Origin of the sequence: Pseudoduganella sp. OTU4001, from assembly GCF_038440195.1 — a bacterium.
In the GTDB taxonomy this organism is placed as follows: domain Bacteria; phylum Pseudomonadota; class Gammaproteobacteria; order Burkholderiales; family Burkholderiaceae_D; genus Rugamonas.
In genome coordinates this window covers 109,334-163,729 of record NZ_JASATG010000005.1, presented here as the reverse complement: position 1 = coordinate 163,729, position 54,396 = coordinate 109,334, and the positions used below count along the sequence as shown (strand labels likewise).

Here is a 54,396-nt window from a genome sequence, read left to right as displayed (position 1 = left end):
TCACTTTATGGATGTGGCGCGCCGTGTGGGCTCGGACATCCTGGATGGCAAGCAGGTGTCGTTTGGCGACCGCCTGCACTACGCCATCGGCAACGTGCTGGTCTACGGGCCGCTGCGCAATGTGCTGGGCATGTCGCGAATCCGCGTCGCATACACAGCGGGAGCGGCGATCGGGCCGGACCTGTTCCGTTTCTACCGCTCGATTGGCGTGAACCTGAAACAATTCTACGGTTCCACCGAAACCTGTGCTTATATCTGCCTGCAACCGGACGGCGAAATCAAATTCGACTCCGTCGGCAAGCCGGCGCCGGGCGTGGAAGTGAAGCTGGCGCAGAACGGCGAAGTGCTGGTCAAGTCGCCGACCCTGATGCACTGCTACTACAAGCGCCCTGACGCGACTCAGGAGGCGATCGACAGCGAAGGCTACTTCCACACCGGCGATGCCGGCATCTTCGACAACGACGGCCACCTGCGCATCATCGACCGTGCTGCCGACGTGGGCAAGATGAACAACGGCGCCATCTTCGCGCCCAACTACATCGAAAACAAACTGAAGTTCTTCCCCTTCATCAAAGAGGCCGTGGCCTTCGGCCACCAGCGCGACAAGGTGACCGCCTTCATCAACATCGATATGGAGGCTGTGGGCAACTGGGCCGAACGGCGCGGCATCGCCTACTCCGGCTACACCGACCTGGCGGCGCATGAACAGACTTACGCGCTGGTGAAAGAGTGCGTGGAAAAGGTGAACGCCGACCTGGCGCAGGAAGCGCTGATGGCGGACACGCAGGTGCACCGCTTCCTGGTGCTGCACAAGGAACTGGACCCCGACGACGACGAACTGACCCGCACCCGCAAAGTGCGCCGGAAGTTCATCGCCGAGAAGTACGCGGTGCTGATCGAGGCACTGTACGGCGGCAAGGCTTCGCAATACATCGAAACCCAGGTCAAATTCGAGGATGGCCGCACCGGCACGGTGGCGGCTGACCTGCGGATCATGGACCTCAAGGCAGCATAAGCGGAGTGCGCACCATGCAAATGAACGAACAGGAAGCCATCACCGCCGGCGGCCGCAAGATCGGCGACGTGATCCTGGATATGCGCAATATCTCGCTGTCTTTCGGCGGGGTGAAGGCGCTGACCAATATCTCCTTCGATGTGCGCGAGCATGAGATCCGCGCCATCATCGGCCCCAACGGCGCGGGCAAGAGCTCGATGCTGAACGTAATCAACGGCGTGTACCGTCCGCAGCAGGGCGAAATCATCTATCGCGGCCAGCACCGCAAGAATATGGATTGCTACGCGGCTGCCAAGTCCGGCATTGCGCGCACCTTCCAGAATATTGCGCTGTTCAAGGGTATGACGGTGCTGGACAACATCATGACCGGCCGTAACCTGAAGATGAAGTCGAACTTTCTGCTGCAGGCCCTGTACTGGGGGCCGGCGCGGCGCGAAGAGATCGAGCATCGCCGCAAATGCGAGGAGATTATCGACTTCCTCGAGATCCAGCATATCCGCAAGACGCCGGTGGGCCGCCTGCCCTACGGCCTGCAAAAGCGCGTGGAACTGGGCCGCGCCCTGGCCGCCGAGCCGCAGATCCTGCTGCTAGACGAACCGATGGCCGGCATGAACGTGGAAGAGAAGCAGGACATGTGCCGCTTCATCCTGGACGTGAACGAGCAGTTCGGCACCACCATCGTGCTGATCGAGCACGATATGGGCGTGGTGATGGATATTTCGGACCGTGTGGTGGTGCTGGACTACGGCAAGAAGATCGGCGATGGCACGCCGGACGAAGTCCGCACCAACCAGGACGTGATCGATGCTTACCTCGGAGTGGCCCACTAATGGATATCAATTTCTTCGCCGAGGTGCTGATCGGCGGCCTGCTGTCGGGCGTGATGTACGCGCTGGTGGCCATCGGCTTTGTGCTGATCTACAAGGCATCCGGCGTCTTCAACTTCGCCCAGGGCGCCATGGTGTTCTTCGCTGCGCTGACCTGCGTCGGCTTCATGGACAAGTTCGGGTTTTCGCTGTGGCTTGCCATCCCGGCCACGATCGTGGCCATGGTCATCCTGGGCTTCGCCATTGAACGCATTGTGCTGCGACCCCTGGTCAACCAGCCGGAGATCACACTCTTTATGGCCACCATCGGCCTGGCCTTCTTCATCGAAGGCCTGGCGCAGCTGATCTGGGGCTCCCAGGTGCACAAGCTGGAAATCCCGATCGAGGACGTGCCGAGCGAATTCCTGATGGAGAAATTCAACATCATCGTTTCCAAGTTCGACCTGACGGCGGCGGCGATTTGCGCCGTGATGGTGTCGGCGCTGGCGGTGATGTTCGCCAAGACCAAAGTGGGCCGCGCTCTGCGCGCCGTGGCAGACGACCACCAGGCGGCACAGGCGGTCGGCATCCCGCTGCAGCGCATCTGGGGCATCCTGTGGGCGGTGGCCGGCATGGTTGCGCTGGTGGCGGGCATGCTGTGGGGCGCGCGCAATGGCGTGCAGTTCGCCCTGACCTTTATCGCGCTGAAAGCGCTGCCGGTGCTGATCCTGGGCGGCTTTACCTCCGTGCCAGGCGCCATCGTGGGCGGCCTGATCATCGGCGCCTCGGAAAAACTGGCCGAAGTCTATATCGGCCCGCACGTGGGCGGCGGTATCGAAGGCTGGTTCCCTTACGTACTGGCCCTGCTGTTCCTGCTGGTGCGCCCGGAAGGGCTGTTCGGCGAAAAAATCATCCGGAGGATTTGAGCGATGTTCTACCGCGAAGCAGGACAATTCAAGACCAGCTACGAAGCGGACGGCCAGATCCTGCCGATCCGCCAGGACCGCATCGCCCTGCTGGCCACCTTGGCGGTGGCGCTGCTGGTGCTGCCGCTGGTGTCGTCGCCTTATATGCTGTCGGCCATCTTCATCCCCTTCCTGATTTTTGCGCTGGCCGCGCTGGGCCTGAACATCCTGACCGGCTATGCCGGCCAGCTGTCGCTTGGTACCGCAGCCTTCATGGCGGTGGGCGCATTCGCCTCGTATAACTTTGTGCTGCGCATTCCCGGCATTCCCGTGCTGGCGGCGTTCGCGCTGGGCGGCCTGTGCGCCGCCATGGTTGGCATGGCCTTCGGGCTGCCGTCGCTGCGGATTCGCGGCTTCTACCTGGCCGCGTCCACGCTGGCGACGCAATTCTTCGTCGTCTGGTGCCTGACCAAGATCGGCTGGCTCACGAACTACAGCTCCTCCGGCGTGATCACTGCGCAGAAAATGGAAATCTTCGGCTATGCCTTCGACACTCCGGCCCGCAAATACCTGCTGGTGCTGGCTGTGGTGGCGATTATGTCGCTGCTGGCCAAGAACATGATCCGCTCCAACGTTGGCCGCTCCTGGATGGCGGTGCGCGATATGGACGTGGCGGCCGAAGTGATCGGCATCCGCCTGATGCGCACCAAGCTGCTGGCCTTCGCCGTCAGCTCCTTCTACTGCGGCGTGGCGGGCGCGCTGTATGCCTACGCCTACCTCGGCACCGTGGAGCCAGAAGCCTACAACCTGGACCTGTCCTTCCGCATCCTGTTCATGATCATCATCGGCGGCGTCGGCTCGGTGCTGGGTTCCTTCCTCGGATCGGCCTTCATCGTGCTGCTGCCGGTGTTCCTGAATATCCTGGCGCACGGCCTGGCCCTGCCCACCACCGTCGCCTCCAACCTGGAACTGATGGTGTTCGGCGCCCTGATTATTTTCTTCCTGATCGTGGAACCTCACGGTTTGGCGCGTTTGTGGCAAATCGGTAAAGAGAAGCTCCGCTTATGGCCTTTCCCGCACTAAGCGAACCAATATAAAACTGGAGACATCACATGAAATCGTTCGTACTTGGCATTGCCGTAGCAAGCAGCATCGCCGCCAGCAGCGCGTGGGCGCAACCTGCCGAACAGTTTGTCGCCCTGCCCTCCTACCGCGTCGGCCCGTATGCCGCAGGCGGCTCCGGCTTTTACGGCGGCATCATTGACTACTTCAACCTGGTCAACGCCAACGGCGGCGTCAATGGCGTGAAAATCAGCTGGGAGGAGTGCGAGACCGAATACAACCCATCGCGCGGCGTGGAATGCTACGAGCGCCTGAAAACCAAGAACGGCGGCGCTACCGTGGTTGAACCGCTGTCGACCGGCATCGCTTACGGCATCCTGGACCGCATCCCGCAGGACAAGATCCCGATGACCACCCTGGGCTATGGCCGCTCCGATGCCGCCAACGGCAAGGTCTTCCCCTATGTGTTCCCGCTGATCTCCAATTACTGGAGCCAGGCAGCCGGCATGGTCAAGTACCTGGGCGACAAGAGCGGCGGCATGGACAAGCTGAAGGGCAAGAAGATCGTCCACCTGTACCACGACTCCGCCTTCGGCAAGGAACCGCTGCCGGTGCTGGAGGCCATGTCCTCGCAATACGGCTTTGAACTGATCAAGATCCCGGTCGCGCCGCCAGGCAGTGAACAGCAGTCGCAATGGCTGCAGATCCGCCAGGCCAAGCCGGATTACGTGATCCTGTGGGGCTGGGGCGTGATGAACTCCGTCGCGATCAAGACCGCCCAGCGCAATGGCTTCCCACGCGAGAAGATGCTAGGCGTGTGGTGGGCTGGTTCGGAAGAAGATACCGTGCCATCGGGCGATGCCGCCAAGGGCTACACCTCGATGACCTTCAACACCCCTGGCAACTACCCGCTGCTGGATGAACTGCGCAAGAAGGTCTACGCCGGCGGCAAGGGCAACCTGGCCGACCAGACCCGCATCGGCTCCGTCTACCACATGCGCGGCCTGACCGCGGGCGTGATGTACGTGGAGGCCATGCGCGCCGCGCAGGAGAAGTTCGGCAAGGGTAAGCCCGTCACCGGCGAACAACTGCGCTGGGGCCTGGAAAACCTGAACATCGACGAAGCGCGCCAGAAGGTACTGGGTGTGCACAACATGTTCCCGACCGTGAAAACCTCCTGTGAAGACCATGAGGGCTCCGGCGCTGTGAAAGTGCAGCAATGGGATGGCAAGGCCTGGAAGGCCGTCACGCCAAACTGGGTGGTGGGCGACAAAGTCCTGCTGCGCAAGCTGGTGGACGAATCGTCCAGCAAATACGCCGCCGAGAAAAAGATCACTCCGGCCTGCATGAAGTGAGAAGCCAATGAGCTACCTGTCAGTCAATAACATCGAGGTCATTTACGACCACGTGATCCTGGTGTTGAAGGGCGTATCACTGCAGGTCCCGCAGGGCAAGATCGTTGCCCTGCTGGGCGCCAACGGCGCCGGCAAGTCCACCACGCTGAAGACCATCTCCACCCTGCTGCGCGGCGAGCGCGGCGATGTCACCAAGGGCGAGGTGCAATTCAAAGGGGAACGCATCGACCAGCTCACGCCCAATGAGCTGGTCAAGCGCGGGCTGTCGCAAGTGATGGAGGGACGCCATTGCTTCGGCCACCTGACCATCGAGGAAAATTTGCTGACAGGGGCTTATACACGCAACGAATCGCGCGCCGAGCAGACCGCATCGCTGGAAAAGGTGTACCACTACTTCCCGCGCCTGCGCGAGCGCCGCAAGAGCCAGGCGGGCTACACCTCCGGCGGCGAGCAGCAGATGTGCGCCATCGGCCGCGCGCTGATGGCCAAGCCGTCCATGATCCTGCTGGACGAGCCCTCGATGGGCATTGCGCCGCAGATCGTGGACGAGATCTTCGGCATCGTCAAAGACTTGAACGCCAAGGAGAACGTGTCCTTCCTGCTGGCCGAGCAGAACACCAACGTCGCCCTGCGCTACGCCGACTTCGGCTACATCCTCGAAAACGGGCGCGTGGTGATGGAGGGTGAAGCCAGCGAGCTGGCCAACAACGAGGACGTCAAGGAGTTCTACCTTGGCATGTCGGGCGCGGGACGCAAGAGCTTCCGTGACATGAAATTCTATCGCCGCCGCAAGCGCTGGCTGGCTTAACACCGATGAACCTGAAAAAAGCAAAAGAATACTGCCGCACCCTGCCGGGCGTTACTGAAGACATCAAATGGGGCGACAACCTGGTGTTCTCCGTCGGCTCGAAGATGTTTGCCGTCATGGATGAAAACGATAAGGCCAAAGCCATTGCCGTCAAAGTCGACGACGAGCGCTTCCTGGAGCTGACCGACCGCCCCGGCATCATTCCCGCGCCGTATCTGGCGCGCATGAAATGGGTGCTGGTGGAGGACTTCGCCAAGCTGCCGGAGGCCGAAGCCAGGGCGATGCTGAAGCGCTCGCACGAACTGATCTTCGCCAAACTGACCAAAAAACTGCAACGCGAGATTGAAGGAGCGGCATGATGGCCGAAACCCTCGACAGCCTCGAAACGCGCCCGCACGCCGAGCGCGAACGCGACCTAATGGAACGCCTGCCGCTGCTGGTGGCGCAGGCGCAAGCGGCGCCCGGCTGGGCGCGCATCCTGGCCGGCATTGACGCCGCCAGCATCAACAGCCGCGAAGCACTGGCCAAGTTGCCGGTCACGCGCAAGTCCGACCTGAAGACGCTGCAGGCGCAAGAACGCCCCTTCGGCGGCCTGAACAGCACCCCGGTCGGCAAGCTGGGACGCATCTTCATGTCGCCCGGACCGATCTTCGATCCGGAGGGCCGCGGCACCGACTGGTGGCGCTTCGCGCGCCCCATGTACGCGGCCGGCGTGCGCGCCGGAGGCCTGATCCAGAACTGCTTCTCCTACCACTTCACCCCAGCCGCCTTCATGGTGGAAGGCGGCGCTGCGCGCATCGGCTGCACCGTGATTCCGGCCGGCGCCGGCCAGACCGAGTTGCAGGTGCAGGCGATGGCTGAACTAAAGCCGGATACCTACATCGGCACGCCCTCATTCCTGAAACTGATCATCGAGAAGGCGGCCGAGATGGGCGCCGATATCAGCAGCGTCAAACGCGCCTTGATGGGTGCGGAAGCGCTGCCGGAATCGCTGCGCAAATGGTTCGCCGAGCACGGCGTGCCGGAAGTACTGCAAACCTACGCCTCCGCCGATATCGGCAGCATGGCTTACGAAACGCGCAGCAACGGCCAGCTCAATCCCGGCATGGTGCTGGACGAAGACGTGCTGCTCGAAATCGTGCGCCCCGGCTCCGGCGAGCCTGTAGCGCCGGGCGAAGTGGGCGAAGTGGTGGTCACCCTGTTCAATGCCGACTACCCGCTGATCCGCTTCGCCACCGGCGACCTGTCGGCCGTGCTGACCGATGCCGCGCCATCGCCGTGCGGCCGCACCAACACCCGCATCAAGGGCTGGCTGGGCCGCGCCGACCAGACCACCAAGGTGCGCGCCATGTTCGTCCACCCTTCCCAGGTGCACGAGATCACGCGCCGCCACCCCGGCCTCGGCAAAGCGCGCCTGGTCGTTTCCGGCAAGATTGCCGAAGAGATCATGACGCTGCATTGCGAAACCGACGATCCCGCCATCGAAAGACAGGCGGCGGAAATCGTCGCCACCATCCGCGACATCACCAAACTGCGCGGCGAAGTGAAATTCGCACCACGCGGCAGTTTGCCAAATGACGGCAAGATCATCGACGATGTGCGCGATTACAGTTGAGATGATGGAGCGTGTGGCGTAAATCCAACTGTTCCTAGGGCAGGCGGCGGAATGGCGGGATAATTGAGCCATTCTTGACCTGCCTCAGAAACATCATGCAAGACTTTCACCACAACCGCGCACGCGCGCTGCTCGAGAACGCAGAAGAACTCTTCGACAAGGAAACGGTGCAAGCTTCGGTCAGCCGCATGGCCGATGCGCTGAACGACCGCTTCGGTGATCGATCGCGTCAGGAATTCCCGCTGGTGCTGGGCGTCATGGGTGGCGCCGTGGTCTTCACCGGCAACCTGCTGCCGCAGCTGACCTTCCCGCTCGAATTCGACTACATCCACGTCAGCCGCTATGGCGATGAAGACCAGGGCGGCAAGGTCGTATGGAAAGTGGTGCCGCGCCCGACTGTCTCCGGCCGCACCGTGATCGTGCTGGACGACATCCTCGACGAAGGCGAGACCCTGGCCCACGTCAAGGAGCGCCTGATGGAGATGGGCGCCAAGGAAGTGATCATTGCCGTGTTCTGCGACAAGGACATCGGCAAGACCAAGCCGGTGAAGGCCGACCTGGTCGGCATCACGATCCCGAACCGCTTCGTGGTCGGCTTCGGCATGGACGCTTACGGCTACTGGCGCAACCTGCCGGGCCTGTGGGCCATCAATCCCGACGACCTCAGCACCCGCTAGAGCTTCAGGCGCGCCCGCGCAGCGTTGTATTCCGCCTTCAGACGGTCGACCATCTCCGCGGTGGTCGGCACGTCATGCATCAGGCCCACGCCCTGCCCTGCGCCCCAGATGTCGCGCCAGGCCTTGGCCGTGCCGCTGTTAAAGCTCATCTTCGTTTTGTCCGACTCCGGCAGGTTCTCCGGATCCAGGCCGGCAGCCACGATCGACTTCTTCAGGTAGTTGCCGTGCACGCCGGTGAACAGGTTGGTATAGACCACATCGGCCGCCGACGATTCGATGATCGCTTCGCGATAGGACTCGGTGACATTGGATTCCTGCACCGCCAGGAAGCGCGAGCCGATATACGCGAAGTCCGCCCCCATGGCCTGGGCCGCCACCACCGCATCGCCAGTCGCGATCGAGCCTGACAACGCCAGCGGGCCGTCAAAGAAGCGCCGTACTTCACCCACCAGCGCGAATGGCGACAGCGTACCGGCATGGCCGCCGGCGCCGCTGGCGACCAGGATCAGGCCATCGACACCAGCTTCCAGCGCCTTCTGCGCATGGCGGATATTGATCACATCATGCAGCACGATGCCGCCGTAGCTGTGGATAGCATCCAACATTTCCACAGGCGGCGCGCGCAGCGAGGAAATGATGATCGGCACTTTGTGGCGCACGCAGACTTCCACATCGTGCTCCAGGCGCTCGTTGGAGTGGTGGACGATCTGGTTCACCGCAATCGGCCCGACACGGACGCCGGGGTTCGCGGCCTGGTAGTCGGCCAGCTCCTGCTGCAACTCGGTCAGCCAGGTATCGAGCAGCTCTTTCGGGCGCGCGTTCAATGCGGGGAAGGAGCCGACAATGCCGGCCTTGCACTGCGCGGCGACCAGCGCAGGGCCGCTGGCGATGAACATGGGGGAAGCGATGACGGGGAGAGTCAGGTTTTGCAGTACGGCTGGCAGGGTCATGGCACGGCCTTCGCATGAAAGTTGATCAAACGATTATAAGACAGCCCAAACGCGCATTTCAGAGGCAAGACTCTACTTCCAGACCGCCGCCAGGGCCTTGATCTTGGTCCAGCCCGACAAGCGTTCGTCCGACAGCGCATCGAGGAAGTCCGACAGGCGCTTGGACTTGGCCATGGTGTACACCGTGAGCGCCGTCGTCACGCCGAATACGAGGATGAAGAACCACAGCCTGCGCGACATGGGCGCATCCGCCTCCGCCAGCAGGTTCATGCCGAGGAAGCCGGTGGTGATGGTGCCGATCATGCCGAAGATCGTGACGACCGTCAGCCGCACCACGGTATTGGCCTGGCGCCGCAGGCTGTCCGCCTCCAGGTAGCCGTTCATATCGGCCACGCGGGTTTTCACCTCGGCATAGGCGCGCTCCAGGTCGAGATGCTGGCCGCACATGCGGAATAGCGCGCGGATCTGCTGCTGGTCCGAAATCTCCGTGAACCAGTAGCGGTGGGTGAAACGCAGGAAGCTCTCAAACGCGTAGCGGATGCGGCGTTTGAAGGCGCGCACGCTGTCGGCATCGCTCACCTGCAGTTCGGACAGGGCTTCCGCCAGGCGGTCGGAGAACATCAGCAGGGAGGCCTTCTGCATATGGGCAATCATGAACAGCAGGAAGTGCTGGTGACGGAACTGCGACAGCACGCCGCGCTCTTTGCAGCAAAAGAACTGCGACTCGGCATCGCCCACCACTACCAGCGCATAGCCGCTGCAAAGATAACGCGTGTAGGGTGCTGCGCCGCCGCTGCACCAGAAGCGGTCGTAGAAGAAACGCCGGTCAACGCCATCGGCCTGCACGCGGCCGGCCTCCGGCGACGCGCTGGCCGGGGCCGCCGACGTGCCGGCCATCGTACCCAGCGCCGCGAAATGCTCCGGCTGCAGGTCGCGCGGGCGGTCCACGGCCAGGTAGGCCATCATCGGCATGCGGTAGTACTCGACCTGGCGGTAGCGCAGTGCCGCCGCGGCGCCCGGCGCATCGGGCGCCATTGGCTCCAGCAAGTAGCGCCAGTGCGAGGCAATGCGCGGCGTCTGGTGCCGTACTACCTGGTCGATGAAAGCTTGCCGCTCCTGCGCATCGGATTGCGCCAGGGCGCGGCCTTCAGCATCCAGCCATTCGACGCCGTGCATGCAGTGCAGCGCGCTGCCGGTATCGTCCCAGCCGGCGGGGTAGGCGCGGCCAAAGCGATACAACAGGTCTTGCGCTTCATCGAACGGCAGGTCGCTGGCGCCGACTTCCATCACCAGCAGCACGATGTCGACATCAAAGAAAAAATGCAGGCAGAGGTTATGCACATCCAGCACGCGCGGCTGGGCGCCGGGCTGGGTTTCGACGCGCACTTTCCTGATATCGCGGCGGCGGAAAATGCGCCGCTGGCCAGCGCCGAACAGGAAGCGCTGCACGTACGGCAGGAAGCTGACGAATTCGGTGTAGTAGCGCTCCTGGAAAGCCGCGCTGCCCTCCTGCGCGGAGGTCACCTCGCGCCAGGGTGAATCATCGCCAAGCAATTCCCAGGGCCGCGCATGCGCGCGCTCGGCCCCCTCGGGCGGCATCAGCCGCAAAGGCCATAACAGAACTTGCCGGACATGCTGGACATGCGGGGACTGGGCGCTCATGTGGCCCAGTATAGCCGAGCTTGTGTCCCACTTGGCCCCTAGGGGCAACCCCATGGTGGGACACGGGGTCAGCCGTCGTTGAGGAGGATGTTGTTTTCGATGCGGGCGCTGCAGGCGCGGACCAGCTGTTTGGTGGCCCAGGAACCTAGCTCGGCGGCGCTCATGTTGAAGTGGCGGCCGGCGATGTCGACCATCAGGGGGATCGATTCAAACAGGGGGCCGACGTCGGCTACCGGCATGCTCTGGCGCTCCAGCATCAGGAATTTGAGCAGCACTTTCACTGCGTATTCGGCGTTGCGCTTGGGGTCGGCGGACAGGAAATCGAGGCGGCGGCGGGCGCGGGTCAGCGCGGCAGCTACGTCTTCGAACACGGCGCCGTGGCCGGGGATGACGACTTTCACATCGAGGCTGGCGATCAGGTCCAGCGTGGCGCCGGCTTCCTCGAAGCCGCCGTCGTCTTCCAGCTCGGGGAAGATCACGCCGAAACCGTTCTGCCACAGCGCGTCGGCAGAGACCAGCACCTTCTCGGACGGGCAGTAATAGATCACCGAGTGGGCGTGGTGGCCGGGTGCGCCGAGCACCTGCCATTCCAGGTCGCCCAACGTCAGCGTTTCACCGGGCGTCACCACGCCGTCGATGGTGAAACGCTCGCACTGCTGGCCGGTGGGCTTGAAGCTCAGCGCATCCTCGTCCCAGCGGCGCACCTTGTCGGCTTCCGCTTCCGGAATGAAGGTGTCGCAGCCGAAATGCGCCTGCAGCGCCGCGTTGCCGCCGCAATGGTCGGAATGCAGGTGCGTGTTGTACAGGCGGTCCAGGTGGCGGCCGTGCAGGGCGTGGCGCACCAGCTCCAGCGTCTGCTGCTTGTGCGTGACATAGCCGCTGTCGATCATGGCCGTGTCGTGACGGCCCAGCAGCAGCACATTATTGGACGAGAGCCAGCCGCGTTCGAAAACGTGGATGGAAGGGTGTAGCTTCATTGCTTCAGTCAAAGTCGATCAGTTGCTCGCGGCGGCGCAGCTCAGCCCACACGGCGCGCTTGTAGGCGTCGTCGGCACGCGACCAGGCGACGATTTCGTCGATGGTGCGCATACAGCCTTCGCAAAATCCGGTGTCACGGTTCATTTTGCACAGGCTTACGCAGGGGGATGGCACGGGCGTCGCCAATTCAGGCGCGCCAGGCGGCAGTTCAGTACTCATGGCCGACATTTTACCGCAGTGCGGCAAAACAACCGGGAATGGCCAAATCGTCAAGCTTGCTATACTAGAGTCGCACCACCACAAAAAGGGAGTGGCGAGGAGACATCCGACCAACCAGCCGCCGAGGTGCTTATGAAGCTCGATCGTCATTGGTTTTCCCGCGCCCTGGGTTTGCTGGCGCGCACCCGCCTGCACCCTCCCGCCGCAAGCGAGCCGCAATTCAGCAGCGGCAATTTTCATTGTCGTGCCGGCAGCCGGCGCTACAAACTCTTTGTCCCCTCCGGCTACACCGGCCAGCCCTTGCCGCTGCTGGTGATGCTGCATGGCTGCCAGCAGGATCCGGACGATTTCGCGGCCGGCACGCAGATGAATGCGGTGGCCCAGGAACACGGCTGCCTGGTGCTGTATCCCGCCCAGTCGCAGGAGGCCAACCAGGCCCGCTGCTGGAACTGGTTCAGCGCCCTGGACCAGGAGCGCGGCCAGGGCGAGCCGGCCATCATCGCCGCCATGGCGCGCGACATCATGGCGCGCTACCCGGTGCGGCAAAGCCAGGTCTTTATCGCGGGATTGTCGGCCGGCGGCGCGATGGCGGTCATTGTGGGCACACTGTATCCGGACCTGTTTGCGGCGGTGGGCGTACATTCCGGCCTGCCCTTCGCGGCCGCGCGCGACCTGCCCTCGGCGCTGTATGCGATGCGGCTGGGCGCGGCCAATGCGCGGGCGGCGCAGACGGCAGGCCAGCCGATCATTGTTTTCCATGGCGATAGGGACAGCACGGTGCATCCTGCCAACGGCGAGGAAGTATTGGCGCAGGGCTTGCGCAGCCATCCACAAGGCGGAAGCGCCAATCCGGCCACGCTGGCAGGCCAGGTGCCCGATGGCCATGCCTTCACCTTGAAAGCGCACTGGCTGGAGGATGGCTCGCCGCTGGGCGAGCACTGGGTAATCCATGGCGCAGGCCACGCCTGGTCAGGCGGCAGCGCAGCGGGCAGCTATACCGACCCGCGCGGGCCGGACGCCAGCCGGGAAATGATGCGTTTCTTCAGCGCGGCGCGGAACGGCGCCCAAAATGCCATTTCATCGCCAGCACGCACAGGGCCAGCACCAGGGTGATGCCGTTGGCGAGGATCACCGGCCAGGCCCCCAGCTGCAGGCCATACAAGAGCCAAAGCAGGACGCCGAAGGAGAAGATCAGGTACATGCCGGTCGAGATACCGTCGGCATGACGCTGGCGCCAGACCAGCAGGACTTGGGGTACAAAAGCGAAAGTGGTGCAAAAGGCGGCAATAAAGCCAAGCAGTTCGGGGGCAGGCAACATCAGGGGGCTTTCAGGGCGGCGATATGGGCGCGCAGGCAATCCGGACACCAGCAGCCCACGGCGGCGGCTTCTCCCGGCACCGGCAGCGCCGGCGGCAGGAAGGTGCACCAGCACGGGGTTTCGCCTGGGGCACCGCTTGGCTTCTGGCCGGGTGCGGCATCGGCCATGGCGCAGTGGAATTCGGCGCCGCAACGCTCACAGGTACTCATATCATCATTGCAATCATGCGTAAGGATCAAGGCCAGCCTAGCGGATCAAACAGGAAATTACAACTCGATTGGCCCTATAATGCGCACCATCGACCTTAAAACTAATTTTGTGGAATCCCGCCATGACCAACCTGCCTGCTTCCGACCCGGATATGACCACTGACCTGAGCGGCGTTACGCCCCAGGTTAAAGCACAGATTCTGGCCGAGGCGCTGCCGTATATCCGTAATTACCACGGCAAAACCATCGTCATCAAATACGGCGGCAACGCCATGACCGAAGAACGCCTGAAGCACGGCTTCGCGCGCGACCTGATCCTGTTGAAACTGGTGGGCATGAACCCGGTGGTGGTGCACGGCGGCGGTCCGCAGATCGACAACGCGCTGAAGAAGATCGGCAAGCAGGGCACCTTCGTGCAGGGCATGCGTATCACCGACGAAGAAACCATGGAAGTGGTGGAATGGGTGCTGGGCGGCGAAGTGCAGCAGGATATCGTGATGCTGATTAACCACTACGGCGGCCAGGCTGTGGGCCTGACCGGCAAGGACGGTGGCCTGATCCGCGCGCGCAAGATGGCGATGCCGGACAAGGAAAAACCAGGCGAGTTCCTGGACATCGGTTTCGTCGGCGAGATCGAGGCGATCAACCCGGCGGTGGTGAAGGCCCTGCAGGACGATGCCTTTATACCAATTATTTCGCCAATCGGCTTCGGCAAGGATGGCCAGGCTTACAACATCAACGCTGACGTTGTCGCAGGCAAGATCGCGGAAATCCTGAAAGCTGAAAAGCTGATCATGATGACCAACATCGCCGGCGTGCAGGATAAGAACGGCAAGCTGGTGACCGACCTGTCGGCGCGCGAAATCGATGAAATGTTCGCAGACGGTACGATTTCGGGCGGTATGCTGCCAAAAATCTCCTCCGCACTGGACGCTGCCAAGTCGGGCGTGAACACCGTGCACATCATCGATGGCCGAATCGAACACAGTTTGTTGCTGGAAGTCTTGACGGAACAGGCTTTTGGCACTATGATCCGGTCTCACTGATTTTTTGGCGGTGTTTCAAACACCGCCAAAAACATGTAAATGCCCTTGTAGCTCAGTGGTAGAGCACTCCCTTGGTAAGGGAGAGGCCACGTGTTCAATCCACGTCAAGGGCACCATTCTCCTTAGTAGACCCGCTCTACTTTCACGCCACGCTGGCGCAGCAGTTCCGCAACATTTCCCGATCCGACCATATGCAGTGTGCCGATAGCGGCAAAGCTGTGCTTTTCTGTTTTCATCATCTCCACAATGCCGTCTGCCAGCAGCGGATTGCGTTCCTTCAGCAGCACTTGCTTCATGAATTTACCGGAGAACGTGGTGTCTTCCTCCACTTCACGCGCCAGCGCTTCGAATTTGGCGGTATCGGCGCTGGACCAGGCATCAACCAGGTCGCGCGGCTGCACGCCCTGCTTGGGGTTTTCAATGATATCGATGCTGTCTTCCAGGAAGCGGGCCTGCTCCTGCGTCGTCAGGCGGCCGAATAGCGCGGCCTGGCCGCCGATCGATTCCAATTCCACCACCCTCTTCTTCTGGCCGTGCGCCACTTTCGCCAGCTGCAGGTCGACGCCGAATTCAGGCCGGTAGCCCAGGTTACGGTATTCGCCGATGGTCAGCATCATCACCACCAGCCAGGGCTTCATCGGCGCCACCATTTCCGGCGCGATGCCGTGCTTGGCCAGCATGCGTTCCAGGCGCGGACGGTATTCGGCACGGATATCGGTCATGGCGCTGCCGCTGCCGGGTGCATACAGGCCAAATTCGCGCATCACGGCCATGGAGCGGACAGGATCGGCGGTAGGGTCGATTTCCAGCGCAATGGCAGTGGCGCGCTCCATGGCCTGCGTGACGCGTGGTTCCAGCGGGTAGAAGTCCTCTTTGCCCACGTGGATAGTGCCAAACAGCCAGGACGTATTGCCGGCGTATTCCAGCTTGTAAAGCGCACCGCGCGCCGGGGCCGCCGCTTCCTGCGCGCCGGCGCCATGGGCCAATCCAAGCAGCAGGCAAAACATCACTATAATCATGCGTCGCATAGTTCCTCCCTGTTGAACGTGAATATTAACCCTTTGGCACCAGTCTGGCTGTTTGACCTGGATAACACGCTGCACAATGCATCGCATGCCATCTTCCCCGCCATGGTGGAGAAGATGAATACGTACATGGCGCGCGTGCTGGGCGATGGGGTGACGCCGGCCAGCAAGGAGGAGATCAGTGCGGCGCGTGAGCTCTACTGGAAGCGCTACGGCGCTACCCTGCTTGGACTAGTGCGCCACCATGGCGTGGAGGCCGCCCATTTCCTGCGTGAGACGCACGAGCTTTCGGACCTAGAAGCCATGATCCGCCATGAGCGTGGCCTGGGCCAGCTGCTGCGCCGCCTGCCGGGCCGCAAGATCCTGCTGACCAATGCGCCGCGCGACTACGCGCGCAAGGTGGTGGGCCATATGGGCATTGGCCGCGCGTTCAGCGAGCAGATCACGATCGAATCGATGTATGTGCACCGCCAGCTGCGGCCCAAGCCATCAAGCCTGATGCTGCGGCGGCTGATGCGCCGGAAGGGTCTCAACCCGCGCCGGTGTATCCTTGTCGAAGATACGCTGGATAACCTGCGTTCGGCGCATGCGCTGGGCATGCGCACCGTGTGGGTCACGCAATACCTGCTCAAGCCGGGGAAAAAACCGGCCTGGCTCGATGTCAAAGTAAAATCTGTCAAACATCTGTCAAAACATAAAAACTATGGCAAGTACACCGCCCGGACAGCGTAAGCTGCAAATTCTCCAGGCACTGGCAGAAATGCTGGAGCACCCAAAGGGAGAAAAGATCACCACGGCTGCGCTGGCGCGCAAGCTGGATGTATCCGAGGCGGCGCTGTACCGCCATTTCGCCAGCAAGGCCCAGATGTTCGAAGGCCTGATTGAGTTTATCGAGTCGTCCGTGTTCGGCCTGATCAACCAGATCGCTGAAAAACAGACGGACGGCATGGCCCAGGCACGCGACATCCTGGGCATGCTGCTGAATTTCGCCAGCAGCAACCCGGGCATGACGCGGGTGCTGATCGGCGATGCGCTGGTCAATGAGGACGAGCGGCTGCAGCAGCGCATGAACCAGTTCTACGACCGCGTGGAGCTGGCACTGAAACAGGCGCTGCGTGCCGCAGTGGCCGAAGGCCAGGCCCATGAGGCTGACGTGGCGGCCCGTGCGGGCATGCTGGTCAGCTTTGTGCTGGGTCGCTGGCACCGTTACGCCAAGAGCGGCTTCAAGGCGAATCCTTCGCAAGACGCTGCCGTACAGATTGCATTGCTGCTGAATTGAACTGCTTGTCCTTTGCTTTGCTGGATGACGCGAGCGTCGATCCGGCCACCGGCGCTGGCCGCCTTTCCCGCCTATACACCGGCCATCAGTCCACCCTCGCCTGCAGCGATTTTTCCGGCTGGCCGGGCGTGCTGGCCGGGATCGAGTCGGCATTGGCGCGCGGCTGGCACGCGGTGCCGGTGCTTAGCTATGAGCTTGGCCACCATATCGTCGGCATCCCGCCGCGCACCGCCAGCGCGGACGCGCCGCCGCTGGCGCAGGTTCTCCTGTTCGAGCGCTGCGACCAGCTGACGCAGGCCGAAGTCGCCGCCTGGCTCGACGCGCGCGCGCAGGAGGCCGCGCCTGGCCCGGCCGCGGCGCCAGCCGGCGTTGCAGGCATCCGCGCCAACGTGAGCGAGGCGCAATTCGTGGATGCCATCCAGCGCATCCGCGATTACATCGCCGCTGGCGACACTTACCAGGTCAACTACACCTACCGCCTGCACTTCGACGCCTTCGGCTCGCTGTTCGCGCTTTACCAGCGCCTGCGTGCGCGTCAGCCGGTGCCTTACGGCGCCTTGATCGGCTTTGAAGACGGCCGTGGCGTGCTGTCGCTATCGCCCGAGCTGTTCGTGCGCAAGGAAGGCGAGCTGCTGACCGCGCGCCCGATGAAAGGCACGGCGCCCGCAGCGCCCGACGACGGCGAAAACGCCCGCCGCGCCGCAGGCCTGGCCGCCGACCCCAAGAACCGCGCCGAAAACCTGATGATCGTCGACCTGCTGCGCAACGACATCGGCCGCATCGCCGTCACCGGCAGCGTGGAGGTGCCGAAGCTGTTCGAGGTAACCCGCTTCAGCAGCGTGCTGCAAATGACCTCCACCGTACAGGCCCGCCTGCGCCAGGACGCCACGCTGCACGACATCTTCACCGCCCTCTATCCCTGCGGTTCGATCACCGGCGCTCCCAAGAAGCGCACTATGGAAATCATCGCCGAGCTGGAGCCCGAAGCGCGCGGCATCTACACCGGCGCCATCGGCTGGTTCGCCCCGGATGGCGATTTCTGCCTGAACGTCCCGATCCGCACCCTCACCCTGCAAGCGCCGCAAGACGGCGTACGCAAAGGTGTGATGGGCGTCGGCGCCGGCATCGTCTACGACAGCGAACCGCACGACGAATTCGCCGAATGCCAGCTGAAAGCCCGCTTCCTGACCGGCCTGTCGAACGATTTCGAACTATTCGAAACCATGCACGCCACGCGTGAAGCCGGCCCGCGCCACCTTGAGCGCCATTTGCAGCGCCTGGCCGCTTCCGCACGCTACTTCGGCTTCGCCTGGGACGAAGCCGCCGCCCGCGCCTACCTCACGCTGGCCTGCCAGGCCCTCCCGCCCGGCCAGCCTCACCGCCTGCGCCTGGCCATGAACGCCGCCGGCGCCTTCGCCGTGCAAACCGGGGTGCTGGCACCATTGCAAGAGCCAGTGCGCGTGCAGCTCGCGGCCGAAGCCACCGACAGCAGCGACCTGTTCCTGCGCCACAAGTCCACCCTGCGCGAACGTTACGACGCGGCATGGAAGGCCGCCGACGCGCAAGGCGCTTTCGACCAACTGTTCTTCAATGAGCGAGGGGAATTGACGGAGGGTGGACGCAGCAATGTGTTCATCCGCGTTGGCGGCCTGTGGATAACGCCGCCATTATCCAGTGGCATTTTGCCCGGCGTGATGCGCTCCGTGATCCTGGAAGCCTGGGGCGCGCAGGAACGTGTGGTCACGCGCGACATGCTGCTCGCCGCGGAGGAAATCGTCGTGTGCAATTCCCTGCGCGGCGCCATGCGCGCGAGCTTACAGGTCGATTAGCATCTCAAAGCCGCCGTAGATCAGGCGCTTGCCGTCGAATGGCATCTTGGCGGGGTCCATCATCTCTTTCATGCGCGGGTCGGCCATCACCTTCTCGTTGCAGGAATCGCGCACCTGGCGCGATGGATAGACGATCCAGGAGAACACCACCACCTCGCCATCTTCCAGCTTGACCGCCTGCGGGAACGAAGTGTGGACGCCGACTTTCACGTCATCCGCCACCGTCTCGCGATACTCGGTAGCGCCATGCTCGCGCCACACTTTGGCGCACTGGCGCGACATCTCCAGGTAAGCCTCCATTTTGTCCTTGGGGACAGGTACTACAAAGCCATCTACGTAAGCCATCGCAGTCTCCTTGTAAAAAGAGCTACAGCTTACCAAGGAATGCCCGGCGATAGGCGCCCGGTGTGGTGGCGGCAATGCGGCGGAAATGGTGGCGCAGCGACTCTTCCGAACCGAAGCCAGCGCGCTCGGCCACCTGCGCCAAAGCGATGTCCGGCGATTCCAGCAAATCTTTCGCCAGCGCCACGCGCTCATGGGCCAGCCATTCGATGGCTCCCATGCCGGTAGCCTCCTGGAACTGGCGCTGCAGCGTGCGCGCGCTCATGGCTGCACGCTCAGCCATGCTGGCGACGGTATGCGGCTCGGCCGGATGGCTGCGCAGCCAGTCCATCAGGCGTGACAGCCTGCCCTGCTCATCATGCGCCATGGGACGCGGCAGGAACTGCGCCTGGCCACCTTCACGGTGCGGCGCCACCACCAGCCGCTGCGCGACCATATTGCCGATCCGCGCGCCGTAATCGCGCCGCACCAGGTGCAGCAGCATGTCCAGGCCCGCCGCCGAACCGGCCGAAGTGATGATTTGCCCCTCGTCGACGTACAGGTCGTCCGCCAGCACCCGCACGCGCGGATAGCGCCGCAGCAGGCGCTCGACGTAGCGCCAGTGCGTGGTGGCGCGCTGCCCATCCAGCACGCCGGCGGCAGCCAGTACAAACACTCCCGAGCAGATGGTGCACAGGCGCGCTCCACGCGCATGGGCGGCGCGGATTTGCGCCAGCAGGGCCGCCGGCGGCTCTTCGTCGGCATCGCGCCAGCCAGGAATGATGATGGTGTCGGCATGCTCCAGCAGGGCCGGATCGTACGGCGCCTGTACGATGATGCCGCCGGCCGCGCGGATCGGGCCCGGCTCGACCGCGCAAACGGCAAAGTCGTACCACTCCACGCCTAGTTCCGGGCGCTCCAGGGCAAACAGCTCGACGGTGCAGCCGAATTCGAAGGTGCACAGGCCATCGTAGGCCAGTGCCACGACCAGGTGTTTTTGCGCGCTCATGGCGCAATCTTAACGCAATATGGCATTTGCGCCACTGCCGCGTGCAGCGCGGGCGGCCGACAATGGAGCCACTTTCAACCGCCACTGGAGAACAAGATGCCAACCGTCGTTACCGAAATCGCCGCCGCGCCAAGCGCCGAAGCCCTGGCCCATTTCGAAGATTCGCTGCGTTTTGAAACGGATTGCTGGGATGTGCACAGCGTGATGGGTACGCCGGAACAGGATTTCGTGCTGCTCGATGTACGCGGCACGGAAAAATACGCCGCCGGCCACGTGCCGGGCGCGGTCGACCTGGCCCACCGCAAGATCATTGGCTCCAAGATGGCCGAATACCCGGCCGGCACGGTTTTCGTCACCTACTGCGCCGGCCCGCACTGCAACGGTGCCGCCCGCGCCGCGATCCGCCTGGCGAAACTGGGCCGCCCGGTGAAAATCATGACCGGCGGGATCACCGGCTGGCTCGACGAAGGCTTCGCCCTCGCCACCACGCCTGTGGCCGCCGCTGCCTAATCAGCCAGCGAGGGCTTTCTCGATTGCCTCAGTCATGGCCTTGTCTTCTGGCTTGACCTTGCTCGGGAAGCTCTCCACCACATTGCCCTTGCGGTCGATCAGGTATTTGTGGAAGTTCCAGGCTGGCGTCTTGCCGGTCGCCTTGATCAGGCGCGCATAGAACGGGTTCGGCGCATCGCCCGACACCACCGACTTGGCGAACATCGGGAACTTCACACCGTAGGTGTTGTAGCACAGGTCAGCAATCTCCTTGCTGCTGCCCGGCTCCTGCTTGCCGAAATCATTCGACGGGAAGCCCAGCACGACCAGACCTTTTCCCGCGTATTTCGCATACACTTCTTCCAGTCCTTTGTACTGCGGGGTATAGCCGCAATAGCTGGCGGTGTTCACCACCAGGATCACCTTGCCGGCGTACTGGCACAGGTCCTGCGGCGCATCATCCTGCAGGCGGTTGAAGGACTGTTTCAGGATAGCGGGGCAGCTCGCTGCTGGCGCATTGGCGGCAGCGGCAGTTGCAGGTTGCGCGGCTGGCGCCTGTGCAAAGGCAGCGGCAGCGCTCAGGCTCAGCGCGGACAGCGCTGCAAATTTGGTGAGGATAGCTGGCATGGGTAGTCTCTTCCGTATGGTTCGAATTTCCGATTGTATGACAATTGCGGCGTGCGCGTTCACGCTGTCTGGCGCCTTCGCGGCAACGCCGCTGCCGGCGATGAAGGCGCAGCAAGTCTCGATCTCCGGCCTGTCATCCGGCGCCTACATGGCCGTGCAGTACCAGGTGGCCTATTCCGCCAGCCTGGTGGGTGCCGGCATTCTCGCAGGCGGCACCTATTACTGCGCGCGCGGCAGCGTGATGACCGCGCTCGGCGGCTGCAAGGATGCCGATATCGCCGACCTGGCGGCGCTGACCCGCAAGCGCGCCGAGGCCGGGCAAGTCGACCCTGTGAGCAAGCTTGCCTCGCACCGCGTCTGGATGTTCCGGGGCACGCTGGACCCGCTGGTCAAGCAAGCCACCACGGATGATTTGGCCAAATACTACGCCGCCTTCATCCCAGCCGCCCAAGTGCAATACAAGAACGATCTGGCAGCCGGCCATACGATGCCTACCGACTCCTTCGGCAATAAATGCGATGCACTGGCGACGCCTTTCATCAGCAACTGCGGCTACGACGCCGCCGGCCAACTGCTGCAATGGATCTACGGCCCGTTGAAACCGCGCAGCACCGGTGCGGCGGGTGGAAAACTGGTTGAATTCGACCAGTCCGAATTCCTGGCCGAACCGACTTCGCACGGCATGGCCAACACCGGCTACGTCTACATTCCTGCCAGCTGCGAAGCCGGCGGCGCCGGCTGCAAGGTGCATATCGCGCTGCATGGCTGCGTACAGGACATCGGCAACGTGAAAGATGCATTCGCGCGCAACGCCGGCTACAACGCCTGGGCCGACACCAACCGTATCGTCGTGCTGTACCCGCAAGCGGCAGCCATCTCGCCGATGCCGAATCCAAAAGCATGCTGGGACTGGTGGGGTTATGACGATCCGGATTATGCGGTGCAGAACGGCCGCCAGCTGCGCGCCATCAAGCGGATGTCCGACCGCCTGACGGGAGCCTGACCCGGAAGCACGCGCCCCGCGCGCCATTCGGCAGGCATTCCACCTCGCCGCCATGGCGCCGGGCGATCTGGCGCACCAGCGCCAGCCCGAGTCCCACGCTGCCGGCCTTCTCCGAGGCGCCCGGCAGGCGGTAGAAGGGCTCGAAGATCCTCTCGCGCTCCTCTGGCGGCACACCGGGACCGCCATCGCAAACCTCCAGCCGCACGGAAGCCATTCCGCCCCCGGCATCACCGTCGCCGTCACGTGCCAGCGCCACGCTCACCTGCGCACTGCCGCCATGCCGTTTGGCGTTTTCCAGCAGATTGCGCACCATCCGCCGCAGCAGCGTGGCATCGCCGCGCAGTATGCCCGCCACGCCATCCAACGCCGCACCTACGCGTGCGCACTCCTCTGCCACGATGCCGGTAAAGTCCACTTCCTCCTGTCCCACTGAATCAGCGGGCGCCGCATCGAGCCGGCTGGCCAGCAACAGCTCGTCGATCAACTGGTCCAGCTCAGAGATATTGCGCCCCAGCTCCTGCCGCATGGCCGGACTGGCCGAATCCTCCAGAAGCTCCACCGCCATGCGGATACGCGCCAGCGGGGAGCGCAATTCATGCGATGCATTCGCCAGCAGCGACTTCTGTGCACCGACCAGCGCCTCGATGCGCGCAGCCGACTCGTTGAAGCTGGCCGCCAACTGCGCCACCTCATCCCGCCCCTGCACCGGCACGCGCGCCGCCAAGTCGCCCCTGCCCCACGCCTGCACGCTGCGCTGCAATTGCTCCAGGCCGCTCGTGATGCGGCGCACCACCGGGTAAGCGCCAACCGCCACAGTGGCAGCAATCATCAGCAGCAGGACCAGCATGGCAGCGGACGCGTTGTGCGGATAGGCTTTCTGCGCGATCAGCCAGCGGCCATCCGGCAGCTTGAACGCAAATACGGAGGGATAGGCCGGCATCACGCCGCTGCTGCGCATGTCCAGATCGGGGCCCGGCAGCGGGCGCCCGATGGTTCCCAGCTGGCGGCCATCGGCGCCATATAGCGCCAGATCGGCTTTCAGCTCGCGGCGCCAGCGGATCAGGGCGCGCTGCAGCTCTTCCTGGCTTGCCCCGGCGGGCGGCGCCAGGCCGTCAACGCTGGCGTCCACTCCAGAGAAGCCGTGCACATGGCGGGCCGGCTCAATCCACAGGTGGATAAATGCAAACAGCGCAGCAGCAATGACCAGGCAGGCCAGCAGCGCCGCGTAAATCCGCACATACATGCGCGATGCAAACTTACGCATCCTGCACCTTGGCGAAGACGTAGCCGGCGCCGCGCACGGTGATGATGCGGCGCGGTGACTTGGGGTCGTCCTCGATCGCGGCGCGCAGGCGGCCCACGTGCACATCGATGGAACGATCGAATGGCTCCGGCGAGCCGCCTTTCAGCACATCGAACAGATGTTCGCGCGACAGCACCCGGCCGGCGCGCTGGGCGAAGACCAGCAGCATGTCGAACTGGTAGGAGGTCAGCGGCCGCTCTACCCCGTCGATGCGCACCATGCGCGCGCCGGGGTCAATTTCCAGGCTGCCGAATCGCAGCACAGCATCGTCAGCGGCGGGATCCGCCAGCGTCGGACGGCGCAGCAAGGCGCGCAAACGTGCCAGCAGCTCGCGCGGTTCGAATGGTTTGGGCAAATAGTCGTCAGCACCCAATTCCAGGCCAACCACGCGGTCCAGCGGATCGCCTTTGGCGGTCAGCATCAGCACCGGCAAGCTACGCAGCGGCTGGGGCAGCGCGCGCAAGCGGCGGCAAACCTCAAGACCGTCCATGTCCGGCAGCATCAGGTCCAACAGCAGCGCGGAAAAATCGCCCGGCGCGGCCTGGGCCAGCCGCTGCAGCCCGGCCAGCCCGCATTCCTCATGCGCCAGCACAAAGCCGTTCTGGGAGAGATATGTGGCGACCATCGCGGCCAGGCGATGGTCGTCATCGATCAACAGGACTTGGGGTGCGCTCATACGACGATTGTAGGCCAGCTTTCCCTTTAATGGCCGTGCATGTGGCTCATCGCCATCTTATGCAGGCCCTTGTTGAACATCGCGCGTTGCTCAACGGTCAGGATGTCGGCTGCATCCATGGCCGCCTGCAGTACGCGCCGCGACATCTGGTCCATCACCTGCATATTCTGGCTGCGCACAACATCCAGCGAAGCGCGATCAATTTTAGGTTCTAACAGCATCTTGCTGACTTTCGTGTGGCCTTCGCCCATTTGCTTCTGAAGCGGCTGCAGGTCCTTGAAGCAGGACAGCGCGATGTCGGTCAAGCGCGCCTTCTGCTCCGGCGTCCCGTTTTCCAGGACGTGCGAAACCATCATGGAAATGTGCTGCTCGGGCGCGTGGCCGGCGCCGCTCGCGACGGCAGTGGTGGCGATGGCGGCAAAGACAGCGGCGATCCAGCGGCGGCGCAGTTTAAACAGGTGTTCCATGTCGTCTCCTTTACTTGGGTTGGCGGATGTACCCACTTTAGGGAGGCTGCGTGTCGCTTTGATGCGTGCTGCGTAAAGTTTTGTAAATCTGCGACAAATGTAAGGGTTTGTAATGACCGTCAACACACTGCTGAGTGAGCCCGTTTTCAGCTCAGTGACACAGGAAACAGTGCGCTACAAAAGATCAACCAGATAGTGAGGATTTAAAAGTGAAAAAAGTCATCGCAACCATGATCGTCGGTCTGTTCGCAAGCGCCGCATTCGCACAACAACAAGCTCCTGCACCAGCGTCCAAGGAGGTAAAGGCTGAAGCAAAGGCCGAGGTGAAGCAAGAAGTGAAGCAGGAAATTCAAAAGCCTGCCGCTGAAAAGAAGTAATTAGCTAAACAATTTATACCAATTAAAGGACGCACCATGAAAAAGATTACCGCCACCCTGATCGCCGGCCTGTTCGCTACCGCAGCTTTCGCTCAACAGGCGCCAGCCCCAGCCGCCCAGACTCCTGCTCCGGCACCGGCCGCGAAGACCGCGCCAGCCGCACCACAGGAAGTGAAGGCCGAAGCCAAACAAGAAGTGAAGCAAGAAGTTAAGCAAACCGCAGCAGCTACCAAGTAATCATCGAACTCATTTAAAGGACACACCATCATGAAAAAGACCATCGCTACCCTGATCGCCGGCCTGTTCGCTACCGCTGCTTTCGCATCCACCCAGGCGCCTGCAGCCTCCTCGGCACCAGCAGCTGCTCCCGCGGCAGCAACTGCGGCCTCCAGCAGCAGCGCCAAGGCTGAAGCCAAGACCGAAGCCAAGGCCGAGGTGAAAGCCGAAGTAAAGAAAACCGCGCACAAGGGCGCTCATAAGAAGTCTGAGAAGCCGGTGGAAACCAAGTCCGAAGTGAAGGCGAGCCCGGCCCCGACCACGGCCGCGGCGCCTGCACCGGCTGCGGCCCCGGCTGCAACCCCGGCCCCAGCTGCGGCCACAGCCACCGCCGCCCCAGCGCCAGCCGCCAAGTAATCCCGGCTAACCGCGCAGTGCCCTCTGCGCTGCGCGGTATCCCCACCAGGAGGCTTCTTCAAACACGGAGAAGCCGCTCAAATCCGAGTGCGCATACAGCACCGGCCCATCCATCTCCCGCAACGCAAGCAAGCCCGCATCACTGCGGAAGCCCGGCACCGGCACCGCCATCGCATGACCGCGCAGCGTGATGTCCACGCGCTCCACACAACTTTCGAATTGCAGCCCGTAGGCTGCCCGCAGGTCGGCGCTGGCCAGCTCCAGCAGCTCATCACCGCTCGCCGCCATCATCCACTTGCGCGCCTCACGCGGATCGCGCCCGGAAAGCGCCACATAGCTGGTGAACACCGTCTTCTCCGGCGGCGCCACGCGGATATCCTGGTGCGTCGACACCACATAGCCCAGGCCGGGCGTGCCGTACACCACGTTATCCCATGACAGCGGCGCCGCAGGCCGCTCCTGTGGAAAACGCTTCATCAGGAAGTTCGCCACCATCCACGGCGCGTGGATTTGCTTGTGGACATCCAGCATGTTTTCCACAACCCTTGCAGCGACATGCAGCGGCATCGCACAAATCACGCGCCGCGCCCGGATCGTGAACGTGCGCGCCACCCCGCGCTCCAGCGCAAAGCAAAGCACTTCCACGCCCCGTTCCGCGCTCGGGCGGACGCGCACTGCGCTGCCAGCCAGGCGCTTCGGCCGCGCCAGCCGCTCCATTCCGCTCGCCAGCGCCTGCAAGCCCTCCGGCCAGGTAAGCCAGGTCCCCTGCTCCGCATTCTCCGCTTCGCCGCCCCGGCCGCAAAAGTAGTGCAACCCCGCCCAGGCCGACACAGCCCCCATCCCCGCGCCATAATCATCGCGGCAGCAATAATCCAGATACCACAGCAAAGACCGCGAACGATAGCCATTCTGTTCCGCCCACGCGGCAAAGCTCATTGCATCCAGCCGCAGCGCCTCCGCATCCATCGACGACCGCTCGCTCGGGAATGTAAACCTGCGCCTTCCATCCGCCCCAACCGCGCCGCGCAGTACCTCAATCTGCGCAAGGAACCGCTTATGCTCCGCCAACTCCTCCGCCGGCACGCCCTCATGCGGCAAAACGCCTTCCTGCCAGACGCCGTTAAACAGCAGCCGATCCTCCGGCCCATGCAGCACAAAGCGTTCATCGTAGTAAGGCTTGCGCGTGCCAGCGCCACGCGTGATAACGCCCAAATCAGCCAGCAACTCCCGCACATGGAAGCAATCCTCAGTCGGCAGCGGCAGATAATGCGCACCGGTGGGATAAGCCAGGTCGTCAAAGCGCCCGCCCGCCGCATTGCCATACGGCTCAGGCCCGTCGAGCATCAGGAAGTCATCATGCCCCTCTTTGCGCAGCTTCCATGCAGCCGTCAGCGCCGCGATGCCCGAGCCGAGAATCAATACATCGGTAGAGAAAGACTGCGAAGGCGCCGGCAACGGCTTGCGGTCGCGCAGAAAATGCCCCTCCTCGCGTCCCGGCGCATGCACCGCCGGCGTCACCTCGCGCCAACGCAGGTAGCCCGCCACGCTCGCGGCAGCCGTCGCACCGCTGACTGCTGCCCAGGCCAAAAAAGAACGCCGCAGCATCAGCGGATCACCCTACGCCAATCCTGCTCGAACTCATGCACCAGCGACTGCGTGTTGAGCCGGTTCGGCGCCATCGGCAAGCGCTGCATATCCGGCGGGAAGCTGAACATCTCCCGCGTCGTATCCGCATTCAGGAAGCGCATCGGCAAGCGATAGGACGACGGCGCCTTATATTCCAGCTGCGGCGACGCCATGATGAAGCCCCACTCCCCGAACGACGGCACATACACGTGATAAGGCCAGGTGCGCATGCCGACCTCGCGCAATGTCGCGTCCACCGTCCAATATGCGTGCGGCGCGAAGAAAGGCGAAGTCGATTGCACCACCACCAGCCCATTCGCCGCCACATGCTTCTTCAACACCCCGTAGAACGGCACCGAATACAGCTTGCCCAGCGCGAAGCTGGACGGATCGGGGAAATCGATAATCGCCGCATCGAACATCTCCTGGTTCTGCTGCAGCCAGACCGCCGCATCGGCATTCACGACATGCACGCGCTTATCGCGGAACGCACCCTTGTTCAAAGCCACCAGTTCATCCCGCGTGGTGAAGGCCGCCGTCATCGCCGGGTCCAGATCCACCAGCGTCACATGCTCGACCTGTGGATAACGCAGCACCTCGCGCAGCGCCAGCCCATCGCCGCCGCCCAGGATCAGCACCCGCTTGGCCCAAGGCAGCGCCTCCATTACCGGATGCACCAGCGCCTCGTGATAGCGGTACTCATCGCGCGAGGAAAACTGCAGGTTGCCGTTGATGTACAGCCGCAGGTCATCCTTCCACTTGGTGATCACCAGGCGCTGGTACGGCGTGCTGGTCGAATACACGATCTCATCGCCAAACAAGCCATGCTCGCCCCACCCCGTCAACCTGTCAGCACCGCTGAAACCGATTACCAGCGCCAGCATCACCGCACTGGCGCGCAGCAAGCGCCCGCTCACGTTCGCCAGCTCTGTGCGGAAAACGTAAATTGTCCACAGGGCCACGCCGATATTCAGCATCCCGAACAGGAAACCAGTGCGCACCAGCCCAAGCTGCGGCGCCAGCACCAGCGGGAACAGCAGCGACACCGCCAGCGCCCCCAGATAGTCGAACGTCAGCACCCGGCTCACCAGCTCACTGAATTCCGTCTGCCGCGCATTCAGGGCCCGCATCACCAGAGGAATCTCCATGCCCACCATGGCACCGACCAGGAATACCATCGTGTACAGCAAGGTGCGGAACGGTGCCGCCGCCCACGCGTAGGTCATGAACAGCACCGCCGCCGACAGGCCGCCGATCAAGCCTACCGCCAGCTCGATATCCACAAAGCGCGCCAGCACATCCTCATCCTTCACGTACTTGGAGAAGTGTGCCCCTACGCCCATCGCGAACAGGTAGCAGCCGATAATCGTTGAAAACTGAAGCACCGAATCGCCCAGCAGGTAGCTGGAGAGCGCGCCGGCGATCAACTCATAGGCAAGCCCGCATGACGCGACAACGAATACTGAAACTATGAGAATCTTTTTGGTCATTTGGGCGCTTTTGCACTAATATGTTTCTCTGTTAGCAAGTTTGTCACTTTAACCGGGGATCGACGTGAACGCCATCCTAAATTATCTGGTCCACCTGGCACTCGCCGCATTGCTGCTGGTGGTGTTCTTCAAGGCCTACACCTGGCTGACGCCATACGATGAAGTAAAACTGATCAGGCAAGGCAACCATGCCGCCGCCTTTTCGCTGGGCGGCGCCATGCTGGGCTTTTCCCTGACGATCGCCTCCAGCATCCTGCACACCAATAATGTGCAGCAGTTCGTGGGCTGGGCCTTCGGCGCGATGATCGTGCAGGCACTGGGCTATGCCATCACCACGCGCTGCCTGAAAATGTCGCAAGACCAGATCGAAGCCGACAACAGCGCCTTCGGCGGCCTGCTCGGCACTATTTCGCTTTCCATCGGCGGCATCAACGCCGCCTGCATTTCCTGAACCTGAAAGAGGTCACATCATGGGTATCGGCAGCTTTATCAAGAAGCAGTTTATCGACGTACTGCAATGGAACGAAGAGACGGAAGGCGTGCTGTCCTGGCGCTACCCGATGCAGGACTTCGAGATCCAGAACGGCGGCGTTCTGATTGTGCGCGAGTCGCAGGTCGCTGTGTTCGTCAACGAAGGCCAGATCGCCGACGTATTCGGCCCCGGTACGCACAAGCTCACCACGCAAACCCTGCCCGTGCTGACCAACTTGAAGAACTGGGACAAGCTGTTCGACTCCCCGTTCAAGTCGGACGTCTATTTCTTCAGCACCCGCGTGCAGACTGGCCGCAAGTGGGGCACCCCGCAGCCGATCACGATCCGCGACAAGGATTTCGACATGATCCGCGTGCGTGCCTTCGGCATGTATTCCTACCGCGTGACCGACCCGCGCAAGTTCTTCACTGAATTGAGCGGTACCCGCGATACCTACACTCGCGACGATGTGGAAGACCAGCTGCGCGGCATCCTGCTGGCCTCCATGGCCAATTCGCTGGGTGCATCGCAGATCGCCTTCCTCGACATGGCGGCCAACCAGGCCCTGATGGCGCAGGAAGTCAAAGGCGGCCTGACCGACGCTTTCGCACGCTACGGCATTGGCCTGGATGAATTCAATGTGGCCAGCGTCAGCCTGCCGGAAGAACTGCAAGCCGCGCTGGACGAGCGTATCTCCGCCGGCATGAAGGGCGGCATGGGCGCCGACAAGATGGCCGGCTATACCAAGTTCCAGGTGGCGCAATCGATCCCGCTGGCAGCCAGCAACGAAGGCGGCCTGGCAGGCATTGGCGCCGGTCTCGGCGCCGGGCTGACCGTGGGCCAGGTGATGGGCCAGGCCATGGGCCAAGCCTTGCAACCGGGCGCTGCTCCGGCCGCACCCGCCGCTGCTCCAGCCGCGCCAGCGCAGGAATCCATCGAAGACCGTCTGGGCAAGCTGAAAGGCCTGCTGGACAAAGGCCTGATCTCGGCAGCCGACTACGACGCCACCAAGGCTGAACTGCTGAAAAAACTGATCGGATAGTCCAGGCCGCATGCAAACCGTTTCCTGCCCAAGCTGCGGTGCAGAGGTCAAGTTCCGCTCGCACGCCTCCGTCATGGCGGTGTGCGAGTACTGCAACACGCGCGTCCTGAAGGAAGCAGGCGCCGTCAAAGACCTGGGCAAAATCTCCTCCGTGCTGGAGGACTACTCCCCGATCCAGATCGGCACCAGCGGCGTGCTGGGCGGCCGCAACTTCAATGTGGTGGGCCGCATCCAGCTGCGTTACGACGCGGGCATGTGGAACGAGTGGTACATCATCTTCGACAACGCCACCAGCGGCTGGCTGGGCGATGCGTCCGGCCAGTACACGGTCACCATGCTGCGCTCACCGGACGGCGAGCTGCCGCCGTTTGAAGAACTGCGTGCCGGCCAGCGCTACACCCTGATCGGCGAACCCTATATGGTGGCCGACGTCCGCACCGCCCAATGCAGCGGCGGCCAGGGCGAGCTGCCGTTCAAGGTGGGCGACAGCTGGGAAGCCAAGGTGGCGGACTTCCGCCATGCCGACCACTTCCTGACCATCGACTATTCCGACGAGGGCCCGCCGCTGCTGTACACCGGTGTCGCCGTCACGCTGGAAAGCATGCAATGCCAGCTGCTGCGCGATACCGAGGAGATCAAACGCACCACCGGCCGTTACCGCGGCAAGCTTGATGCGCTGGACTGCCCAAGCTGCGGTACCCCGATCAAATACCTACCCGGCCTGACCGCAAGCCTGGTCTGCCAGTCCTGCCAGACCCAGATCGATGCTGCCAGCCCGAAGGCGGAGGTGATTGCCAAAGGCGAGCAGCACGACAAGCAAACCTTCTCGCTGCCGCTGGGCGCCACCGGCAAACTCGGAAACCAGGAATTCACCATCATCGGTGTGATGCGCCGCGCCGACGACGAAGCAAGCGAATGGACCGAATACCTGCTGTACGGTACCCGCACCGGCTTTACCTGGCTGGTCGAGACGGAAGACGGCTGGTCGCGCGCCAACGTCATGGACCAGTGGCCAAGCTCCATGGTACTGGGTGCGCCCGTGGTCACGCTGGACAAGGCCGACTACAACAAGCTGTACGACTACAACTCCGTGGTGACCTACACTGCCGGCGCCTTCAACTGGCGGGTGAAGAAGGGCGACTACACCCACGTCTACGAATACAAACGCCAGCAAGTCGTGCTGGCGGCCGAAGCGACGGCCAGCGAGGTTGGCTGGTCGCGCTCCACGCCGGTGGCCTGGGACCAGCTGAAAGCCTGGTTTGGCGACGCCCTCCAAGGTGATTCGCCGACGGCGCGCGGCGCCGTTGCACAAGATTTCAGCAAGGACCGCTACAAGCGCTCCGCCAAGAACTGGATCATGGGCCTGGTGGCGCTGAACGCCATTCCACTGCTGTTCAATTTTGGCGGCTCTATCGGCAACACCCTGTTTGCGGCGGCGGCGCTTTACTTGCCCGCCATGCTGCTCGATGCAATCGACGATCAACAGAAAAAATGAACAAGTTCTTTGCTTATGCACTGGCCGTCACCGGCTTTAGCGTCGTCACCAGCTGGGCCAGTTGGGTCACCGGTCCTTCAACCAGCAGCGGCTACCACGGCAGCAGCTGGTCCTCCAGTTCCGGCAGCTGGGGCGGTGGCGGCGGAGGCCATAAGTGAGCATTCACCAACCCAGCGGGACGCACCTGCTGGCTGACATGTCCGGCATTGCGCCGGACTTGCTGACCGATTGCGCAAAAATTGAGCAATTGCTGCGCGAAGCGGCAGCGGCGGCCGGCGCGCAGGTGCTGCACAGCCACTTCCACAGCTTCGGCCCCGGCCTGGGTGTGACCGGGGTGGTGCTGCTGGCGGAGTCGCATATCTCGATCCACACCTGGCCGGAAAACGGCTTCGCCGCAGCAGATATCTTCATGTGCGGCGCCTCCCAGCCCCACGTCGCCCTGGAAGTCATTGAAGACGCCTTGCAGCCCGAATATTCCGAAGTGCGCACCGTCGACCGCGAACCGCCGCATTGACTTGCCCGCCTGCCAGTGCGACACTGGCGGCTTCTTAATCCACCTACAGGAGACTTTGCCATGCGTACCTTGGATATTGCCATCCTGTCGGCTGCCTGACCTCCAGCGTCCCCGCTCGATCCTGAACTGAGCTTGCGCGCCTGACCAGGCGCCGACCTTTCCAAACTTATTCCGCTTGCCGCGCCGTGCGCGGCTGGCTCTGCTCACCTTTGGAAAAAAGCTCATCATGATCGACTTCGATTTCGAAGCATTACGCCGTATCGGCCTTAACAACACGATTATTTCGCGCCTGGCAGAAACCAGCGCCAGCGCTTCCGGCAGCCAGCTCTGCCGCATTACCGAATATCAGCGCGACCGTATTACTTTGCACGACGGCATTGCCGAATTCCCGGCGCGCGCCCTACCCCGCTTATTGGCTGAAATACCGCTGTGCGTCGGCGACTGGGTCATTGCCGAAACCAATTCATTTGGCGAGGTGTGGATAAGCCAGCGCTTATCCCCAATGAATCAAATCACCCGCGCCGATTCGCCGCCAATCGCCAGCAATATCGATACCGCGCTGCTGGTAATGGGACTGGACGGCGATTTCAACCTGCGCCGGCTGGAACGTTATCTGGCATTAATTAGCGGCGCAGAAATAACGCCATTAATTATCCTCAGCAAACCGGATATATCCTCCGATGTAGAGGAAAAGATTGCCGCATTAAATGCTCGAATTCCGCCAGGGACGGATTATTTGTTGGTAAATGGCACCGCCCCCGAATCGGTCGCGCAATTGGAGAGCTGGCTTGGCGCTGGCCAGACTATTTGCCTGCTCGGTTCATCCGGCGCCGGTAAATCGACATTAACCAATGCCCTGACCGGCACCGGCCAGGCAACCGGCGGCGTGCGCGATGGCGATAATCGCGGACGGCATACGACCACAGCACGCTCAATGCATATTTGCCTTTCGGGCGCATGCATTATCGATACGCCGGGATTAAGAAGCCTGAGTCCGGAAACATTATCTGCGGCCTTCGACGATATTGAATCCCTGGCGCGTGATTGCCAATTCCGCGATTGCCACCATGATGGCGAGCCCGGTTGCGCGGTAGCAGGCCATGTCGATCCCGATCGCCTGCGCAACTACCACAAGCTGCAGCGCGAGGTGCGCCGCAACCAGCAGACAGCGTCGGAGCGTATCGCCGAGCGCAATAAATGGAAGTCTTTGATGAAATCCGCAGCAGCCCGTAGCAAACAGAAGCGGAGTTAAGCCAACATGTGGCATGATTGAACTAAAAATTAGCTTTCATGCCACTCGAACGGAGGTATTGCCATGACCCTTTCCCGCATCGGCCAGATCGCCCTGCCCGTCTCCGACGCCAACCGCGCGGAGGCGTTTTACGGCGGCACGCTGGGCCTGAAGAAGCTATTTCGCTTTGGCGAGCTGGTATTTTTCGATTGCGCCGGCGTGCGGCTGATGCTGGAGGGACGCCCTAAAACCGTGCAACCCGGCTCAGGCATCTGCCATTACTTTCTGGTGGAAGGGATTGAAAATAGCGCCGCCACCCTGACAGACAAAGGCGTCAATTTCGAAGGCGCTCCGCATTTGATCGCCAAAATGCCCGACCATGAATTATGGATGGCTTTTTTCCGCGATCCCGATGGCCATTTACTCGCTTTAATGGAAGAAAAGCGCTAACTTTCCTGCACAGTCGCTTCAATATTATTTCCGTCGTAGTCAATAATAAAGGCGCTGTAGAAATTCACATCGCTGATGCGAGGGCCAGGCGGGCCATTATCTTCAGCACCCAGGTCTATCGCTGCGTAATAAAATGCGTTGACCGCCGCACGGTCAGGGGCAATAAATGCCAGGTGTATTGGACTGTGCGACGGTTCATGCCCGTTCTCCCAATAACTGGGAATTTCCGCGCCGACCCAAAGAAAAGGATGCCCGGTGGCTGGGGCGTATATCGCCCAGTCGAGATCGGTCACGTTTCGCATTATTCCAAGCGGCGCCAGGCAGGCATCATATAAGGCCGCACTGCGCATAAAATCGGCGACGACTATTCCCAGATGGTGGATCATTATTACCTCCATCGCTACTTTTAGTCTCAGACTAACACCGAGGCTTGACGCGCGGCGCACCACTCAGCTGCCCACTCGGGTAAACTGTCAGAACCAAAAAGAAGAGGTTTCACACCATGCGCCGATTTGCGCCATTCGCCCTGTTATTCGCCCTGACCGCCTGCGGCGATACCTACACCCCGGGCCCGCTGTACCAGGCAACGTCCGCCGATTGCGGCACCCCCGTCGATGCCGACACCTTCGAGCTGCCGCGCGGGATTACGGTATCCGCCACCAACGTGGTGCCGTCCGCCGAAGAAGGCATCGAAATCGGCGTGAATTACATGCTGCCGCGGACCACCCAGGTCCAGTTCGCCACCAAGTACTTCCAGGTCAGCCAGCCCAAGGGACCGCTGCTGGAAAACGCGACCGTGTTGAACGTTTATCAACGTCCAACCAATGGCAAGGCCGAGGTGGTGGAAATCGTGCATGGCATGCCGCTGACCATGAATGCGGTCGGCACCAGCGACCACACCCAGCTGCGCTACCGCCTGATCATCAAAGGCAAAATGCCGCAGCGCTTCGACCTGACGCCACCGGACGTGATCATCGGCGGCAAGCGCTACGTCTCGCGCACCTTCACCTACCGCTGGTTCGAGGATAAGCAGTCCTACGGCATGTGCCGCTGATCAGGTGCAAGGAATCGCCGCGCCGTGGATGGCGCGGGCGGCCGGGCTGCAGAGGAACTGGATGACTTCCGCCAGCGCTTCCGGCGTCACCCACTTGCTGCGGTCGGCGTTCGGCATGGCGGCGCGGTTTTCCGCAGTGTCGATGGTTCCAGGCAGGACGCAATTGACGTTGACGCCCTGGCCGCGCAATTCGGCCGACATGGCCTCGGTCAGGCGGATCACCACGTCCTTGCTGGCGCAGTAAGCGCCCATATTGGCCAGCCCCTGGCGCGCGGAGCCGGAAGCAATATTCACCACCTTGCCGCCCTGCCCGTCCAGCATGCCGGGCACCACGGCAGCCACCGCATTGCGCAGGCTGCGCACATTCAGGTCGAACAACTCATCCCACTGCGCATCGGTCGTGGCATGCACCGGCGTGCCCATGGCGAAACCGCCAGCGATATTGCAAAGCGCGTCGATGCGGCCAAAACGCTCGGCGCCGGCACGCGCAGCGGCGGCGACCGAGGCTGCATCGCGCAAGTCGGCTGCCACCAGCATGCGGCGTTCGCTGGCCGGCCCACAGGCCGCCTCCAGGCGGGCGATGTCGCGGCCAACAAGGACGGTGTTGGCGCCAGCGGCATCAAATGCACGCGCTACCGCGCTCCCCAACACGCCGGCCGCGCCGGTGATGAATACGGTGGTCATAGTTTGGATTGTTTGGATTGTTTGGCCAATTTGCGGACGGTCTCATGCACCAGCACGTCCGCTTGCTTGCAATCGAGCGCCGCCAATTCCGCCAGGCCGCGAGTTTTGCCCGCTTCTTTCGCGACCAGGTAACCCAGATAATAACCGCGCCGTACCGGCAGTTGGCTGTCTTTCGCCGACATGGTGAACATTTCGGCTGCGACCTTTTCGTCGGTGCTATCCAGCACGCTCAATGCATGTGCCCAGGACTGCGGCAGGCTGGCCCGCGTTTTCGCCGCCATGTCGTCTGGGACGTCCAGCAGCAGTTCGCGCTCGCTGGCGCCTGGATTCATCACGTCCGACACGTACACCGCCAAGCCTTCGCCCCACAATGCGGCCCAGAGCGGATTTGTCTCGCAGGAGAACTTCTTGGTATGCATGATGTGGAACAGTTCGTGATGGAACAGCGGCGCAGCGTTGCCGTTAGGGTTCAGCTCCGCCATCATGTCGGCGCCAAACACCAGGTGCAGCTTGCCGTTCAATTCGCGCGGGCCGCCATCCATTTCACCCAGCGAGTGCACCAGCGCGATCGGGGTGGTGTTCTGGTAATTTGGAAAGGTGGCGTTGAAGGTCTTCATGTGCTGCTCCAGCGCCGCACCGAACTTTTCGGCCTTATCGACGTATGCCGCGCGCAGCGCAGGGAAACCTTCGATCGCCCTTTGCACCCGCTTGTCGTGCTGGGCAGGCTTGCGGCGGCTGTAGAACTCGGGGTACTGCGCCATCAGCGATTGGCTCATGGCGGCGACCCGTTCCGGCATCGGCAATTGCGCCGTCGCGTCAAATACCTTCACGAATTCGGGAGCGATATTGCGGACCGAGTCGGCCGACAATTTCGCGATGCTGGCGTCGATCACTTCGCGCACCTGCTTGCAATCCATCGCCGCCAGCGCTGGCAGGTCGCGCGTCTTGGCCGCTTCCTGCGCGATCAAGTAGCCGAGGTAGTAGCCGCGGCGGCGCGGCAGGTCGGATGGCTTGTCCGATGCGGCGAACAGCTCGCTATACATGGCGCGCTCCGAGCTATCGAGGACACTCGACAACTGGCTCCATGCCTGCGGTAGCACGGCGCGCGTACGCTCCGCCATATTGTTCGGGAAATGCAGGACCAGGTCCTGCTCGGTGGCCGCAGGATTCATCGCCTTCGAAACGTAGGTGGCCAGCCCCTCGCGCCAGAGCTGCTCCCACACAAGGCCTTTCCCGCATTTGAAGTCGGCATGGGCCACGTGAAATAGCTCGTGATGGAATAGCGGCGCCGGATTGCCTTTGGGATTGACGTAGGCCAGCATATCCGCGCCAAAAATCAGGTGCAATTTGCCATTCAGCTCACGTGTACCGCCATCCATCTCGCCAAGCGAATGCAGGACGGTGGTGGGAACAGTCAGGCGGAAGTTGGGGAAGACAGCGTTAAACGTATCCAGGTGCTTGGGCAACGATCCACCAAAGGCGTTAGCTTTATCGAGGTACGCCTCACGCATTTTTGGAAAATGCTCAATCGCATTTTGGATCGCTTGCTCCTGCTGTTCCGGCGTGCGCTGGCCGTAAAATTCTGGAAACTCCGCCAGCAGCGCTTTCTTGACCACCGCCACGCGATCGGCCGCCGGCAAGCCGGCGCTGGCATCGTAAGCTGCAACGAAAGTGGGAGCGTAATTGCGAACCAGAGGAGCATCAGCAGCCACAGCCTGGCCGCCAACGATAGCGAGTGCAGAGAGAACGATATGTCGCATGAAGTTGGCTAAAAATTATTGAGTTAGTATTTTAGCCATCCTCACCCACTCGCGCAGGATACTTCGCGACAGAATGCAGAATTGGCAGCCTGGGCAGCGGTAGCCCTTGCGTTTGTGCGCCGTAGACTCGAAGAATGACAACTACGCCGCCCCTTTGCGGAACTCTACCCATTGATCGACTGGTCGCAGCGGCCACGCTTCCGCGACAAGGAGCTGGCGCAGATCGGCTTTGGCGACGCACTGGGGGGGATGGTGGCGGATAAGCTGGTAGAGGTTTGCCTGCGCGACAGCAATCAATGGGTACTGCTGCACATTGAAGTGCAGGCGCAGTACGACGCCAATTTGCCGCGACGCATTTTCGACTACAACTACCGGATCTTCAAAGAGTACGGCCGAGAAGTCGCCAGCCTGGCCCTGCTAGCTGACGAAGACCCCAACTGGCGTCCTCAAGACTTCCATATCGAGGCGCTTGGCACCACGATGGGCATCTCGTTCGCATCCGCCAAACTGCTGGATTACGACAATGGCTATCTACACGACTCGAACAATCCGTTTGCCCTCATCACACTCGCTCACTTGCGGTCACAGCAGGAACGGCATGATGCCGATGCCCTGCTCGCAGCAAAGTGGCACCTTACACGCCTGCTTTACGAACACGGTTGGAGCACACAGCGCATAATCGTTTTGTTCAAGGTAATCAACGGGATGATGGCGTTGCAGGAACCACAGCAAGCGCGTTACTGGCACTCCATCCTCAAGCTGGAGAAGGAGCGCAAGATGGAATGGATTACTCCGCTGGAACAATCATTCATGGACAAGGGTTGGCAGAAGGGCCTGCAACACGGACTGGAGCAAGGACGCGAGCAAGGCAGCCGGGACGGAGCAGCAGATTTACTGGCGCGGCAACTCACACAACGATTCGGGCCGCTGCCGCAGGCAGTCCGCAAGCGGCTGCATAAAGCCACGATGGAGCAGCTGGAAGCCTGGAGCGACGCCATGCCGGAAGCGCAAATGCTGAAGCAAGTATTCGAATAGCCGGCGCCACAAGCGCCAAAAGAAAAAGGCAGCCGAGGCTGCCTTTTTTCATTCCGCGCAGGAAGGAGATTAGCCCTTGATCTTGCGCAGTTTTGCGATTGCTGCCAGCTGGCCGATAGCCGCTGCCAGTTCCGCTTGTGCTTTCGCGTAGTCGATACCGGTCTTGTTGTTGGCCAGGGATTCTTCCGCCAGTTTCTTGGCGGCTTCTGCCTTGGCTTCATCCAGGTCATGACCACGGATCGCGGTGTCAGCCAGGACCGTCACAGCGTTTGGCTGCACTTCCAGCAGACCACCGGCGACGAAGACGAACTCTTCTTCAGCCTGGCCTGGAACCTGGATGCGCACCGCGCCTGGACGGATACGGGTGATCAGCGGGGTGTGCTTAGGGTAGATACCCAGCTCGCCCTGCTCGCCCGGCAACGCCACGAAAGTCGCTTCGCCCGAGAAGATTTGCTCTTCGGCCGAAACCACATCAACGTGAATAGTGTTTGCCATGTTTATCCTCTGTATATAGCGGCCCCATTACGAGGCCGCTACGACAATCGAATTAGCCCAGTTTCTTGGCTTTTTCGATGGCTTCTTCGATGGTACCAACCATGTAGAAGGCCTGTTCTGGCAGGTGGTCCAGTTCGCCGGAAGCGATCATCTTGAAGCCCTTGATCGTGTCTTTCAGCGAAACGTACTTACCTGGGGAACCGGTAAACACTTCAGCAACGTGGAACGGCTGGGACAGGAAACGCTGCATCTTACGTGCGCGGGCAACGACCAGTTTGTCTTCTGGAGCCAGTTCGTCCATACCCAGAATTGCGATGATGTCACGCAGTTCTTTGTAGCGCTGCAGGGTGCCCTGTACGGCACGTGCGGTGTTGTAGTGCTCTTCGCCCACAACCAGCGGGTCCAGCTGACGGGAGGTCGAATCCAGTGGGTCAACCGCAGGGTAGATACCCAGAGCAGCGATGTCACGGGACAGAACGACGGTCGAATCCAGGTGACCGAAGGTGGTCGCTGGCGACGGGTCGGTCAAGTCATCCGCTGGAACGTACACGGCCTGGATCGAGGTGATCGAACCGGTCTTGGTGGAGGTAATACGCTCCTGCAGACGGCCCATCTCTTCAGCCAGGGTCGGCTGGTAACCCACTGCGGAAGGCATACGGCCCAGCAGTGCGGACACTTCGGTACCGGCCAGGGTGAAGCGGTAGATGTTGTCCACGAAGAACAGAACGTCACGGCCTTCGTCACGGAACGACTCAGCGATGGTCAGACCGGTCAGCGCCACGCGCAGACGGTTGCCAGGAGGTTCGTTCATCTGACCGTAAACCATCGCCACTTTGGAGTTGGCTGGGTTTTCCAGGTCAACCACTTTGGCGTCAGCCATTTCGTGGTAGAAGTCGTTACCTTCACGGGTACGCTCACCAACACCGGCGAACACGGACAGACCCGAGTGCGCTTTAGCGATGTTGTTGATCAGTTCCATCATGTTAACGGTCTTGCCCACACCTGCACCGCCGAACAGACCAACCTTACCACCCTTAGCGAATGGGCAGACCAGGTCAATAACCTTGATGCCGGTTTCCAGCAGGTCCTGGGATGGGGACAGTTCGTCGTAAGCAGGAGCTACGCGGTGGATCGAAGCAGTCTGCTCGTGGGAGACAGGACCGCATTCGTCGATCGGGTTGCCCAGCACGTCCATAATACGGCCCAGGGTAGCTTTACCTACTGGGACCATGATTGGTTTGCCGGTGTTCTGGATGGTCATGCCGCGACGCAGACCGTCGGAGGAGCCCAGAGCAATGGTACGGACAATGCCGTCACCCAACTGCTGTTGCACTTCCAGGGTCAGCTCGGAGCCTTCCATTTTCAGCGCGTCAAAAACCTTAGGCATCGCGTTGCGTGGGAACTCAACGTCCACCACAGCGCCGATACACTGAACGATTTTGCCATCAGCCATGTTCGTTCCTTCAAATATAGTTAAATTCGTTTAAACCGCTGCCGCACCGGCGACGATTTCAGACAGTTCTTTGGTAATTGCAGCTTGACGGGTCTTGTTGTAGACCAGCTTCAGCTCACCAATCACGTTGCCGGCGTTGTCCGATGCGGACTTCATCGCCACCATACGCGCCGATTGCTCGGACGCCAGGTTTTCTGCAACGGCCTGGTACACCAGCGCTTCAATGTAGCGCTCGAGCAGTTCGTCGATCACGGAAGCAGCATCCGGCTCGTAGATGTAGTCCCAGTTGTGGGAATGCTCATCGGCCTTCATCTTGTCCGCGGTCAGCGGCAACAGCTGCTCGACCATCGGTTCTTGCTTCATCGTGTTGATGAACTTGGTGTAGCACAGGTAAACGGCGTCCAGTTTGCCTTCCTGGAATTTCTCCAGCATCACTTGCACTGGGCCGATCAGCTTTTCCAGGTGCGGCGTATCGCCGATCTGGGTAGCTTGTGCGACCACTGGTACACCGATGCGGTTCAGGAAGCCCAAACCTTTGTTACCAATTGCGACTGCTTCAATCTTGTTGCCTGCAGCTTCCAGCTCGCGGGTCTTGTTGGTCACCATACGCAGAACGTTGGTGTTCATACCACCGCACAGACCCTTGTCGGTCGTCACGATGATAAAGCCCACTGCCTTGGCTTCCGTCTTGGCTTCAGCCAGGAACGGGTGCGTGTACTCTGGGTTGGCGTTAGCCAAGTTCGCAGCGATATTACGAATCTTGTCACTGTAGGGACGGGCGGCGCGCATACGATCTTGCGCTTTGCGCATTTTCGATGCAGCGACCATTTCCATCGCCTTGGTGATCTTCTTCGTATTCTCTACGCTCTTGATCTTGCCACGTATCTCTTTACCTACTGCCATGATCCTTCTCCTTTGCGGGGTGGCCCGTTGCCGGGCCACCGTGTATTAGTTTGCGAAGGATTTCTTGAACTCAGCAATGGCGGCCGACAGCGCAGCTTCGCCGTCTTTGTCCAGTTGCTTGGTTTCTTCGATCTTGGCCAGCAGAGCGGAGTGCTTGGTCTTCAGGAACGAGTGCAGTTCGGCTTCGAAAGCCAGCACGCGCTTGACAGCGACGTCGTCCAGGAAGCCCTTGTTCACTGCGAACAGGGAAGCGCCCATCAGGGAGATCGACAGTGGCGAGTACTGAGCCTGCTTCAGCAGTTCGGTCACGCGGGCACCGCGGTCCAGCTGCTTACGGGTCGATTCGTCCAGGTCGGAAGCGAACTGCGCGAACGCAGCCAGTTCACGGTACTGTGCCAGGTCGGTACGGATACCGCCGGACAGGTTCTTGATGACCTTGGTCTGAGCAGCGCCACCAACGCGGGACACCGAGATACCTGCGTTAATCGCAGGACGGATACCGGAGTTGAACAGCGAGGTTTCCAGGAAGATCTGGCCGTCGGTAATCGAAATCACGTTGGTTGGAACGAACGCCGAAACGTCGCCAGCCTGGGTTTCAATGATCGGCAGTGCAGTCAGGGAACCGGTCTTGCCTTTCACGGCGCCTTTGGTGAAGGCTTCCACGTAGTCGGCGTTCACGCGAGCAGCGCGTTCCAGCAGACGGGAGTGCAGGTAGAACACGTCGCCTGGGTATGCTTCACGGCCTGGTGGGCGGCGCAGCAGCAGGGAGATCTGACGGTAAGCAACTGCTTGCTTGGACAGGTCGTCGTACACGATCAGGGCGTCTTCACCGCGGTCGCGGAAGTATTCGCCCATGGTGCAACCGGAGTAAGCCGAGATGTACTGCATTGCTGCGGATTCCGAAGCGGAAGCGGCGACAACAATGGTGTACTCCATCGCGCCGTGCTGTTCCAGGGAACGCACGATGTTCTTGATGGTCGATGCTTTCTGGCCGATAGCAACGTAGATACAGGTAACGCCCTGGCCTTTTTGGTTGATGATGGCATCAACTGCAACGGCGGACTTACCGGTCTGACGGTCGCCAATGATCAGCTCACGCTGGCCACGGCCGATTGGTACCATCGCGTCGATCGACTTCAGGCCGGTCTGCATAGGCTGGCCGACGGACTCACGGGCGATAACGCCTGGAGCGATCTTTTCGATTGGGGAGGTCAGGGTGGTGTTAACCGGACCTTTGCCGTCGATCGGCTGGCCCAGGGCGTTAACAACACGGCCACGCAGTTCAGGACCGATTGGAACTTCCAGAATACGGCCGGTGCACTTAACGGTGTCGCCTTCGGAGATGTGCTCGTAGGCGCCCAGAATAACGGCACCAACGGAGTCACGCTCCAGGTTCATTGCCAGGCCAAAGGTGTTGCCTGGGAATTCCAGCATCTCACCTTGCATCACGTCCGACAGGCCGTGGATGCGGCAGATACCGTCTGCTACGGAAATTACGGTGCCTTGATTGCGCACTTCAGCGCCGCCGTCAATGCCTTGGATCCGGCTCTTGATCAGCTCGCTGATTTCGGATGGGTTGAGTTGCATACTAACTCCTAAATGTTTTCTCTCTAGCTGTCGCGAAAGGCGGCCTGATCAGGCGACCAGCGCGGAACGCAGCTGCTGCAGCTTGGCGTTGACCGAAGTGTCCAGCACTTCGTCGCCAACCACGACACGCACGCCACCGATCAGGGTCGGGTCAGTGCTGACGATTGGTTTGAGCTTGCGGCTGAATTTCTTTTCCAGCGTCTTGATCAGCTCGGCCACCTGGGCTTCGCTCATGTCGAATGCGCTCGTGATTTCGGCGTCTGCCGCGCCTTCGGCTGCGTTCTTCAGCAGCGCGAATTGGGCACCGATTTCCGGCAGCAGTGCGATACGACCGTTTTCGATCAGCATCGAGAGGAAGTTGTTCGCTTCCGCGTTCAGCGGCGATTTCAGCAAGGCCTTGATGGCTGCGATGACATCGCTATCCAGAACTTTTGGATTGCGGGCATATGCCAGCACCTCTTCATGCGAACCGATCTGGGCCAGTTCGGACACCAGATCGGACCACTGCGCGAGGTTGCCAGCCTGGGCTACGCGGAAGAGAGCTTCCGCGTAAGGACGGGCGACGGTTGCGAGCTCTGCCATAATCAGAGCTCGGTAGCCAGGCGAGACAGCAGGTCAGCGTGAGCCGACGCGTTGACTTCGCGCTTCAGGATTTGCTCGGCGCCCTTCACAGCCAGGTCAGCCACTTGACCACGCAGTGCTTCGCGGGCCTGGGTTACTTGCTGCTCAGCTTCAGCTTTAGCTTGTGCCACGATACGGGCAGCTTCGGCTTGTGCGTTTGCTTTGATTTCTTCAGCGACCAGCTGGGCACGCTTTTCAGCGTCCGCAACGAGCGACGAAGCATCGTTACGGGCAGCGGTCATGGCTTCAGCAGCAGCTTTTTCAGCTTTCTGCATCGAAGCCTGACCTTGGTCGGCGGCAGCCAGACCATCTGCGATTCGCTTGGCACGCTCATCCAGCGCATTGTTCAGCGCCGGGAATACGAACTTCATCGAGAACCAGACGAGCACCGCGAAGGTGATCATTTGGCCGAGAAGCGACATATTGATGTTCATACCTTGCTCCTAAAAGAATCCCCTGTTGGAGCGAATATTAAGCTGCTGCTTGTGCCAGGGCGGTCAGGAATGGGTTGTTGAAGGTGAACAGCAGAGCAACACCAACGCCGATCATGGAGATCGCGTCCAGCAGACCAGCGATAACGAACAGTTTGGTTTGCAGTTGTGGCATCAGTTCAGGCTGACGTGCCGACGCTTCCAGGAACTTGCCGCCCAGGATTGCGAAACCGAGTGCGGTACCGATGGCGCCCAGGCCAACGATGATTGCTACGGCCAGAACGGTCATGCTTTGTACTTGTGCGATCAGAGCTTGCATTAGATTTCTCCTAATTTAAAAAAAACGAAAATACCAAAAACTAAAAACTAAATACTACGAATAAGTTGCTGATTAGTGCTTCTCAACCGCGAGGGCCAGGTACACAACCGTCAACGCCATAAACACAAACGCTTGCAGGGTAACAATCAGAATGTGGAAGATTGCCCATGGACCACCCAGCAGCCACTGTGCCCACCATGGCAGCAGAGCGATCAGGATGAAGATCAGTTCGCCGGCGTACATGTTGCCGAACAGTCGCAGCGACAGGGAAATTGGTTTCGCAAACAGTTCCAGCATCTGGAAGATGAAGTTCACAGGAGCCAGCAGGATGGTGCCGACGGTGCCGTGAGCGTGGAACGGAGCGGTGAACAGTTCTTTGGTCCAGCCGCCAGCGCCTTTTGCCTTGATCGAGAAGCCAATGATACAAATCAGCACGCCAACGGACATGCCGAAGGTGTGGTTCACGTCAGCGGTCGGAACAACGCGCAGGTAGTTGATGCCAACGTAGCTCAGCAGCTTAGGCAGCAGGTCGACCGGCAGGAAGTCCATTGCGTTCATTAGCCAAACCCAAACGAAGATGGTGATGGCCAGAGGAGCGATAACGGCGGATTTGGCGTGGAATGCGGAATTGACGGTCTCGTTGACCATCTCCATGACCCACTCAACAAAGTTTTGCAGCTTGCCTGGCACGCCGGCAGTAGCGCGCTTGGAAGCCATGTAGAAGATACCCAGGAACACGAAGCCCAGGATCAGGGAGATCCAGAAGGTGTCCAGGTTGAAGGTACCGTTGGAATTGTGAGTAAGGTGGTGCTGGATATACTCGGTGGCGTTAGCCGGGCCGGCGTGACCGCCCGTAGCGTGTTCAGTAGTCATAGGTCCGAATTTTTAATGATTAAATCTTGAGCAGCGACAGCCAGTAAGCCAGGGTTGCCACTACGAATCCTAGGATCAGCCACAACCAGGCGGCTGACTTAAACAGCACCAGTGCACAAATAAACAGCACTGCCGTTACAAATACCTTCAGCATCTCGGCGCGGAAGTGCGTCCGAAATGCTTTCTTTGCATCATCGGTGCCGCGCGCCACCATCAGCGCGTAGACAAAGCTACCGATAACTGCCATACCGCCGCCCACGGCTGCGGACCAGCCTTTTTCCACCCCGGCGAAAAGCGCCACGGTAGCAGAGAAGAGGACGGCGATTGTTAATTGCAGGGCAACAACTCGGAAGACTGGCCAGGCGATACTTCTCGAAGAATCACTCACTTGCCACGTTCCTTTAGACCCAAAGACACGGGATTATAGTTGGTTTACGTGACCAGGGTCAATCATGGTGCATTGCAAAACGCCCCCCTAACAACAAGTTATTCTGCTGAAAAGGTAGGCATCTGGCGATTACGTGTCAGGTAATCGAAACCGGTAACCCAGTGTCTGAGCCGCAGGGTCAGACACCATTCGGCGGCTGCCGCGTGCCGAGTGTCAGACCCCATGGGTCTGACACTGATCTACCGGTTTTAGCCGCGCAGACGGGCAATCACCCCATCGAGGATATCCAGGTCCGCAAAGTCAATAATCATCTGACCCTTGCCCTTGGCCCCCATCTTGAACACTACCGAAGTAGCGAGCGTATCCGACAGCTCTTCCTCCAGCCGCTTGATATCCCCCGACTTCTCCTTGGCACGAGCGACAGGCTTGGCCTTCGCCTCTTCCATATGGTTGTGGACAAGTTTCTCCGTCTCACGCACCGACAAACGTTTCGCGATAACAACATTCGCCAGAGCAATTTGCGAAGCCGCATCGACCGCCAGCAGCGCACGCGCATGGCCCATATCAATATCACCCGCCATCAGCATGGTCTGCACCGGCTCCGCCAGGTTCAACAAACGCAGCAGGTTCGAAACGGCCGAGCGCGAACGCCCCACCGCTTGGGCAGCTTGCTCATGGGTAAAGGAGAAGTCCGTAATCAGACGATGGATACCTTGCGCCTCTTCCAGCGGATTCAAATCCTCGCGCTGGATGTTCTCGATCAGCGCCATCGCCGCAGCGGTGGTGTCGTCTACATCCTTCACCAGGACCGGCACCGTTTCCAGGCCAGCCAGCTGCGCCGCACGGAAACGGCGCTCGCCCGCGATGATTTCATATTTGACATGCCCAGTCGGCTTGTCGATCCCCACCGGACGCACCAGTAGCGGCTGGATAATGCCCTGGGTCTTGATCGACGATGCCAGCTCAGCCAAACCACCCTCATCCATCTGGGTACGCGGCTGATACTTACCGGCTTGCAAGAATTGCACCGCCATCTCCGACGGAGTCGGGTGCGAAGTTGGATTGGACGGATCTTCGTCGCCACCGAGCAGCGCATCCAGACCGCGGCCGAGGCCTTTCATTTTTTTAGTTGCCATCGTTGATTACATTTTCTTGATACGTTTAACCATTTCCGCGCCGAAGGCGATGTAAGCCTGCGCACCTTTCGACGCCGGGTCGAAGGTCACGCCCGGCATGCCGTAAGACGGCGCCTCAGCCAATCGCACATTGCGCGGGATAATCGTCTTGAACACCTTGTCGCCGAAATGCTGCTCGAGCTGGGCCGACACTTGCTGCGACAGCGTCATGCGCGGATCGAACATCACGCGCAGCAGGCCGATAATCTTCAGATCCGGATTCAGGTTCGCGTGCACCTTCTTGATGGTGTTCACCAGATCCGACAAACCTTCCAGTGCGTAGTACTCGCACTGCATTGGAATGATCACGCCATGCGCCGCGCATAGGCCATTCAGCGTCAGCATCGACAGTGCGGGCGGGCAGTCGATCAGAACGAAGTCATAATCCTTCGCGACCAGAGCCAGCGCATCACGCAAGCGGCGCTCGCGGTTCTCCAGCTCGACCATTTCAACTTCCGCACCAGCCAGCTCACGGTTGGCTGGCAGCACATCAAAGCGCCCTGCTTCCGAGCGCTGGCGCGCAGTCGCCACATCGGCAGTGCCGAGCAGGACTTCATAAGTGGAAGTTTCCAGGATCGCCTTGTTGATCCCCGCGCCCATTGTCGCGTTACCCTGAGGATCGAGGTCAACCAGCAACACTCGCTGGTTAAGTTTGGCCAGGCCGGCGGCCAGGTTAACAGTCGTGGTAGTCTTACCTACGCCGCCCTTTTGATTTGCTACACAGAAAATTTTGGCCATGTATGGTCGAATCGTTTTATATTGTTTAAACCGTTTATACTATTTATTTCGTATAAACGATTAATATTATTTATACCGTTTATACAGTTACGCCCTGCCGATGAAAACCAGGTGACGCTGTGCGTCCAGCCCCGGGACTTCCAAAGGCTTTAAATCGTTCACTTTCCATGGGTCTGGCAGTCGCTCGCGCTCCTCTGCTGGCGCCGTGCCTTTCAGGGCTATGAATTGCCCGCCCTCCGCCAGCAGGTGCCCGGACCAGTTCACAAAATCGCTGAGGTCCGCAAAAGCCCGCGAGGTGATGACGTCGTAAGGCGTCTTGACCTGCAGTTCCTGCACCTTCTTCGTGTACACCGTGACGTTGCCTAGTTCCAGCTCCGCCTTCACCTGGTTCAGGAAGGCCGTTTTCTTGTGCACGATGTCGATCATCGCCACTTTCATGTCCGGCCGCGAGATTGCCAGCACCATGCCCGGCAATCCGCCCCCTGCCCCAACGTCCAGCACATTCTGCGCATCCTTGAACGCCGGCACCGCTGCCAGCGAATCCAGCACGTGCAGGGTCATCATTTCCATCGGGTCGCGCACGGCCGTCAGGTTATAGACTTTGTTCCACTTGTTCAGCAGGGCCAGGTAATCCAGCAGCTTTTCCTGCTGTGCTTCGCTCAGGCCCAGATCCAGCTGTTCGACACCATTCTTCAGTACATGCGCCAGTGCGGCGCGATCAAACACCGCCATCAAGCCGCCTCGTCTTTCAGCGTGACGAAGCCGCCGTAGCCGGCTTTCTTCAAGTGCACCAGCAGCAGCGAAATCGCCGCCGGGGTCACGCCCGAAATACGCGAAGCCTGGCCCAGGGTTTCCGGGCGATGCTTCTGCAGTTTCTGGCGCACTTCCATCGACAGCGCCGTAATCTCAGCGTAGTTGAAGCCCTCTGGCAGCTTCAGGTTTTCGTAATGCTCGTGGCGCTCCACTTCGCGCAGCTGGCGATCGATATAGCCCGAGTACTTCAGGGTGATTTCGATCTGCTCCATGACTGCTTCGTCGGTGACGCCTGGACCAGCCAGCGCCTGGCCTTCATTGCCCGTCATGGTCATCAACTTTTCATAGCCGACACCCGGACGGCGCAGCAAATCCGCCAGCGAGTATTCGCGCTCGATAGCCTGGCCAATCACACGCTCCGACTCGGCAGCAGCCAGGATACGCGGGTTAACCCAGGTCGATTTCAGGCGTTCCAGTTCCTGCGCCACGGCCTCGCGCTTGCGGTCGAATGCTTCCCACTGCGCATCGCCCACCACACCCAGCTTACGCCCGATTTCTGTCAGGCGCATGTCGGCGTTGTCTTCACGCAGGCTCAAGCGGTATTCCGCGCGGCTGGTGAACATGCGGTATGGCTCTTGCACGCCCTGGGTCACCAGGTCGTCCACCAGCACGCCGAGGTAGGCTTCCGAACGTGCCGGAGTCCACGCCTCTTCGCCCTTGGTTTGCAGTGCCGCGTTGATACCTGCCAGCATGCCCTGTGCTGCCGCTTCTTCGTAACCGGTGGTGCCGTTGATCTGGCCAGCGAAGAACAGGCCGTTGATAGCCTTGGTTTCCAGCGACGCCTTCAGGCCGCGCGGGTCGAAGTAATCGTATTCAATCGCGTAGCCCGGACGCAGGATGTGCGCGTTTTCCAGGCCTTTCATCGAACGCACCAGCTCGATCTGCACATCGAATGGCAGGCTGGTCGAGATACCGTTCGGGTAGAACTCGTGGGTGGTCAGGCCCTCTGGCTCCAGGAAAATCTGGTGCGATTCCTTGGCCGAGAAGCGATGGATCTTGTCCTCAATCGACGGGCAATAACGCGGACCAACACCCTCGATCACACCGGTGTACATCGGGCTACGGTCCAGGCCGCCACGGATAATGTCGTGGGTTTTCTGGTTGGTGTGGGTTACCCAGCACGGCAGCTGTTGCGGGTGCATGGAGGCGTTACCCATCACCGAGAACACTGGCACTGGGTCCAGGTCGCCCGGCTGCTCGGTCATTTGGGAGAAGTCGATGCTGCGGCCATCGATACGCGGCGGCGTGCCAGTCTTCAGGCGACCCTGCGGCAGCTTGAGTTCTTTCAGGCGCGCCGACAGCGAGATCGCAGGCGGATCGCCGGCGCGGCCGGCGGAGAAATTCTGCAGGCCGACGTGGATCTTGCCGTCCAGGAAGGTGCCCGCGGTCAGCACGACAGCACGGCCCAGGAACTTCAGACCGATCTGGGTAACGGCGCCGACCACGCGGTCGCCCTCCACCATCAGGTCGTCCACCGCCTGCTGGAACAGCCACAGGTTCGGCTGGTTTTCCAGTCGATGACGGATGGCGGCCTTGTACAGGATACGGTCGGCCTGGGCGCGAGTCGCGCGCACGGCAGGGCCTTTGGACGAGTTCAGGATACGGAACTGGATGCCCGACTCATCGGTAGCGATGGCCATGGCGCCACCCATCGCATCGACTTCTTTGACCAGATGGCCTTTGCCGATACCGCCAATGGATGGGTTGCACGACATCTGGCCCAGGGTCTCAATGTTGTGGGTCAACAGGAGGGTCTTCTGACCCATACGGGCCGAAGCGAGGGCCGCCTCGGTACCGGCGTGACCGCCGCCGACAACGATAACGTCGAATTCAGTAGGAAATAGCATGGTAAAAATAGGGGGAAAGCTTGGGATCAAACAGGATTATAAAGTTTTTTCTACGCTGCGAATTTTTTGGGCAGAAAAAAAGGCCGGGAAATCACCCGGCCTCAACTGTTTCACGTGAAACAATATCACTTAAGCCATGCGTCGTAACCAGTTTTGACGATCAACACGGCCACCACAACCAGGAACAAACGGCGCACAAACTCGCTGCCATGCTTCAACGCTAGCTTGGTCCCCAACACCGAACCAACGATCTGGCACGCCGCCATCATTAGGCCCAGCTGCCAGATGATGTGGCCGGTAAAGCCGAACAGCAGGATCGCCGCCACATTGCAGGCCACGTTCACCACCTTGGCTGCCGCCGACGCACCCAGGAAATCGAAGCCAAAGCTGCGCACAAACAGGAACACCAGGAAACTGCCTGTGCCCGGGCCAAAGAAGCCGTCGTAAAAGCCAATGCCCGCACCCACCAGCACAGCCAGCACCTTTTCCTTGGTGCCGGAATGCAAGGGAGCATGCACGCTACCCAGGTCCTTCCGGTAGAAGGTATAGACCGCCACCGCCAGCAGCACGAAAGGTAGCAAGCCACGCAGGAAGTCAGCCGGGATCTTGGTGACGGTATATGCACCAAGGAAAGCAAACAGAAAAGCCGCCACCGCAGCCGGCGCCACAGTCGACCAGGCGATGGAAGTACGTCGCGCATAGTTCAGCGCCGCTGCGCTGGTACCGAACACGCTGGCTACCTTGTTGGTGCCGAACAGGGTCGCCGGCGGCGTATTGCCCATGGCCGAGAACAAGGCCGGAATCTGGATCAGGCCGCCACCACCCACCACCGCATCCACAAAACCCGCCGCGAAGGCAGCGCCCGCCAACAACCCATACTCGACCATTACCCGCCCCAGCATAATTCGGAAACGTAATATTGTAAGTCGGAAACGAGCAGGGTGCCGATGGCTGGTGTAAGCTTTCCCCATGAGCACATTGACCGCGTTCAGCTTCACGACAGTTCCCACCATCCTTTCCGCGCCTGGCGCAGCGAAGGAACTGGGCCCCGAGATCCGGGCACGCTTCCCGGACGTGCAACGCATCTTGCTGGTGACTGACCAGGGTTTCCTACGCACCGGCCAGGCGGAAGCGCCTATCGCAAGTCTCCGCGCTGCAATGTTTCACGTGGAACAATTTGCCGACGTGCTACCCGATCCACCCGAACATGTGATCGAAGATGCCCTCACCGCTGCCCGCCAGCACGAGACAGAACTGGTCATCGGCCTCGGCGGTGGCAGCTCGATGGACGTCGCCAAACTCGTCGCAGTACTCGCCGCCAGCCCGCAATCACTGGATCAGATCTACGGCATTGGCAATGTGCGCGGCAGACGGCTGCCCCTGGTCCAGATCCCCACGACGGCCGGCACTGGTTCCGAAATGACCAATATCTCCATCGTCACCACGGGCGCCACTAGCAAGATGGGCATCGTCGCACCCCAGCTGTATGCCGACCTGGCCGTCCTCGACGCCGAGCTCACCATCGGCCTGCCTGCAGGCGTGACAGCCGCCACCGGCATCGACGCCATGGTGCACGCCATCGAGGCCTACACCAGCAAGCACAAAAAGAATCCCCTGTCGGACGGACTGGCGCGGCAAGCCCTCACCCTCCTGTCCCGCAACCTGATCCGCGCCTGCGAGAACGGCCGCGACCTGGCGGCACGCCAAGCGATGCTGTTGGGCGCCATGCTGGCAGGGCAAGCTTTCGCCAACGCCCCGGTTGCCGCAGTCCATGCGCTGGCCTATCCGATTGGCGGCATCTTCCACGTCCCGCACGGCCTGTCGAACTCGCTGGTCCTGCCACATGTCCTACGCTTCAATACAGAAGCCTGCGCGGAACAATACGCAGAGCTGGCAACCATCGTCGTCCCCCATGCGGAAGGCAGCGCCGAAGCCCGGGCCGAAGCACTCGCTGTTGCGATGCAACAATTTGCCACGATCACAGGATTGCCCCGCACCCTGCGCCAGGTCGGCATCGCCGAAACCGACCTCAACCTGCTAGCCGACGACGCCATGAAGCAAACCCGGCTTCTCGGCAACAATCCCCGCGAAGTCACGCGCGACGACGCATACAAGATCTACCAACTCGCCCTCTAGCTACAGCTACAGCCCAGTCCGTGTCCACCATGGGGTCAGGCTCTTTGGTAGACACGGACCGAACCATATCCCTGCGCAAAATCAAATCATGCTGCGTGATTTTGATTAACGTAGCGTTATGAGCCGCCCTCCCCGCACCCACATTCATGGCGCCTACTATCACGTCACTTCACGTGGTAACCGGCGCGCACCGATCTTCCTGGATCAGCGCGACTTTTTCATCTGGCTGGAAAAGCTCGCGGCAACTGCCGAGAAACATCACATCAGGATATACGGGTATTGTCTGATGCCGAACCACTACCACCTGCTGATAGGAACACCGGCAGCCAACCTGTCAGAGGCATTGCATATGTTGAATGCCCAGTACTGCCAGCACTTCAACAAACGTCATGGATCGTCGGGCCATGTGATTCAAGGTAGATTCCACGCCGTCCTAATCAAATCAAATGAGCAGCTACTTGAGGTAGCCAGATATATCAGCCTGAATCCCGTTCGGGCAGGGTTAACGACATCCGCCAGCGATTGGGAGTGGAGCCACCACCGGCATTTCCTGGCGCCGGCAAACTCACCAATCTGGCTGGAAACCGACTGGATGCTATCCCTGTTCAATACAGCCGAGTCATACGAAGCATTCGTACACGCTGGGATCGGCAAGCCAAATCCATTGAAGCACTATCGGCAAATCCCCAACCCAAAGCGGGAGCAAGCACGTCCATTGCACGAATACCAGCAAGCTTACCCCGACCGAAATGAAGGCATGGCGCGCGCCTTCCATTCGACTGCCTACACGCTACAGGAAATTGCAGAATGCTTCGGCGTATCAACCAGGACAGTCAGCCGGGCCCTGACAAAGTATCCCGAAGTTTAGATGAGCTCGTGTCCACCAAAGAGCCTGCCGGGTCGCCGTACCGCCCCAAGGTGGACACGGGGTCAGCGGTGGCGGGAGAGGATTTCGCCGACGATGCCTTTGCGGAAGAGGAGGACGCAGGTGACGAAGATGAGGCCGGTTACCAGGCCGACCGCTTCGCCCAGGGTTGTGAACCATTCCATGCCGGTCAGGCCGGTCATCATGGTGCCGAAATCGCCCAGCTTGTTTTCCAGCGAGATGATCAGGATGGCGCCAATGATGGGGCCGGCCAGCGTCCCCATCCCGCCCACCAGCGTCATCAGGATCACCAGGCCGGACATGCTCCAATGCACGTCCGTCAGCGTTTCGAAGCCCAGTACGATCGTCTTGGTAGCACCGGCCAAGGCGGCCAGGCTGGCCGACAGCACGAACGCCGCCAGCTTGTACTTGTCAACGTCGTACCCAAGCGATATCGCGCGCGGCTCGTTTTCCTTGATCGCTTTCAGCACCTGGCCAAACGGCGAGTGGACCGTGCGCACGATCAGCGCGAAGCCGGCAATGGCAATCGCCAGCACCACGTAGTACATCGTCAGGTCGTTGCCCAGGTCAACCATCCCAAGCAGGCGGCCGCGCGGCACGCCCTGCAGGCCGTCTTCGCCGCCGCTGAAGTCGGTGAAGCGCAGCGCGCCGAAATACACCATCTGCGCCAGCGCCAGCGTGATCATGGAGAAATAGATCCCTTGCCGGCGAATCGCCAGTCCGCCCATTACCAGGCCAATCGCGGTACCGGCCAATACGGCGACAGTGAGGCTCAATTCAAATGGCAAGCCCCAGTTCTTCAGGGCGTTGCCGGCAACGTAGCCAGCGGCTCCGAAGAAGGCGGCGTGGCCGAAGGACAGCAAGCCGGTAAAGCCAATCAGCAGGTTGAAGGCGCAGGCGAACAGCGAGAAGCATAAAAGCTTCATCAGCAGCACGGGATAGCCGACAAACGGCGCGCCCAGCGCCAGCAACAGTGCGATGGAGTAGCCCAGCTTCTTGTTCATTTATCGTTCCTTGCCAAACAGGCCGGCGGGGCGCAGCAATAGGATGATGACCATCACCAAAAATACGACGGTGTTGGCAAACTCGGGATAGAACACTTTGGTCAGCCCTTCGATCACACCGAGCGCGAGGCCGGTGACGATCGAGCCAAGAATCGACCCCATGCCCCCGATCACCACAACGGCGAATACGACGATTATCAGGTTCGACCCC

The 54,396-nt window shown here is 61.0% G+C and carries 64 protein-coding genes and 1 tRNA gene (2 of these 65 only partly in view); 31 read left to right on the top strand and 34 right to left on the bottom strand.

All coding sequences use genetic code 11. The features are described from left to right. From AAHE99_RS06995 to AAHE99_RS06955, 9 genes are all read left to right on the top strand, one after another. Window positions 1-1,015, top strand: the 3' portion of a protein-coding gene (locus tag AAHE99_RS06995) for an AMP-dependent synthetase/ligase (RefSeq protein WP_342115817.1). It extends 908 nt beyond the left edge of the window; 1,015 of the gene's 1,923 nt are visible here — the last part of the coding sequence; its start codon lies off the left edge, out of view; the stop codon is at window positions 1,013-1,015. Window positions 1,016-1,029: 14 nt separating this feature from the next. Next, window positions 1,030-1,845: an ABC transporter ATP-binding protein gene (locus AAHE99_RS06990; protein ID WP_342115816.1), complete on the top strand. Its 816-nt coding sequence runs from the start codon at window positions 1,030-1,032 to the stop codon at window positions 1,843-1,845. Between the two features lie 5 nt (window positions 1,846-1,850). Then, window positions 1,851-2,747 carry a branched-chain amino acid ABC transporter permease gene (locus AAHE99_RS06985; protein ID WP_342116039.1) on the top strand — a complete coding sequence of 299 codons (897 nt, stop codon included), beginning with the start codon at window positions 1,851-1,853 and terminating at the stop codon, window positions 2,745-2,747. Window positions 2,748-2,750: 3 nt separating this feature from the next. Then, entirely contained in the window at window positions 2,751-3,809 is a 1,059-nt protein-coding gene (locus tag AAHE99_RS06980) for a branched-chain amino acid ABC transporter permease (protein ID WP_342115813.1), read from the top strand. A 29-nt stretch (window positions 3,810-3,838) separates the two neighbouring features. Continuing rightward, window positions 3,839-5,143: an ABC transporter substrate-binding protein gene (locus AAHE99_RS06975; protein WP_342115810.1), complete on the top strand. Its 1,305-nt coding sequence runs from the start codon at window positions 3,839-3,841 to the stop codon at window positions 5,141-5,143. Window positions 5,144-5,150: 7 nt separating this feature from the next. Then, the gene (locus AAHE99_RS06970) at window positions 5,151-5,951 is read left to right on the top strand and encodes an ABC transporter ATP-binding protein (protein ID WP_342115808.1); all 801 of its coding nucleotides are present in this window, start codon (window positions 5,151-5,153) and stop codon (window positions 5,949-5,951) included. A 5-nt stretch (window positions 5,952-5,956) separates the two neighbouring features. Continuing rightward, window positions 5,957-6,310, top strand: a complete 354-nt coding sequence (locus tag AAHE99_RS06965; RefSeq protein ID WP_342115806.1) for an MmcQ/YjbR family DNA-binding protein — start codon at window positions 5,957-5,959, stop codon at window positions 6,308-6,310. Beyond that, entirely contained in the window at window positions 6,310-7,566 is a 1,257-nt protein-coding gene (locus AAHE99_RS06960; RefSeq protein WP_342116035.1) for a phenylacetate--CoA ligase family protein, read from the top strand. Before AAHE99_RS06965 ends, AAHE99_RS06960 begins: the two co-directional genes overlap by 1 nt. A 95-nt stretch (window positions 7,567-7,661) precedes the next feature. Then, window positions 7,662-8,243, top strand: coding sequence for a hypoxanthine-guanine phosphoribosyltransferase (locus AAHE99_RS06955; protein ID WP_342115805.1), 582 nt, complete (start codon window positions 7,662-7,664; stop codon window positions 8,241-8,243). Here AAHE99_RS06955 and AAHE99_RS06950 read toward each other — a convergent pair. The 4 genes from AAHE99_RS06950 to AAHE99_RS06935 form a co-directional block, all read right to left on the bottom strand. Beyond that, a complete protein-coding gene (locus AAHE99_RS06950) occupies window positions 8,240-9,193 on the bottom strand; it encodes an NAD(P)H-dependent flavin oxidoreductase (protein WP_342115803.1) in 954 nt (317 codons plus the stop codon). The genes AAHE99_RS06955 and AAHE99_RS06950 overlap by 4 nt on opposite strands. Before the next feature lie 72 nt (window positions 9,194-9,265). Continuing rightward, window positions 9,266-10,855: a hypothetical protein gene (locus tag AAHE99_RS06945; RefSeq protein ID WP_342115800.1), complete on the bottom strand. Its 1,590-nt coding sequence runs from the start codon at window positions 10,853-10,855 to the stop codon at window positions 9,266-9,268. 68 nt (window positions 10,856-10,923) lie between these two features. Beyond that, a complete protein-coding gene (locus AAHE99_RS06940; protein WP_342115797.1) occupies window positions 10,924-11,832 on the bottom strand; it encodes an MBL fold metallo-hydrolase in 909 nt (302 codons plus the stop codon). A gap of 4 nt (window positions 11,833-11,836) precedes the next feature. Continuing rightward, window positions 11,837-12,052, bottom strand: coding sequence for a DUF1289 domain-containing protein (locus AAHE99_RS06935; RefSeq protein ID WP_342115794.1), 216 nt, complete (start codon window positions 12,050-12,052; stop codon window positions 11,837-11,839). A gap of 132 nt (window positions 12,053-12,184) precedes the next feature. On the opposite strand from AAHE99_RS06935, the gene AAHE99_RS06930 reads away from it, so the two are divergent. Then, complete coding sequence (locus AAHE99_RS06930) at window positions 12,185-13,165, top strand: extracellular catalytic domain type 1 short-chain-length polyhydroxyalkanoate depolymerase (RefSeq protein ID WP_342115792.1); 981 nt, start codon at window positions 12,185-12,187, stop codon at window positions 13,163-13,165. Here AAHE99_RS06930 and AAHE99_RS06925 read toward each other — a convergent pair. Together AAHE99_RS06925 and AAHE99_RS06920 are read right to left on the bottom strand one after the other, a co-directional pair. Further along, window positions 13,095-13,370: a SemiSWEET family sugar transporter gene (locus tag AAHE99_RS06925; protein WP_342115790.1), complete on the bottom strand. Its 276-nt coding sequence runs from the start codon at window positions 13,368-13,370 to the stop codon at window positions 13,095-13,097. The genes AAHE99_RS06930 and AAHE99_RS06925 overlap by 71 nt on opposite strands. Continuing rightward, a complete protein-coding gene (locus AAHE99_RS06920) occupies window positions 13,370-13,579 on the bottom strand; it encodes a cysteine-rich CWC family protein (RefSeq protein WP_342115788.1) in 210 nt (69 codons plus the stop codon). The genes AAHE99_RS06925 and AAHE99_RS06920 overlap by 1 nt, the downstream gene beginning before the upstream one ends. Window positions 13,580-13,731: 152 nt before the next feature. Between AAHE99_RS06920 and argB the strand changes: the two genes are divergently transcribed. Together argB and AAHE99_RS06910 are read left to right on the top strand one after the other, a co-directional pair. After that, window positions 13,732-14,625, top strand: a complete 894-nt coding sequence (gene argB, locus AAHE99_RS06915; RefSeq protein ID WP_342116033.1) for an acetylglutamate kinase — start codon at window positions 13,732-13,734, stop codon at window positions 14,623-14,625. Window positions 14,626-14,666: 41 nt separating this feature from the next. Beyond that, window positions 14,667-14,741: transfer RNA gene (locus tag AAHE99_RS06910), tRNA-Thr, on the top strand. A 6-nt stretch (window positions 14,742-14,747) separates the two neighbouring features. Here AAHE99_RS06910 and AAHE99_RS06905 read toward each other — a convergent pair. Then, window positions 14,748-15,653, bottom strand: coding sequence for a TraB/GumN family protein (locus tag AAHE99_RS06905; protein ID WP_342115786.1), 906 nt, complete (start codon window positions 15,651-15,653; stop codon window positions 14,748-14,750). A 33-nt stretch (window positions 15,654-15,686) separates the two neighbouring features. On the opposite strand from AAHE99_RS06905, the gene AAHE99_RS06900 reads away from it, so the two are divergent. The 3 genes from AAHE99_RS06900 to pabB are packed head-to-tail and all read left to right on the top strand — an operon-like array spanning window position 15,687 to window position 18,758. Beyond that, window positions 15,687-16,382 carry a pyrimidine 5'-nucleotidase gene (locus AAHE99_RS06900; RefSeq protein ID WP_342115784.1) on the top strand — a complete coding sequence of 232 codons (696 nt, stop codon included), beginning with the start codon at window positions 15,687-15,689 and terminating at the stop codon, window positions 16,380-16,382. After that, entirely contained in the window at window positions 16,354-16,929 is a 576-nt protein-coding gene (slmA, locus tag AAHE99_RS06895) for a nucleoid occlusion factor SlmA (RefSeq protein WP_342115782.1), read from the top strand. The genes AAHE99_RS06900 and slmA overlap by 29 nt, the downstream gene beginning before the upstream one ends. Further along, window positions 16,926-18,758 (top strand): aminodeoxychorismate synthase component I, encoded by a 1,833-nt coding sequence (gene pabB / locus AAHE99_RS06890; protein WP_342115780.1) that lies wholly within the window; start codon window positions 16,926-16,928, stop codon window positions 18,756-18,758. Before slmA ends, pabB begins: the two co-directional genes overlap by 4 nt. Here the strand turns inward: pabB and AAHE99_RS06885 are convergent. Beyond that, a complete protein-coding gene (locus AAHE99_RS06885; RefSeq protein WP_342115779.1) occupies window positions 18,744-19,103 on the bottom strand; it encodes a DUF1428 domain-containing protein in 360 nt (119 codons plus the stop codon). The genes pabB and AAHE99_RS06885 overlap by 15 nt on opposite strands. A gap of 22 nt (window positions 19,104-19,125) precedes the next feature. Next, a complete protein-coding gene (ftrA, locus tag AAHE99_RS06880; RefSeq protein WP_342115778.1) occupies window positions 19,126-20,088 on the bottom strand; it encodes a transcriptional regulator FtrA in 963 nt (320 codons plus the stop codon). Window positions 20,089-20,184: 96 nt separating this feature from the next. Here ftrA and AAHE99_RS06875 point away from each other — a divergent pair, with 96 nt between their 5' ends. Beyond that, entirely contained in the window at window positions 20,185-20,598 is a 414-nt protein-coding gene (locus AAHE99_RS06875; protein WP_342115775.1) for a rhodanese-like domain-containing protein, read from the top strand. On the opposite strand, the gene AAHE99_RS06870 is transcribed toward AAHE99_RS06875, so the two are convergent. Further along, window positions 20,599-21,204, bottom strand: coding sequence for a glutathione peroxidase (locus tag AAHE99_RS06870; RefSeq protein WP_342115773.1), 606 nt, complete (start codon window positions 21,202-21,204; stop codon window positions 20,599-20,601). Window positions 21,205-21,241: 37 nt separating this feature from the next. Here AAHE99_RS06870 and AAHE99_RS06865 point away from each other — a divergent pair, with 37 nt between their 5' ends. Next, a complete protein-coding gene (locus tag AAHE99_RS06865; protein ID WP_342115767.1) occupies window positions 21,242-22,207 on the top strand; it encodes an extracellular catalytic domain type 2 short-chain-length polyhydroxyalkanoate depolymerase in 966 nt (321 codons plus the stop codon). Here AAHE99_RS06865 and AAHE99_RS06860 read toward each other — a convergent pair. From AAHE99_RS06860 to AAHE99_RS06850, 3 genes are read right to left on the bottom strand one after another with little or no spacing between them, the layout of a single operon-like run. Continuing rightward, a complete protein-coding gene (locus tag AAHE99_RS06860) occupies window positions 22,173-23,471 on the bottom strand; it encodes a sensor histidine kinase (protein WP_342115765.1) in 1,299 nt (432 codons plus the stop codon). The genes AAHE99_RS06865 and AAHE99_RS06860 overlap by 35 nt on opposite strands. Continuing rightward, the gene (locus AAHE99_RS06855) at window positions 23,464-24,186 is read right to left on the bottom strand and encodes a response regulator transcription factor (RefSeq protein WP_342115761.1); all 723 of its coding nucleotides are present in this window, start codon (window positions 24,184-24,186) and stop codon (window positions 23,464-23,466) included. The genes AAHE99_RS06860 and AAHE99_RS06855 overlap by 8 nt, the downstream gene beginning before the upstream one ends. 26 nt (window positions 24,187-24,212) lie before the next feature. Next, window positions 24,213-24,653, bottom strand: coding sequence for a Spy/CpxP family protein refolding chaperone (locus AAHE99_RS06850; RefSeq protein WP_342115759.1), 441 nt, complete (start codon window positions 24,651-24,653; stop codon window positions 24,213-24,215). Between the two features lie 209 nt (window positions 24,654-24,862). On the opposite strand from AAHE99_RS06850, the gene AAHE99_RS06845 reads away from it, so the two are divergent. The 3 genes from AAHE99_RS06845 to AAHE99_RS06835 are packed head-to-tail and all read left to right on the top strand — an operon-like array spanning window position 24,863 to window position 25,663. Next, window positions 24,863-25,030: a hypothetical protein gene (locus tag AAHE99_RS06845; RefSeq protein WP_342115757.1), complete on the top strand. Its 168-nt coding sequence runs from the start codon at window positions 24,863-24,865 to the stop codon at window positions 25,028-25,030. A 36-nt stretch (window positions 25,031-25,066) separates the two neighbouring features. After that, a complete protein-coding gene (locus AAHE99_RS06840) occupies window positions 25,067-25,267 on the top strand; it encodes a hypothetical protein (RefSeq protein ID WP_342115754.1) in 201 nt (66 codons plus the stop codon). Window positions 25,268-25,297: 30 nt separating this feature from the next. After that, complete coding sequence (locus AAHE99_RS06835) at window positions 25,298-25,663, top strand: hypothetical protein (RefSeq protein WP_342115751.1); 366 nt, start codon at window positions 25,298-25,300, stop codon at window positions 25,661-25,663. Window positions 25,664-25,669: 6 nt separating this feature from the next. Here the strand turns inward: AAHE99_RS06835 and AAHE99_RS06830 are convergent, their stop codons facing one another. Then, window positions 25,670-27,268, bottom strand: coding sequence for an NAD(P)-binding protein (locus tag AAHE99_RS06830; protein ID WP_342115747.1), 1,599 nt, complete (start codon window positions 27,266-27,268; stop codon window positions 25,670-25,672). Beyond that, window positions 27,268-28,779, bottom strand: a complete 1,512-nt coding sequence (locus AAHE99_RS06825; RefSeq protein ID WP_342115745.1) for a polyamine aminopropyltransferase — start codon at window positions 28,777-28,779, stop codon at window positions 27,268-27,270. Before AAHE99_RS06825 ends, AAHE99_RS06830 begins: the two co-directional genes overlap by 1 nt. Window positions 28,780-28,843: 64 nt before the next feature. Here AAHE99_RS06825 and AAHE99_RS06820 point away from each other — a divergent pair, with 64 nt between their 5' ends. The 7 genes from AAHE99_RS06820 to AAHE99_RS06790 all read left to right on the top strand — a co-directional run bounded on the left by AAHE99_RS06820 (window position 28,844) and on the right by AAHE99_RS06790 (window position 33,983). Beyond that, window positions 28,844-29,230 (top strand): DUF350 domain-containing protein, encoded by a 387-nt coding sequence (locus AAHE99_RS06820; protein WP_342115742.1) that lies wholly within the window; start codon window positions 28,844-28,846, stop codon window positions 29,228-29,230. A 19-nt stretch (window positions 29,231-29,249) separates the two neighbouring features. Continuing rightward, window positions 29,250-30,293 carry an SPFH domain-containing protein gene (locus AAHE99_RS06815; protein ID WP_342115740.1) on the top strand — a complete coding sequence of 348 codons (1,044 nt, stop codon included), beginning with the start codon at window positions 29,250-29,252 and terminating at the stop codon, window positions 30,291-30,293. A gap of 10 nt (window positions 30,294-30,303) precedes the next feature. Further along, window positions 30,304-31,788: a DUF4178 domain-containing protein gene (locus tag AAHE99_RS06810; RefSeq protein WP_342115738.1), complete on the top strand. Its 1,485-nt coding sequence runs from the start codon at window positions 30,304-30,306 to the stop codon at window positions 31,786-31,788. After that, window positions 31,785-31,946 carry a hypothetical protein gene (locus AAHE99_RS06805; protein WP_342115736.1) on the top strand — a complete coding sequence of 54 codons (162 nt, stop codon included), beginning with the start codon at window positions 31,785-31,787 and terminating at the stop codon, window positions 31,944-31,946. Before AAHE99_RS06810 ends, AAHE99_RS06805 begins: the two co-directional genes overlap by 4 nt. Next, on the top strand, window positions 31,943-32,302 hold the full coding sequence (gene speD, locus AAHE99_RS06800; RefSeq protein ID WP_342115734.1) for an adenosylmethionine decarboxylase: 360 nt from the start codon (window positions 31,943-31,945) through the stop codon (window positions 32,300-32,302). Before AAHE99_RS06805 ends, speD begins: the two co-directional genes overlap by 4 nt. Before the next feature lie 226 nt (window positions 32,303-32,528). After that, complete coding sequence (rsgA, locus tag AAHE99_RS06795; RefSeq protein ID WP_342115731.1) at window positions 32,529-33,554, top strand: ribosome small subunit-dependent GTPase A; 1,026 nt, start codon at window positions 32,529-32,531, stop codon at window positions 33,552-33,554. Window positions 33,555-33,617: 63 nt separating this feature from the next. Beyond that, on the top strand, window positions 33,618-33,983 hold the full coding sequence (locus AAHE99_RS06790) for a VOC family protein (RefSeq protein ID WP_342115729.1): 366 nt from the start codon (window positions 33,618-33,620) through the stop codon (window positions 33,981-33,983). Here AAHE99_RS06790 and AAHE99_RS06785 read toward each other — a convergent pair. After that, on the bottom strand, window positions 33,980-34,369 hold the full coding sequence (locus tag AAHE99_RS06785; protein WP_342115726.1) for a VOC family protein: 390 nt from the start codon (window positions 34,367-34,369) through the stop codon (window positions 33,980-33,982). The genes AAHE99_RS06790 and AAHE99_RS06785 overlap by 4 nt on opposite strands. A 116-nt stretch (window positions 34,370-34,485) precedes the next feature. On the opposite strand from AAHE99_RS06785, the gene AAHE99_RS06780 reads away from it, so the two are divergent. Continuing rightward, window positions 34,486-35,037 (top strand): hypothetical protein, encoded by a 552-nt coding sequence (locus AAHE99_RS06780; RefSeq protein ID WP_342115723.1) that lies wholly within the window; start codon window positions 34,486-34,488, stop codon window positions 35,035-35,037. Here AAHE99_RS06780 and AAHE99_RS06775 read toward each other — a convergent pair whose 3' ends face one another. Both AAHE99_RS06775 and AAHE99_RS06770 read right to left on the bottom strand, forming a co-directional pair. Then, entirely contained in the window at window positions 35,038-35,721 is a 684-nt protein-coding gene (locus AAHE99_RS06775; RefSeq protein WP_342115719.1) for an SDR family NAD(P)-dependent oxidoreductase, read from the bottom strand. Then, window positions 35,718-37,481 (bottom strand): hypothetical protein, encoded by a 1,764-nt coding sequence (locus AAHE99_RS06770; RefSeq protein WP_342115716.1) that lies wholly within the window; start codon window positions 37,479-37,481, stop codon window positions 35,718-35,720. The genes AAHE99_RS06775 and AAHE99_RS06770 overlap by 4 nt, the downstream gene beginning before the upstream one ends. 171 nt (window positions 37,482-37,652) lie before the next feature. Here AAHE99_RS06770 and AAHE99_RS06765 point away from each other — a divergent pair, with 171 nt between their 5' ends. Next, window positions 37,653-38,516: a DUF4351 domain-containing protein gene (locus AAHE99_RS06765; RefSeq protein WP_342115715.1), complete on the top strand. Its 864-nt coding sequence runs from the start codon at window positions 37,653-37,655 to the stop codon at window positions 38,514-38,516. Between the two features lie 69 nt (window positions 38,517-38,585). Here AAHE99_RS06765 and AAHE99_RS06760 read toward each other — a convergent pair whose 3' ends face one another. From AAHE99_RS06760 to AAHE99_RS06695, 14 genes are all read right to left on the bottom strand, one after another. Continuing rightward, window positions 38,586-39,011, bottom strand: coding sequence for a F0F1 ATP synthase subunit epsilon (locus AAHE99_RS06760; protein WP_342115713.1), 426 nt, complete (start codon window positions 39,009-39,011; stop codon window positions 38,586-38,588). Between the two features lie 52 nt (window positions 39,012-39,063). Beyond that, a complete protein-coding gene (gene atpD / locus AAHE99_RS06755) occupies window positions 39,064-40,464 on the bottom strand; it encodes a F0F1 ATP synthase subunit beta (protein ID WP_155454856.1) in 1,401 nt (466 codons plus the stop codon). Window positions 40,465-40,494: 30 nt separating this feature from the next. Next, the gene (gene atpG, locus AAHE99_RS06750; RefSeq protein ID WP_342115708.1) at window positions 40,495-41,367 is read right to left on the bottom strand and encodes a F0F1 ATP synthase subunit gamma; all 873 of its coding nucleotides are present in this window, start codon (window positions 41,365-41,367) and stop codon (window positions 40,495-40,497) included. A gap of 45 nt (window positions 41,368-41,412) precedes the next feature. Then, on the bottom strand, window positions 41,413-42,954 hold the full coding sequence (gene atpA / locus AAHE99_RS06745) for a F0F1 ATP synthase subunit alpha (RefSeq protein ID WP_342115707.1): 1,542 nt from the start codon (window positions 42,952-42,954) through the stop codon (window positions 41,413-41,415). A gap of 48 nt (window positions 42,955-43,002) precedes the next feature. Then, a complete protein-coding gene (locus AAHE99_RS06740; protein WP_342115704.1) occupies window positions 43,003-43,536 on the bottom strand; it encodes a F0F1 ATP synthase subunit delta in 534 nt (177 codons plus the stop codon). 2 nt (window positions 43,537-43,538) lie between these two features. Further along, a complete protein-coding gene (locus AAHE99_RS06735; protein WP_342115700.1) occupies window positions 43,539-44,009 on the bottom strand; it encodes a F0F1 ATP synthase subunit B in 471 nt (156 codons plus the stop codon). Window positions 44,010-44,046: 37 nt separating this feature from the next. Beyond that, window positions 44,047-44,325: a F0F1 ATP synthase subunit C gene (gene atpE, locus AAHE99_RS06730; protein WP_342115697.1), complete on the bottom strand. Its 279-nt coding sequence runs from the start codon at window positions 44,323-44,325 to the stop codon at window positions 44,047-44,049. Between the two features lie 72 nt (window positions 44,326-44,397). Further along, window positions 44,398-45,198 (bottom strand): F0F1 ATP synthase subunit A, encoded by an 801-nt coding sequence (gene atpB, locus AAHE99_RS06725; protein ID WP_342115695.1) that lies wholly within the window; start codon window positions 45,196-45,198, stop codon window positions 44,398-44,400. A 19-nt stretch (window positions 45,199-45,217) separates the two neighbouring features. Continuing rightward, window positions 45,218-45,586, bottom strand: a complete 369-nt coding sequence (locus AAHE99_RS06720) for an ATP synthase subunit I (RefSeq protein WP_342115693.1) — start codon at window positions 45,584-45,586, stop codon at window positions 45,218-45,220. 248 nt (window positions 45,587-45,834) lie between these two features. After that, a complete protein-coding gene (locus AAHE99_RS06715; RefSeq protein WP_342115691.1) occupies window positions 45,835-46,722 on the bottom strand; it encodes a ParB/RepB/Spo0J family partition protein in 888 nt (295 codons plus the stop codon). Window positions 46,723-46,728: 6 nt separating this feature from the next. Further along, a complete protein-coding gene (locus tag AAHE99_RS06710; RefSeq protein WP_342115689.1) occupies window positions 46,729-47,499 on the bottom strand; it encodes a ParA family protein in 771 nt (256 codons plus the stop codon). Window positions 47,500-47,586: 87 nt separating this feature from the next. Continuing rightward, entirely contained in the window at window positions 47,587-48,231 is a 645-nt protein-coding gene (gene rsmG / locus AAHE99_RS06705; RefSeq protein WP_342115687.1) for a 16S rRNA (guanine(527)-N(7))-methyltransferase RsmG, read from the bottom strand. Further along, entirely contained in the window at window positions 48,231-50,159 is a 1,929-nt protein-coding gene (mnmG, locus tag AAHE99_RS06700; protein WP_342115685.1) for a tRNA uridine-5-carboxymethylaminomethyl(34) synthesis enzyme MnmG, read from the bottom strand. Before mnmG ends, rsmG begins: the two co-directional genes overlap by 1 nt. Window positions 50,160-50,284: 125 nt before the next feature. Beyond that, entirely contained in the window at window positions 50,285-51,046 is a 762-nt protein-coding gene (locus tag AAHE99_RS06695) for a TSUP family transporter (RefSeq protein ID WP_342115683.1), read from the bottom strand. A gap of 91 nt (window positions 51,047-51,137) precedes the next feature. Here AAHE99_RS06695 and AAHE99_RS06690 point away from each other — a divergent pair, with 91 nt between their 5' ends. Both AAHE99_RS06690 and AAHE99_RS06685 read left to right on the top strand, forming a co-directional pair. After that, window positions 51,138-52,295 carry an iron-containing alcohol dehydrogenase gene (locus AAHE99_RS06690; RefSeq protein ID WP_446728900.1) on the top strand — a complete coding sequence of 386 codons (1,158 nt, stop codon included), beginning with the start codon at window positions 51,138-51,140 and terminating at the stop codon, window positions 52,293-52,295. A gap of 118 nt (window positions 52,296-52,413) precedes the next feature. After that, window positions 52,414-53,163, top strand: coding sequence for an REP-associated tyrosine transposase (locus AAHE99_RS06685; RefSeq protein WP_342115677.1), 750 nt, complete (start codon window positions 52,414-52,416; stop codon window positions 53,161-53,163). Between the two features lie 62 nt (window positions 53,164-53,225). Here the strand turns inward: AAHE99_RS06685 and AAHE99_RS06680 are convergent, their stop codons facing one another. Then, entirely contained in the window at window positions 53,226-54,185 is a 960-nt protein-coding gene (locus AAHE99_RS06680; protein ID WP_342115674.1) for a branched-chain amino acid ABC transporter permease, read from the bottom strand. Then, window positions 54,186-54,396: the 3' portion of a branched-chain amino acid ABC transporter permease gene (locus tag AAHE99_RS06675; RefSeq protein WP_342115672.1), read on the bottom strand. Its footprint extends 674 nt past the window's final position; 211 of the gene's 885 nt are visible here — the last part of the coding sequence; its start codon lies off the right edge, out of view; the stop codon is at window positions 54,186-54,188. It lies immediately after the preceding gene.

Bases quoted from the DNA above. Each gene is read 5' to 3' on its own strand.
- AAHE99_RS06990 (WP_342115816.1), top strand. From the start codon at position 1,030: ATGCAAATGAACGAACAGGAAGCCATCACCGCCGGCGGCCGCAAGATC.
- AAHE99_RS06980 (WP_342115813.1), top strand. From the start codon at position 2,751: ATGTTCTACCGCGAAGCAGGACAATTCAAGACCAGCTACGAAGCGGAC.
- AAHE99_RS06975 (WP_342115810.1), top strand. From the start codon at position 3,839: ATGAAATCGTTCGTACTTGGCATTGCCGTAGCAAGCAGCATCGCCGCC.
- AAHE99_RS06970 (WP_342115808.1), top strand. From the start codon at position 5,151: ATGAGCTACCTGTCAGTCAATAACATCGAGGTCATTTACGACCACGTG.
- AAHE99_RS06965 (WP_342115806.1), top strand. From the start codon at position 5,957: ATGAACCTGAAAAAAGCAAAAGAATACTGCCGCACCCTGCCGGGCGTT.
- AAHE99_RS06960 (WP_342116035.1), top strand. From the start codon at position 6,310: ATGGCCGAAACCCTCGACAGCCTCGAAACGCGCCCGCACGCCGAGCGC.
- AAHE99_RS06955 (WP_342115805.1), top strand. From the start codon at position 7,662: ATGCAAGACTTTCACCACAACCGCGCACGCGCGCTGCTCGAGAACGCA.
- AAHE99_RS06950 (WP_342115803.1), bottom strand. From the start codon at position 9,193: ATGACCCTGCCAGCCGTACTGCAAAACCTGACTCTCCCCGTCATCGCT.
- AAHE99_RS06945 (WP_342115800.1), bottom strand. From the start codon at position 10,855: ATGAGCGCCCAGTCCCCGCATGTCCAGCATGTCCGGCAAGTTCTGTTA.
- AAHE99_RS06940 (WP_342115797.1), bottom strand. From the start codon at position 11,832: ATGAAGCTACACCCTTCCATCCACGTTTTCGAACGCGGCTGGCTCTCG.
- AAHE99_RS06935 (WP_342115794.1), bottom strand. From the start codon at position 12,052: ATGAGTACTGAACTGCCGCCTGGCGCGCCTGAATTGGCGACGCCCGTG.
- AAHE99_RS06930 (WP_342115792.1), top strand. From the start codon at position 12,185: ATGAAGCTCGATCGTCATTGGTTTTCCCGCGCCCTGGGTTTGCTGGCG.
- AAHE99_RS06925 (WP_342115790.1), bottom strand. From the start codon at position 13,370: ATGTTGCCTGCCCCCGAACTGCTTGGCTTTATTGCCGCCTTTTGCACC.
- AAHE99_RS06920 (WP_342115788.1), bottom strand. From the start codon at position 13,579: ATGAGTACCTGTGAGCGTTGCGGCGCCGAATTCCACTGCGCCATGGCC.
- argB (WP_342116033.1), top strand. From the start codon at position 13,732: ATGACCACTGACCTGAGCGGCGTTACGCCCCAGGTTAAAGCACAGATT.
- AAHE99_RS06905 (WP_342115786.1), bottom strand. From the start codon at position 15,653: ATGCGACGCATGATTATAGTGATGTTTTGCCTGCTGCTTGGATTGGCC.
- slmA (WP_342115782.1), top strand. From the start codon at position 16,354: ATGGCAAGTACACCGCCCGGACAGCGTAAGCTGCAAATTCTCCAGGCA.
- AAHE99_RS06885 (WP_342115779.1), bottom strand. From the start codon at position 19,103: ATGGCTTACGTAGATGGCTTTGTAGTACCTGTCCCCAAGGACAAAATG.
- ftrA (WP_342115778.1), bottom strand. From the start codon at position 20,088: ATGAGCGCGCAAAAACACCTGGTCGTGGCACTGGCCTACGATGGCCTG.
- AAHE99_RS06875 (WP_342115775.1), top strand. From the start codon at position 20,185: ATGCCAACCGTCGTTACCGAAATCGCCGCCGCGCCAAGCGCCGAAGCC.
- AAHE99_RS06870 (WP_342115773.1), bottom strand. From the start codon at position 21,204: ATGCCAGCTATCCTCACCAAATTTGCAGCGCTGTCCGCGCTGAGCCTG.
- AAHE99_RS06865 (WP_342115767.1), top strand. From the start codon at position 21,242: ATGACAATTGCGGCGTGCGCGTTCACGCTGTCTGGCGCCTTCGCGGCA.
- AAHE99_RS06860 (WP_342115765.1), bottom strand. From the start codon at position 23,471: ATGCGTAAGTTTGCATCGCGCATGTATGTGCGGATTTACGCGGCGCTG.
- AAHE99_RS06855 (WP_342115761.1), bottom strand. From the start codon at position 24,186: ATGAGCGCACCCCAAGTCCTGTTGATCGATGACGACCATCGCCTGGCC.
- AAHE99_RS06850 (WP_342115759.1), bottom strand. From the start codon at position 24,653: ATGGAACACCTGTTTAAACTGCGCCGCCGCTGGATCGCCGCTGTCTTT.
- AAHE99_RS06840 (WP_342115754.1), top strand. From the start codon at position 25,067: ATGAAAAAGATTACCGCCACCCTGATCGCCGGCCTGTTCGCTACCGCA.
- AAHE99_RS06835 (WP_342115751.1), top strand. From the start codon at position 25,298: ATGAAAAAGACCATCGCTACCCTGATCGCCGGCCTGTTCGCTACCGCT.
- AAHE99_RS06830 (WP_342115747.1), bottom strand. From the start codon at position 27,268: ATGCTGCGGCGTTCTTTTTTGGCCTGGGCAGCAGTCAGCGGTGCGACG.
- AAHE99_RS06825 (WP_342115745.1), bottom strand. From the start codon at position 28,779: ATGACCAAAAAGATTCTCATAGTTTCAGTATTCGTTGTCGCGTCATGC.
- AAHE99_RS06815 (WP_342115740.1), top strand. From the start codon at position 29,250: ATGGGTATCGGCAGCTTTATCAAGAAGCAGTTTATCGACGTACTGCAA.
- AAHE99_RS06810 (WP_342115738.1), top strand. From the start codon at position 30,304: ATGCAAACCGTTTCCTGCCCAAGCTGCGGTGCAGAGGTCAAGTTCCGC.
- AAHE99_RS06805 (WP_342115736.1), top strand. From the start codon at position 31,785: ATGAACAAGTTCTTTGCTTATGCACTGGCCGTCACCGGCTTTAGCGTC.
- rsgA (WP_342115731.1), top strand. From the start codon at position 32,529: ATGATCGACTTCGATTTCGAAGCATTACGCCGTATCGGCCTTAACAAC.
- AAHE99_RS06790 (WP_342115729.1), top strand. From the start codon at position 33,618: ATGACCCTTTCCCGCATCGGCCAGATCGCCCTGCCCGTCTCCGACGCC.
- AAHE99_RS06785 (WP_342115726.1), bottom strand. From the start codon at position 34,369: ATGATCCACCATCTGGGAATAGTCGTCGCCGATTTTATGCGCAGTGCG.
- AAHE99_RS06780 (WP_342115723.1), top strand. From the start codon at position 34,486: ATGCGCCGATTTGCGCCATTCGCCCTGTTATTCGCCCTGACCGCCTGC.
- AAHE99_RS06775 (WP_342115719.1), bottom strand. From the start codon at position 35,721: ATGACCACCGTATTCATCACCGGCGCGGCCGGCGTGTTGGGGAGCGCG.
- AAHE99_RS06770 (WP_342115716.1), bottom strand. From the start codon at position 37,481: ATGCGACATATCGTTCTCTCTGCACTCGCTATCGTTGGCGGCCAGGCT.
- AAHE99_RS06760 (WP_342115713.1), bottom strand. From the start codon at position 39,011: ATGGCAAACACTATTCACGTTGATGTGGTTTCGGCCGAAGAGCAAATC.
- atpD (WP_155454856.1), bottom strand. From the start codon at position 40,464: ATGGCTGATGGCAAAATCGTTCAGTGTATCGGCGCTGTGGTGGACGTT.
- atpG (WP_342115708.1), bottom strand. From the start codon at position 41,367: ATGGCAGTAGGTAAAGAGATACGTGGCAAGATCAAGAGCGTAGAGAAT.
- atpA (WP_342115707.1), bottom strand. From the start codon at position 42,954: ATGCAACTCAACCCATCCGAAATCAGCGAGCTGATCAAGAGCCGGATC.
- AAHE99_RS06740 (WP_342115704.1), bottom strand. From the start codon at position 43,536: ATGGCAGAGCTCGCAACCGTCGCCCGTCCTTACGCGGAAGCTCTCTTC.
- AAHE99_RS06735 (WP_342115700.1), bottom strand. From the start codon at position 44,009: ATGAACATCAATATGTCGCTTCTCGGCCAAATGATCACCTTCGCGGTG.
- atpE (WP_342115697.1), bottom strand. From the start codon at position 44,325: ATGCAAGCTCTGATCGCACAAGTACAAAGCATGACCGTTCTGGCCGTA.
- atpB (WP_342115695.1), bottom strand. From the start codon at position 45,198: ATGACTACTGAACACGCTACGGGCGGTCACGCCGGCCCGGCTAACGCC.
- AAHE99_RS06715 (WP_342115691.1), bottom strand. From the start codon at position 46,722: ATGGCAACTAAAAAAATGAAAGGCCTCGGCCGCGGTCTGGATGCGCTG.
- AAHE99_RS06710 (WP_342115689.1), bottom strand. From the start codon at position 47,499: ATGGCCAAAATTTTCTGTGTAGCAAATCAAAAGGGCGGCGTAGGTAAG.
- rsmG (WP_342115687.1), bottom strand. From the start codon at position 48,231: ATGGCGGTGTTTGATCGCGCCGCACTGGCGCATGTACTGAAGAATGGT.
- mnmG (WP_342115685.1), bottom strand. From the start codon at position 50,159: ATGCTATTTCCTACTGAATTCGACGTTATCGTTGTCGGCGGCGGTCAC.
- AAHE99_RS06695 (WP_342115683.1), bottom strand. From the start codon at position 51,046: ATGGTCGAGTATGGGTTGTTGGCGGGCGCTGCCTTCGCGGCGGGTTTT.
- AAHE99_RS06685 (WP_342115677.1), top strand. From the start codon at position 52,414: ATGAGCCGCCCTCCCCGCACCCACATTCATGGCGCCTACTATCACGTC.
- AAHE99_RS06680 (WP_342115674.1), bottom strand. From the start codon at position 54,185: ATGAACAAGAAGCTGGGCTACTCCATCGCACTGTTGCTGGCGCTGGGC.